This window comes from Rhizobium sp. SG741, from assembly GCF_012275435.1.
In the GTDB taxonomy this organism is placed as follows: Bacteria; Pseudomonadota; Alphaproteobacteria; order Rhizobiales; family Rhizobiaceae; genus Rhizobium; species Rhizobium lusitanum.
This window is the reverse complement of the sequence record NZ_JAAZQP010000014.1, coordinates 1-56,832: the sequence shown is the minus strand read 5'-3', so window position 1 is coordinate 56,832 and position 56,832 is coordinate 1. Positions and strand designations below refer to the sequence as shown.

Below are 56,832 nucleotides of genomic sequence, written 5' to 3'. Positions count from 1 at the left end.
CAATTCTAAATTCCAAGGTCACACGCGCCGGCGCCAATACCGCAGCGACGCTGAGCCTCATCGAGTGGCTGACCGGCGACGAGTGCCACGCTCTCGATGAGCCCGATCTCGTCTCCGGGCTGGGACGCCGTTTGCAGGCGCTCGGCGTTCCTGTCGATCGACTGACACTGCACCTGATGACGCTGCACCCTGAATTCATCGGCCGCACCATCGCCTGGGCACCGGGCGAGCCGATCGAGATCCACGACCGCGAACACGGGATGCGCCTGGCGCTTGCCAATACACCGCTCCAGAAAGCGCTGGAGACCCGCGAACCACTGATTGTCGGTCCAGGCGAGAGCCCGCATGGCCACTGGCAGCACATTGACATCTTCTCCGGCCGCGGGCTGGTACAATTGATGATAGCGCCGCTGTGCAACGCCGATGGGCCGATCAGCTGCGCGGCGTTCGGCACGAAGCGGCCCGGCGGCTTTACATCTGCCGAACAGCAGGTGATCGAGCGCATCCTGCCGGCACTGCGCAACACCAGCGAACTGCGCGTCCTGCGACAGTGCGAACTTAGCCTGCTCGACACCTATATCGGCCCCATGACGGCAAGCCGGATCCTTGCCGGACACATCCGCCGCGGCGAGATCGAATCCATGGAAGCAGCGCTTCTGCTCTGCGACCTTCGCGGCTTCACGGAATTGTCCAATCAACTCCCTGGCAGCACCGTCCTCGGACTGCTGAACGCTTATTTTGACAAGGTCGTGCCCGCGATCACCCGGGAAGGCGGCGAGGTGCTGAAGTTCATGGGCGATGCCGTTCTCGCCTTCTTTCCGGGCATCGATCCGCCCGGAGCATGCCAAGCCGCATTGGCGGCCGCAAAAGCCATCCTCGATGAAGTGGACGACTTCCAATATGACGGTATCCGCGTCAAGGTCGGCATCGCGCTGCACTACGGCGAAGTCAGCTACGGCAATGTCGGCTCCGGCAACCGGCTGGATTTCACGCTGATCGGCCCCGACGTCAATGTCGTCAGCCGCATCCAAAGCATCTGCAGCGAAAGGGGCGACGCGCTCTTGATGTCTCTCTCCTTCCGCGAAAAAGCGCGCATTGGAGACTCGGTCCCGATCGGGCCGCAGCGGCTGAAAGGGTTCGCCGATGCAATGGAGCTGTTTACGATTGCGCATTAAGGAAGCGTGTCAGAGGAACGCTATATATCCGACCGATCTCCTTGGTTCATACCATGGACCGTCGCATCCCGCAGTTTATGGCATTCTTCCAAGACGGATCAAACCTCTGCGAAACTTTGACTCTCCCCGGTATTTTCTACCGGGGACTCAAGGCGGCAACGCGATCGAGGGCTGCCGAGAACCCATGTAGCGACACCTGAAAGCTCAGCGGCTTGTCCGCATCGGCGGTAACCTTGAGGTTTAGGCGCGAGCCCGTCCGCAATTTTGTAAGTGTCGCGGAATCGATCGCCAACAAGGCAATGCATCCTGTCGGCAAACAGGTGCGGAAACGCATCGGCTTTAAAGGCGGCTGATCATCGACATTCGGCGTTACGCCGGAGTCGAGGACGATGCCGAACGGAAGGAGAAACGTTGCGATCGCACTGCCATCGGGGCGCATCTGCATCTCGACGGCAAGCAGCCTCTGACCGTTCTGCTGGGTCTGATCCTGCGAAATCACGCATGCCGGCGCCTTGTCGCGCAGGTTGCATGCAACACGCCAGTCCTGGTAGGTCTCCTGCACGGTCGATGCGCCGTTTGGCATAGCTGACTGGGCAAAGGCTGCCGGAGCAAACATGAATATGAGGCTCGAACAAAGAAGGGCAAACCCCGAACGAGACATGCTATCGATCGTCCTGTGGGGTCGGGTAGATGTCGCGATGAGCAAGGGAGCACGTCTTTCTGTTACAAGGAGGACACCGTCCTCGATTGGGTCTATAGGGCGGTGAAGGACGAAGGGCTGAGGTCCGCGCGACCGCTCGAAGCACGGCCTCCGTGGCTTCCATCCCGGTGGCCGCACCTGGTCACGATCGGGTCATGTACACACCCACTCGCGAACCTTGCATTGCGACCCTGAGCGCCCGCATGCTTTGAGAGCAAGGTCCTCGGCTTCTTGGCGCGTCGGTGCCGAATTTGCGCTCCACGGCGTGATGCGATTGTTTTCCTGCTTGCCGATGGCGAGCACGCCGCAGTGATAATACGGAAATCCAGTGTTGTCGTCGTCATCCCAATGCCGGTGATTGCGGAACACGCTGACCACGACACACTTGCTGCCGCCGTCCCGCTCGCAATGCTTGAGGGCGATATCCATGGCTTCCTGTCGCTTGTCGGCACCCCAGAAGAAACCGTGCTTTTCGTCTGGCGTGGAGTAGGCGATTGCGGCCCATATGCCGCGCTCGGGCGGCGGAACGGGAACCTCCGCCTCCGTGGAGAGGTCAGCCGCGCTCGGGTGCCCTGTGGAGGCGAGCAGCATGCCGATCGCCGCAATGCTGGACCTGAATCTCATTTGGCACCTCCTTGCTTCCCTGCGGCCGACGCCACGGAGATAACGATGCAGCCGTTTCCGGCCGGCAGGAGCATCGCGTCGCCTCCGCTATTGCCAAGTTCGTAGACGCCGACCTGTCCAAGAGTGTTGATGAGCTTGCTGCCGTTGGAAAACTTTGCCGAAATATCCGCGCAGGAGGCCGTGAACGGCGCCACGCGGACCATTGAGCCTTCGCAACCGGATGCAACCGGCGCGGCGAAGACGATGCCCGCGGCCGGGCCGCTATAGCCCTGCGTGGCATAGTTCATGCCCACGAGGGCCTGCACCGCATGCTTGTCGGCGGCCCCGTTATTCCAGACCGACTGGACATTGTATTGGGTGCCGTTTGTCAACAATTCGCCGAGCGCGGGAAAGACGGTGGAGCAGGATTGCAAGCCCGCCTGTTTGGCGTGCTGCAGGAACGGCGTGTCGGCCAGGGCTTGATTGACTTCGTTGGTCGCCGCAACAGCCGGCTGCGATATGAAGTTCTCGACCGCATCATAGTGCATGACGATGGCGGCGGCGGCACCGACAACGGCAATTCCGAGCAGCGAGAAAATGACTGCTTTCCGCCAGTTGCGCCTCGGCTTCCCTTGGTCGCTGACCGTGCTTTGGCTCTCAGTGCCGTTCTGGTTTCGGGACATTATTCGATCATGGATTGATTGCTGATTCATTGAATATGGATCCGTCAATTTATCGCCTTAACGGCTGTGGAAAGGCCCTTGAGGGTGGCGGTCACGCTGATCGTCGTCCCATCCGTCGTCAAATAGGAGATCATTGGCGCCGCGTTTTTCGAAATCTGTTCACGCAGTACAGGCCCCACCGGCAGCATGCCGACGCAAACCGCTTTGTTGCATCCTTCGAGTTGGACTTGTATCGGTTCCTTGCGTCCCTCGAACCTCAGCGAGACAAGGCCGTTGCTCGCGGCAACCGGGGCGGTGCGCAAGATCATGTAAGGATTGCCTGTCTTGTTGGCCGCAAGCGACCAGCTGAACGCAACCTGTCCTGCCTGGTTCTCGATGATCTGGGTAACGTTGCAAACCCGTTGGCGGATCTTCAGGTTTTCGTCGCAAATCAGTGTCCAGTTTTCGAACGGACGAATGGTCCTCTGATAGTCACCAAGCTTCAGCTCCGGAGGCACGACGACTTCGGAAGGCTTTATTCGATAGTCGGAAGAGGCCGCCTCCTGTCCGGCCGCGGGCGGACCGAACAGGAGCACACAGGCGATGAAAGCCACAACGCCGGAAAGCGTTCCCTTGACCATATCGGACTCAATTCAAAGTGACGCTGAGACCGGCGCCGATACCGACTTGCCCGCCGGCTGCCGTACCAGACAAATTCCCTCGAACTCGACCGTTTTCACTGGTGTAGCCTGCGCCGAAGGCCAGGGCACCTTCTCCCCGCCACAGGCCGCCGCCGACCGCCACGCTTACCTTGCCCGGACGATCGTCATAACGAAGCGATGCCGCGGCAAGCCCTATCGCGGCCGCCTGCCTTGCCTCCGAGCGTACGTCGCCAAGCTCCTGGTTCAGCCGACCGAATTTCTGGTCCGTATAGTTGTTGGCCGCAGTCAACGTGTTGGCGGCAGCGGTGTCCGCATACGATTTGACCTGAGTGACGCTATCGCCCAATTGGGCAACATTCACGGCATCCGTGGGGGCGACGCCCTTGCCGACGTTGGAGATGACCACCGGCGCATTCACGTCACCACCCTGCAGCGTGATGCTGTTCTTCTTGCTGCCGTCGGGATTGAGGTCATATGTGACGGCATTTTTGGTGATAGTTCCAACACCGGTCTGCAGACTTTCAACCGCCGAATTGGTGGCATAAAGCTGCGATCCGTTTATGGCGTCCGTGCTGTCAGCCGAAATGCGGCCTGCCGCGACATTGGTTATGGTCCGCTCCGCGCCTTGAGCACCAACGCTGACGGTACCGACAGGCGTGGTCCCGGCAAAATCGTAATGCTGTCCTTGAATGGTCGTTCCGGACGTGCCGACAGCCGCTTGTGTTACGGAACCGGAGCCCAACGCCACATCACTGGCATTGTTGGCCTGCGCGCCCTGGCCGAGGGCAACAGCCCCCTGTCCCACGGCGGTGGCTCCATGTCCGGCCGCCAGGCTGTTCGTTCCGCTGGCGACGCTTTCCGGGCCGATCGAGACGCTATCAGTGCCGGAGGCCTGAGAGTCCGCCAGCGTCGAATTGGCATGGAAATACTTGATCCCGCCGCCATTGGTGATGTTGGTCAGCGTGCTGTCGACCGCGCCGAAGGCGTCATAGACGGTCGAATAGCTGTTGCCCTGGACGTTGTAAGTCGGACCGGTGATCGAGCCATCGGGATTGACCACTGTGGTGCCACCGAAGAGATTGGCGACATTCTGCGAGACGCCTCGCAACTGCGAGACGTTGACCGCATCCGTATTTGCCGAACCGGCGGCAAGATTCGTCAACTTGCGCTCCGCTCCCGCCGAGCCGATCGATACCTCGCCGACCGAGGTCTGCGGGCTCGCAAGAGCGTAAGCCGTGTAGTTCGTCTCGGCGCCGACGGTGGTTATCGATTGCGCGCCGAGCGCAACGCTGTTGATGTTGTTGCTTTGCGCACCAGCGCCGAGCGCGACCGATTGAATGCCCGCTGCGGTCGAATTCGTGCCGAGAGCCACGCCGTCAGCCAGCATGACGTGGGCGTTCTGGCCGATTGCCGTTCCGCCGGGTGCCACCTGATCAACGATGGCACCGTTGCCGATACCGATGCCGTTGTCCCCATTGACCACCGTGGTCGGGCCTACCGCCACCGACTCGGCGCCGACGGCGAGGGAATCGCCGGCGGCCGAGTTCGCATGGAAGTATTTGCTCGGCGTCGTTGCGACCGAAGCGATGGCGCCTTGGAGCTGTCGAACCGTGACGGCATCCTGAGCGTTGGTGCCGTCAGCGACGTTGATGATTTGCCTGTAGGACGTGCTCGAGCCGACCGATACTGCGCCCAAAAGTGTTTTATCGGTCGTATTGTATTGAATGAAGTTCGTGGGACCGGCCGCGATCTGGCCAGTGGTCGGCGCCAGGGTGCGATCGGAAATCGATCCGGAGCCGAGGGCGACCCCACCGTCGATGGTCGCCTGGCTGGCCCGTCCAAGCGCGAGCGAACTGTCGGCTGCAGCGGTAGCGTTATATCCGACCGCGGTGGAGCCGACGCCCTGAGCGGAGGAATCGCTGACGGCAAGCGTGCTGTCATTGGTGCGCACATATCGGATGCCCTTACCATTCGCATCCGTATAGGTCGTCGATGTGTCACCGGCGATATTGTTGATCGTATTGCCGAGATTGGTCAGATTGCCGTTGATGGTCGTAATGTCGGTTGTGTTCTGCGTCACCTGCTGGTTGGTGGCAAAGAGCTGCGAACCGTTGATCGCATCTGTCGAACCATTGTTGAGGCGGCCCGCCGCAACATTGGTGATGGTGCGCTCAGCGCCCACCGCCCCGATACTCACTGTCGAGGAGGGTGTCGTACCGGCGAAATTATAGGTAGTGGTGCCGATCACGGTGCTGGCCGTGCCGACCGCTACGGCGGTCACCGAGCCGGAACCCAGCGCGACATCGCCGGCGTTGCCGGCGGTCGCGGCGGTGCCGAGAGCAATCGAATCACGACCGGATGCCTTCGGACCGCCGCCAAAGGCGTTGCCGATCGCGATGGCACCATCATTCGTGGCCTGCCCCGCACCAATGGCAACCGCCCCGGTCTGCGGCGAATTGCTGAGCGACGCGGCAAGCGCGCCCGAACCGAGCGCCGTGTCGGATGACGCCCGTGCCGCGGCACCGGTGCCGACCGCAACACCGTTCGCGCCGGCGGCACTCGCACTGACGCCAGCAGCAAGCGCGTTGGCGCCGGTGGCCCCGGCGTTGTTGTAGTTGGTGTCGGTTCCCGGCGCCGTGCTGTTGACGCTATAGTCGTGAGTCGCACTCGCGGTGATCTGGCCCGAGAGCGTATTGGCAACGCTGTAGAGCTGCGAGCCGTTGATCGCATCGGTCGAGCTGTTGTTGATCCGCCCGGCCGCGACGTTGGTGATGGTCCGTTCCGCCCCGACCGCGCCGACGCTGATCGTCGAGCCCGGCGTGGTACCTGCGAAGCCCGAATAGGTGACGCCATTGATCACTGCATTGGGCGTGCCGACCGCGACGGCGGTCACCGAGCCCGAGCCGAGCGCCACGTCGCCGGAGCTCGCGGCCGCCGTCGCGCCATTGCCCAATGCGATGTTGCCGACGAAACCGGATGCGCCTGCGGTGGAGCCATTGCCCAGCGCCACGGAGCCTTGCCCGATCGCCTTGTTGTTGTTGCCGATCGCGACCGCGCCGGCAGCCTGGTTGGCGGCGGTGGCGGTCGCCGTGCCGTCGCTGTTGGCGATGTTGTTGGCGCCACCGGTGAAGGCGCCGGTGCCGCTCGCATAGCTCGGATCGCCGATGGCGACCGCGCCGTCGCCGTAAGCGGTATTGCCGTAGCCGATGGCGACGGCCTGACCGCCATCGGCGATCGCGCCCGTGCCGATAGCGACGGAATCGTCGGTGAGCGAGCCGGCGGCGGTGCCGATAGCGATCCCGTTCACGCCTTGGGCCACCGCGCCCGAACCGAGTGCGGTCGAGGCTGCTGCTGTCGCGACGGCCGATGTGCCAATGGCGGTCGAGTCATCCCCTCCGGCATTGGCGATACGGCCAGCGGCGAACGCACGGTTACCAGCGGCCTTGGCTTCAGAACCAATCGCGGACGAGTGCGCTCCCGTTGCGCTGGCCTGGAAGCCTACGGCTGCCGAGTTGTCGCCGCCAGCTACGGTGCCGATACCGAGTGCGGTACTGGCGATTCCGCCGGCGTTGGCGCTGACGCCGGCAGCGAGAGAATTGTTGCCCGTCGCCTTCGTTCCAGAACCGTATGCGGAGGCGTTCGTGCCACTGGCGAGAGCAGTAGGTCCTGTGGCAGTCGAATTATCTCCGCTCGCGCTGGCACCAGCGCCCGCGGCAACCGATGAAACGCCTGCGGCATTTGCATTGTTGCCGAGCGCGACGCTCGAGGTTCCGGTGGCGGCAACGATTGCGCCCGAACCTATTGCGACAGCCCCACCGGCAGCGAGCGCCTGCGACTGGTTACCCAAGGCAACCCCGAAGGCTCCCGACGCAACGGTGGTCGGGCCGATGGCGAGTGAGTTGGTTCCCGATGCGGCCGCTGTCTTGCCGAGGGCAATGGCGCTCGTGCCCGTAGCCTGGCTTTGGCGGCCGATCGCGGTGGCGTCGACTTGAGAGGCCAATACATCCGTGCCGATGGCGATGGAGCTCTCTTGAAGAGCGCCCATTCCCGCAACAGTTCGGTTACCAAGGTTGACGGCATTGATCGCAGTCGCGGTCGCTCCGAAGCCAATGGCTATGGAGTTCTGGTTGCTTGCGGTAGCGCTATTACCTTGGGCAATCGAATCCAGTCCGGACGCGGTTGCCCCGAACCCGAGCGCAGTAGCGCGCAGCCCGGTTGCCCGGGTAACATAGCCGATTGCCGTCGAGTTCGTGCCGTCGGCACGCGCGTTCAGGCCAAAGGCGGCCGCGCCAGCGGCTGCGACCGAGTTGACGCCAATGGAGCTTGCTCCGTCCGCAGTAGCTTTGGCGTTCCCGCCTATGGCGAGCGCGTTGACGCCGGTCGCGCCCGCGAAGACGCCTATGCCTATGGAATTGAGGCCATTGACACTCATCGAATAGCCGATGGCGATCGAAGCATCGCCCGTTGCGCTATTAGAGGTGCCCAACGCCACGCTGTTCGCACCATTCGCTTGGGTACTGTTACCGATGGCGACGGAGTTGCCGCCTGTCGCGGTTCCACCGCCGGCGGCATACTGCGCCAGAGCCGGTGTGGCAATGCCCCCGAATGCGATCGCACCCAGTGCCACCGCTCCACCAATACCCAGCATCCCGTGCCCCAGACGGCTCCGCTTGAAGCCGAGCACGCGAGATGCCATCCGCAGCACCGCCATCAGTCGGCGGCGACCCATGCGATTGCCATCACCGCCCGAAATCCAGCTTCGTGCAAATCCGTTACGCGATTTGGTCTGCAGATGTTCCCCAACGCACTTGCTCATGCTGCTTTCTCCTCGCTGCTATCTGGACGACCAAGCACGCGTGAACCCGCATCGGCGGCTGCATCGTCGTTGAAATTATGCGCTTGCAGAAGCGCGCGACCCATTTTGGCGGCCTGACTTTCGAGCTGTTCACGGACAGTATCGGCCCATGGCTGCGTCAGCTCCGGAACGGAATACAAGGCAGCCTCGGCCCGATCGGGCGGAAGCTTCATCGTCACCAGGGCGCGGCAGACATCGAAATGGAATAGCGGCTCCCCTTCCCCATAGGCCGGAGAGGTCAAACCGAAGACGAGGCAGGCAAATAGATAATCGATCTCCGCGCCGGTCAGGCGGCTGGCATATCGATCTTGCAAGGCAGTCCAGGCTACCTCGATCTTCGGAGCAAAGATTTCAAATTCAGGGAATTGAATGTCCATAAACCCACCGAATTAATACCATAGCGAGTTTGGCCATATTTGCGGTGGTGGTATTTTAGAAAACTACGGACTGTTTATAAGAAATTCCGGTCTTTACTCGGCGAACAGTAAGTGTGTCCGCTTTGCCACACTCAATTCGGCCTGCTCCGCTTTTCATTGGACCATAGCGCACCGGTGTCGAGCGTCGGCCGACGAACCACAAGCACGCCACCAGATGAATGATTTTTCAGTGTAGACGCGGGCGGAACGAATGGCGTCGCGCCCATATAGCCATGAGCGGACCTGCTCAAAATAGCGAATTCCACCAGAGCCAGGACCGATTACCTTGAAAATCGTAGCTCGGTCGGCGTTCTTCCCCTGTACTTCTTCATGGTGGCGGCCAAATGGCTTTGATCCGAAAATCCGGCCATGTAGGCGACTTCGGTAATCGCGAACTCACTATCGACAAGCAGTTTTTCCGCAAAATCCAAGCGCAGGTTAATCAGGTAGCGATGCGGCGGCACTCCAAACGTCTTGGCGAACCTCACTATGAAGTGATTCGGTGAAATGCCCGCAACCGACGCGAGCTCGGCGATATGTACCTTTTGCGTAAGATGTTCCATGAGGTATTCTTGAACACGTCGAGCGCTATGGGCGGAGAGCCCGCCCTTGGGTGACGCGGACTGCTTCTTGCGGCGTGTATAAGTGCGAAGCAGATGAATACCGAACAGCGTCACCAACGAGTCCAGATAGAGCTCATTCGGACGTGCTTTCTCAGTCAGCTCGCCGGAGACCCTCTGGGCTATATTGAGCGCCCAGAGATCGACCGTACCGAAAGCAGGCGGCTCAAGCTCTACATCGGCGAGATCGAACTCATGAAGAGCTAACTCGGACAGCACTTCGGGAGGTATAGCTACGACGAGATTTTTTCTGGTCGCCAACCAGGAGAGGCTACTATCGACGCCCGCAGGATTAATGGCGATACAGCCGACCGGCGCATCGTACTCCGTAATTTTGTCGCTACCGAGCGAGGCTCTCAACTTGCGCGCGGGCGCCAGCACAATTCCAACAGAATGCTCCTTGGCCAGGAACTTCTGCGATCCGGGGCTGCGAATGGAGTGTATCACGCTCCCTCGCATGGTGGCCTTTCTCGGACCTGCGCTTTCGGGAATTATATCGAAGACATATCGTTCCGCCAGCCCACGATCAACATCACCGTAAGCGCCTCGCTCCCGAGGCTCTTGCGTATCTCTCATTCTGTATCGCCCCGCCCGAACGAAATCATCTATGCACGAACCAGCAGGCAGGACTCCAAGCGTTGCTTGACGTCCCTTCTTTTCCCAACCCCACTTGCCGCACAGCGCCGCCAAAAATCAGCTGAACGCGCGCAGTTTAGATAGGACAGAACAGTTAATTGTGAAGGCGGAAATGTGTGTGAAGCAAAAGAAAGAACCGGTTGCTTGCACCTTTCGTCGATCAGTGCCTAGACGTGGTGCCAGCCGGCCGATCGCTCTCCAGATTGAGATCGAGCTTCCTATCTTACCGCAAGAGCCTCTGGTTACAGATCACCACGACGGTCCTCATAGAGATCCCATGCCAGGTCCGCCAAGGCCAAAAGAACATCTTTCTGATTCCACCCGGCCGCAACCGCTGCTTGGATAATTTCATCGACGAGAGGCCGCAATTGGCGCTGGCACTCGGTCGAGATGTCGGCAGCGGCTTCATCCGCCGGAGGTTCACCGAAGTTGAACTTCACCATCAATGCTCCCACGCAATCAATATGTCGGTTACCATATTCACTACACAAGATAAATAAAGCAAGAAACGTAGAATCCTTGAAGGGTGGCTCCAGATCACGGCAGTTCTATGCTTCACCGCAGCAACGTGGGTCAGGGCCGCCTTAAAGTATGACTTAACGCTTCATGGGGTGGCTTGTTTTAAGTACTGTTATGATAGCATTTTTGCTGAACGTTCTACGAATCAACAAAGCGGCCTTGATCCCGATGACATCACACTTGTCTAGGTTGTTTTCGGCGCGCCTGCGCTGAACGCACGCGAAAGCGACCGGCATGAACGACGAGCAGGCGCGACCAAGAGCCTGCGGCTTCCTTTCCTGACGGATCTTTACGATTGTTACGACCTATGAGGGCCGCCTTGGGAGAGCCTGACGCGTCCAAGGGGCCTTAATACTGCGCCAATCCACATTGCTGCAAAGAGGCTGTCGCTGCGGCTCTGTCCCGAAAGTCCGATACCACGGTTGCGCCCGCGCTTGCGAGGATTTCCGCCTTTGAGCCTGTTCCTACGCCGAGGAAGTGCAACCCCAGGGCCGCGGCAGTCTTCAGGTCCCAAATTCCGTCACCGATCGAGACAACCCGGCCTGGGGTGAAGGCGTAATGTATTCGAGCTGCTTCGATCGCCTGCACGACCAGTTCTTCCCGTGTCACATATTCGGAAGCGGTCACGAGCAAATCATCCGCAAACTTGACACCGATCGCGGTCAGTTTTCTTCGTGACATTTTGCGCAGCCCACCTGTCGCGAAAGCAACAGCCCAACCCGCATTTCTCAGATGTTCGACAAAGGCGGCCGCACCAGCAATTTCGGCAATGATCCGCCCCTGGGCGCGATCACCGTTTGGCCAGCCTTGTCGCCTTCGGGCTCGACGGCATCCGTTACGACAGATGGCTGAACAGGCTGTTATCACGCAACACCCGGATTGTCCGCAGCGGCTGCCCGCCTGGAAATGCTGTTCGAGATTCGCACCGTCGTCCCGTCCTGGCTCACCACCAGCTCGGAAATTCGCGACCGACCGACGAATTCGATCAGCGTTTTGATCTTTTGCAGATCCATGATCTCTCTCCACCATACACGGCGTTCGAACTGCCTCCTCGCGCCAGGCTGGAAGCGAGCGCAAGGCACGGCCGGCCAGTCGAAGCGATCAGGATAGTTACACAACGCCCCGCATGATGGGGCAAACAAAGTTTCAATGGAGCGTCATCTCCGGCTAAGGACCGGCGGTACAGCCGGCAGCCGGCAATGCGAAGTTTTCGGCAATGCAGCCAACCCGCTGAACAAACAAAAACCCGCGCCAGAAGGGCGCGGGGTGCTGAAGATAGCATCGAGCCTAACGGCGCGAACCGAAGGGGCGGAGCGTCATGTGGCGGTTGACGTCCTTGTAGAGCAGGTAGCGGAACGGGCCGGGGCCTCCGGCATAGCAAGCCTGTGGGCAGAAGGCGCGCAGCCACATGAAGTCGCCGGCTTCCACTTCCACCCAGTCCTGGTTCAGGCGGTAGACGGCCTTGCCTTCCAGCACGTAGAGGCCGTGCTCCATGACATGGGTTTCCGCGAAGGGAATGACGGCACCGGGCTGGAGGGTGACGATCGTTACATGCATATCGTGGCGGAGATCGGAAGGATCTACGAAACGGGTCGTCGCCCAGCGCCCTTCCGTGCCGGGCATGGTGGACGGCGTGATGTCCTTCTCGTTGAGGATAAGCGGTTCGGGATGATCCAGCCCTTCGACGGCCTCATAGGCCTTGCGGATCCAGTGGAAGCGGGCATGGGCGGTGCTGCGGTTGTGCAGCGACCACGTCAGGCCCGGCGGCAGGAAGGCATAACCGCCCGGCTGGAGAATGTGCTTGCCGGCCGGCAGCGTCAGTTCAACCTCGCCATCGACGACGAAGAGCACGCCTTCGGCTTCAGGATCCTGCTCCGGGCGGTCGCTACCGCCGCCCGGCGCCACTTCCATGACATATTGGGAAAAGGTTTCGGCGAAGCCGGAGAGCGGGCGGGCAATCACCCAACAGCGCGTGTCGTTCCAGAAGGGCAGGAAGCTGGTGACGATGTCCTGCATCACTCCCTTGGGGATGACCGCATAGGCCTCCGTGAATACAGCTCTTCCTGTCAGGAGATCACTTTGCGGCGGATGGCCGCCAAGGGAAGAGTAGTAGTTTCTTTGCATCGTCTGGGCCCTTCGTTCTCAGAGTTCCGGGAGGCTGCGGCATTCGCCTCCACCTCCATATTAGATGGTGTTAAAGCCTTAACAAGGATATCCGGGGACACCTGCAAGCTTCCATGCGCAAGACTACTCCGGATGTGGGACAATATCCTCCCGTCGTTCCACCGGATCTTTCGTGCTGCCGCGCTCAATCAGGAACTGAAGGTGGTGAATCGCCGTACTTCGAAGTCGGCGGGAATATTTATCAAGATTCTCACAGGCGTCGAGGTCGGCGAATTCGTTTTCGCCAACCCGCCTTTTCAGAACATCGGATGGAAGGCGTATCGAAGTAGATCGCCCCCTAGGGGTTCGGTACAAAGCAAGCCTCGGGCTCAGCGCCAATTGACGCCGCTGCTCATCGTCGGTGCGGGAGCATCCCCCGCCAGCCGCCCTGCCTCAAATCGCCTCCCTTGGATGCGGTGTATCTTCATAGGCGCCCCAGATCGATTGATCCTGATTGATGGTAGCGCCGGTCATCAGACCGGATTCCCCGGAAGACAGATAGGCGACAGCGCGTGCAACCTCGGCCGGCTCGACAAGCCGGCCGAATGGTTGATTGGCAGCCGCCTTCGCCAACCAGTCGTCGCCAGCGCCATGATACTCCCGTTGGATGCGGTCCTCACCATCGCTTGCCATCCAGCCGATATTGAGCGCATTGACCCTGATCCGGTTTCTCAAAAGGGCGAAGGCAGTGTTGCGGGTCAGCGTGTCGAGCGCCCCCTTGGACGAGCAATAGGCACTGATGAAGGGCTGCCCGGCCATCGACGACATCGAGGAGATGTTGACGATCGTGCCCTCGATGCCATTGGCGATCATGTTCTTGATCGCGTCCTGCATCAAAAAGAACGGCGCACGCACATTGACTGCGAAGATCCGGTCGAACAGCTCCGGATCGGTATCGAGAATCGTGCCCCGGTCGGTGATCGCGGCAACGTTGACCAGGGCGTCGATCCGGCCGAACCGCTCGGCCGCTGTGTCTATGACCTTGCGGCAATCCTCAACCCGGCCGAGATCAGCTGCGACGAAGACGACCGGCGTGCCATATCGGTCACCGATCTCCCGTGCCTTGGCCTCGCCCTTGGCGGTGCTGCGGCCGCAGATCGTAATCCCTGCGGCGCCGCGCTCGGCAAAAAGACGTGCGACTTCCGCACCCAGCCCCTGCGTGCCGCCGGTGACGACGGCAAATTTTCCATCCAGGCGATTCATCGGACCTTCACGCCTCCCTGCGTGTTGCGTGAGCCGCGATCAGCTCCGCAAAGCGCCCAGCATCCACCTTGGCGTCGATCGCCTCGGCCATGATCTGGGCCTGCGTTTTCGGTGCAAGGCCTCCGACCGGCGGATCGCTGTCGAGATTGGTGGGGAAGGCATAGCCTTCGGCCGTCGATGCGATCACATTGGCCGTCTCGGCGCGGTTCATCGCGCCTGCCTCAAGCGCGGCGAGCAACGCAGGATAGACTGTGACCGACATCCGGTTCCGATTGATGCTTTCCATTGCCCGTCCGAATGCCGATGACACCTGCAGGAGATTTGCCATGCGGTAGATGTCCTTTGAGACATTGTTGCCGGCTCCATGCATGACCGCCGGATTGAAGAAGACGGCATCGCCCTTCTGCAGCGGCAGCTGCACATGGTGCTCCGCGAAGTGCGCTTGGAACTCCGGACGGCCGAAGGCGATGTAGCCTTCGAAGAACGTCTGAGAATAGGGTAGAAACAGCGTCGGTCCGCTTTCGAGCGGCATGTCGCAATGCGCGACGGCTCCTTGCAGGGTGAGCAGAGGCGAAACGGCGTGGATATGTCCGGGATAGGCCTGCATCTGCTGGGGCGTCATGAAGCCGAGGTGGTAGTCGCGATGCGGCTTCTGCGCGGTGCCGCCTGGATTGACCCGGTTCATCTGCGCGGTCATCTGGTAGCCGGCGCCCAGCCAGGCTTCCGATACCATGGCGACGACGGTGGAGGCATAGTAGCGGGCGAAATTCTCCGGATCCGCCAGGCAGTGCTTCTCAAGCGAGTTCCAGATGCGGTCATTGGCGCCGGGCTTGGCAAAGTGGTCGCCCGCGCCTTTGCCTTTCTCGCGCTCGTCGCGGACGATTGCATCGAACACGGCAGTGGCACGATCGACAACCGCACCGTCGGGCATGGCATTCTTGATGGCGATGATGCCGGGACCGGAGGTGAATGCTTCGACCCATTCAGCCATCAGCGCGCGGCGATCATGTTCATCTCCTGCGGCGTTCCGGACCTTCTCGCCATCATAGATGAGGATGTTTTTCTCGATTCCGTCGGCAAAGGGCCAGTCTGCCGGGTCAGCAGTCTTTTCGACCAAAGTCCTGAAATGATCGAAGCTGCCGCAATCGGCCGAAAGCCAAATTTTCCGGCTGCGCGGGCTGGCGAGCGTCTGAGTGTCCATGGTGATCTCCTCCCGAAGTGGTGTTGGACTTATGCATTGATCGTAATATCCGCCCGGCCTATGAGAAAGGCAGAAAAGCCCTCAAAAACACCTCAAAAGGAAAACCGGTGACATCACGCTTTCCGCTGAAGGATATCGCCTTGCAGGCCGGCCTCAGTCTGGTGACCGTCGACCGGGTGATGCATGAACGAGCGGGCGTTCGCGCCGTCACGCGAGCGCGGGTCGCGGCGGCAATTTCCGAACTGGAACGGCAGTATCTACAATCGGGCCTCGCCGGGCGGCGCTTCGTCATCGATGTCGTGATGGACACGCCTCAGCGCTTTTCCACGGCGGTACGCGAAGCATTCGAGGCCGAACTGCCCGGCATGCGTCCCGCTTCGTTTTCCGCACGATTTCACGTCGCCGAGACGATGAGCGAGCAGGAATTGCTGTCCATCCTGCACGCCATACGCCGGCGCGGGAGCCATGGTGTCATCCTGAAGGCCGCTTCGACGCCGGCGATTGCCGAGCTTGCTGCCCAGCTCATGGCGGCAAAAATTCCGGTCGTCACGCTGGTGACCGATCTGCCGGCAAGCTCCCGGATTGGCTATGTCGGCATGGACAACCGGGTGGCGGGTGCGACGGCGGCCTATCTGCTCGGGCGCATGGCGGGAGGGCGGACGGGCAAGGTGCTGGTGACGCTGTCGAGCAGGCTCTTTGCCGGCGAAGACGAGCGCGAACAGGGATTCCGCAATGTGCTGGCCGAGCGATTTCCCTGGCTGTCCGTCGCGCGGATCTCCGAAGGTTTCGGCGTCGATCGCACGACAGAACTGCTCGTTCGCGATGCGCTGGAACAGGAACCGGACATTCGCGCAGTCTACTCGATCGGCGGCGGCAATCGCGCCATATTGAAAGCCTTCACCGAGGCCCGGCGCGAATGCACGGTCTTTGCGGCTCACGATCTCGATCAAGACAATATCAAGCTTCTGGCCGCTGGCGATATTGCCTTCGTCATTCATCACGATCTGCGGCACGACGCCCGCAGCGCTTGCCAGCTCGTGCTTGCCTATCACCGGATGCTGCCGGCCGATTTCCAGGTGGCGCAGTCGCGGGTTGCGATCGCAACGCCCTTTGATCCCTCGCACTGACATGCAGATTGACGAAGACACAATGACTTCGTTAGCTGATCGGCACGGGAAAGAAAGAGCGCGCGGATTGGCGAGGTGTTGGTCCGATTTCTGCAACTGTCATTTCGTGCGCGGGTTGCCTCTGCGCGATGCGCGTTCGCCACGACTATCGACGCCCTTAACGGCAGCTCAAAGGCGCAGACGAAGCGGCCCAACGTGACCAATTTGCCATCGATACAAATAAGCAAGCATGTGCAGAAACGCCGCAGCATATCCCTCAACGCGGGCGGCGGATCGCTCGCACTTTACCGCTGCCGCCGCCACCGGCGAAAAAGAGGTCGCCGCCATTGGATTCGAGGCCAGAGACGCCGGTGCCTTCAGGCATTTCCAGCCGTTCCAGCACTTCGCCCGTTATCGGATCGATGCGGCGAACGTCGCTTTCGTCGCCGTCCCAGGTGCCGTGCCACAACTCGCCATCGACCCATGTGACACCGGTAACGATACGGTTGGATTCGATGGTGCGCCTGATAGCACCGGTTTCGGGGTCGATTTCGTGGATCTTGCGGCCGCGGTGCTGGCCTACCCACAGGCTTCCCTCGCACCATGCGAGACCCGAATCGCCACCGTTGCCGGGCGCGGGAATGGTGGAGAGCACCTTTCCGCTCTCGGGATCGATTTTGTGAATCCGGTCCTCCGCGATCTGGTAGAGATAGCGCCCGTCGAAAGCGGTGCCCGCATGCGAGGCGACGTCGATCGAGCGCACCTGCGCTCCGCTTTCTGGGTCCAGGGCGTGCAGCTTTTCGCCAGAGGCGAACCAGACATGCCGGCCGTCGAAGGTAACGCCGTTTACGCGGGGCGCATTCTCGAAGGGGCCATATTCGCGAATGACCTCAGCTTGAGACTTTTTCATTGTATCCATCCTCCGGTCAGCATCTGTTGAATTCGGCAGCTCCAACCCTAGTCGCTCGGCAGCGGTCCCGGGAGTAACAATGTTGTCGGGAAGCCGACGACCGGCGGCATCATCCAGCGACAAGCGCGGCCATTGCCGATGCTTTGCACCCGCCCGGTGGCCGCCAGTGCATCGAGCGCCCGCTGCACCGTGCGCGGACTTGTGGCCAGCGCGATCGCCAGCGCCGAACTCGACCAGGATTCGCCGTCGGCGAGCAGGGCCAGCAGAGAGGCGTGCTCCGCCTCGACAGGTGGCGCCAACACAACGATATCGCGTTTTCCATGCGGCGTCAGCGCAAAGCCGTGCGTCGTCGCGCCAATATCGGCAAAAGGTTCCAACGCAGTGCGCAGCCTGCCGATCTCGACTCTGAGCCGTGCCCGGTGGGATTCGTCGGCATGGCGGGCGTGGAAAGCGCGGGAAAGCAGCACGGCGCGCGACGCGTCCGCGGGAGCAGCCTCGGCAAGCACCCGCGCCAGTGTAAACAGCACCGGCCGGCTCGCCAAAGACACGACTTCACCGCCGCTGCGCACGACATTGCGGCAGGCGTCGATGACCAGCGCTCCGGAGGACAGCAGAGCCTCCACCTCGCCGAGCGAAAGCAGGCGCTCCCTGCCGTGTGCGATCAGCCGGGCCGCCGGTGCGTCGAGAACGCGCTCGGCGTCGCGCACTTCGATCGTGAGCGCGGGAATGCCGGCCTTGCGTGCCGCCTCCGCCGCTCGCGCCAGGGCACCACGAGCCTGCTCGGTGCGAAGGCGGCGGATGGCGATACCGGCAACCGCAAGCTCATGGCTTGCCCTTGCGGCCGGCGGTAGCGGCGAGGGATCAAGTTTCGCGAGCATCCGTTCGGCCTCGTCGAGATGACCGATAAGCAGCAGGCGTCGTATCTGCAGGTTGCGGGCATGAGCGGCATTGATGCGGTCGCCATGCTTGTCGAGGACGGCCCGCGCCGTCTCCAGCGTCTTTTTCGGCCAACCGAGATCTCGCGAAACGAGGGCAATCTCCGCCTCGGCCACGACGCAACGGGCGCGGGCCACCGCCTCGCGGGGGCCGAAGGCGCGCGCAGCGCTCTTCAGCAACGTCTTGGCGCGGACTAGGTCGCCGAGCTGCGCCATCGCAATGCCGCGAAGCGCCAGCGCCGGTGCATCGTCGCGTAGCGCCACGCGTTTCATCGCGCCCAGCGGATCGCCTGACGCAAGCGCCTGTGCGGCGGCGATGATCAGCGAGTCCATCGAAATCCCGTCACACTTGTAACTCCCACCCGTCCTGCTTCCAGCCGTAAGTTATTCCCCATCGGCCGGCAAGATGCCGCGCCGGATAGACAAACCTAGCAGATACAGGAGATCAACCATGACGATGCACAGGACAGGAACGCGCAAGGAGTGGCTTTCGGCGCGGCTTTCCCTGCTGGAAGAGGAAAAGGAGCTGACGAGGCGCAGCGATGAAATTGCCGCGAGCCGCCAGCAGTTGCCCTGGGTGAGGGTGGAAAAGGACTATCGGCTCGAAACCGGGGATGGCACGGTTCCGCTCTCGGCGCTCTTCAAGGGGCGCTCCCAGCTTCTCGTCTACCACTTCATGTTCGGACCGGACTACACGGCCGGTTGCCCATCCTGCTCGTCGATCGCCGATGGCTTCAACGGCTTTGCCGTGCATCTTGAAAACCATGACGTCGCCTTTTCCGCGGTATCCCGGGCGCCGCTTGCGAAACTGCAGGAATTCAAACACCGTATGGGCTGGACCTTCGACTGGGCCTCGTCGGCCAACAGCGACTTCAACCATGATTTCAACGTCTGGTTCACGCCGGAGGAACAGCGCGACGGCAACATCGAATACAACTACCGCCGCGAGCCGCCGATGCCCGAGCCGCTGGCGGGCAAGACGGTGCAGCAATGGGAGTTGCGAGGCAGCGAAGGCCCGGTCGCGCAGATCGCCTCGATGACAGGAACGGATGTCGCGACTTACACGCGCGACCGGCCGGGTGTCAGCGCCTTCGCGATGCAGGATGGCAAGATCTATCACACCTATTCGTCCTATGCCCGCGGACTAGACGGCCTCTGGGGCATGTATCAGTGGCTCGACCGGGCGCCGCTCGGCCGCAACGAAACCGGTGTCTGGTGGCGTCATCACGACCGCTATGGAGCCTAGCCGATGTCCAGATTGTCTGAAATCCACGAAAGGGCCGGCGCGCGTGCCGCCGGCCTGCTGCAATATGCGGGCATCGGTCGCTGGCTTCAGCTGGCCGCGGCGCCAACCTTCGCCGCCATGGCGCTGCTGACCGCCCGCGATGGCGCAGCCGAAATGATCTGCTCGGTGCAAGGCGGCTCGCTGTTTGGCGGAATGGCGCCGATGTATCTGCTGATGAGCCTGTTCCATGCCGGACCCTGGCTGAGGCTTCTTGCAGGAGAAGAGAGCGCGCGCGGCCCTTGAGCGAACCTCTGCCTTGCTGCTCGAGCTAATCAATCCGACTATCGGAACATGGTCACCGCAGCGGAATCCAGAGCGGGCTCTTCCAGGCCTTCAACGCATCGAGAAAGACTTGCAGCTTCGATGGCAGGAAGCGCCGCGTCTGGTAAACCGCGTGCACGAAGATTTCGGGCGAGGACCAATCCGGCAGGAGGTGGATGAGTTCGCCGCGTTCGATCCGGTCGTCACAATAATTCGAAGGCAACAGGCCTACGCCGTGGCCCTTGTAGGTAAATGCGCTTACCGACTGGAAATCGCGGCTCGCGATCGGTCCCGAAACCTGCACCTTCGCCGATTTGCGGCCGTTGACCAGATGCCATTCGGTTTCATTGTTGCGGCCATTCAACAGGACGCATTGATGCTCCCGCAAATCCTCGGGTTTGGTGGGTAGGGCACGACCCTGCAGATAGGTCGGCGTCGCGACCACATAACGGACGCTCTTGCCGACGCGCTGCGCAATGATCGTCGAATCCTGCAATTCTCCGAAACGGATGGCGAGATCGACATTCTCGGCAATCAGGTCGAGAAACGTATTGGTGATGAAGAGATCGACCTGGATGTGCGGATAGTTTTTCAGAAACGCAGAAATGAAATCGTAGAAGGGTTCCTGCCCGAGGACCACCGGCACGGAAATCCGAAGCAGGCCCTCCGGCTTTCTCTGTGCGTGAATGAGCACCCGCTCGGCATCATAGAGGTGGTTGAGCGGCTCGTTGCACTGATTGAAATAGGCGCGTCCCTGTGCGGTGAGGTTCAATTTGCGTGTCGTGCGCTGGAGGAGCGTCACACCCAGCTGCTCTTCGAGCGCTGTTACTCTGCGGCTCACCGTCGAGACCGGCATGCCGAGCGCATGGGCGGCCCGGCTGAAGCTCTCGAGCTGCGCTACTTTCACAAAAACAGCGATGTCGTTCAGATCAGTCATCTTCTGATTTTTGCATAGATGGAAAATTGATTCCATATATTTCCATCTAATCACGTAAAGCCCAAGTGGGCATATTTCTCCCACGAGAGCAAACCAACCACCTCATCCTCTCTCGATCGGTCCGGCCTTCCGGGCCGATGCATGGCGGTGAGGTCGCTTCGTGAAATGGAGAACGACAATGCAAACAGAAAAAACAGTAGTGATTACCGGTGCTTCGCAGGGCATTGGTGCCGGCCTTGCCAATGCCTTCCTCGACCGAGGCTATAATGTTGTCGCGACATCGCGGCGCGTCAGTCAAACCAACGAGATCAAGGCCTCCGACAGGCTGGCTCGCATCGACGGCGACATCGCCGATCCCGCCACGGCTGAGCGCGTCGTCGAGACCGCGCTCGCCCGCTTCGGGACGATCGACGCTCTGGTCAACAATGCCGGGATTTTCTTCACCAAGCCGTTCATCGACTACACCCTGGAAGATTACCGCAAACTATCCTCGACGAATCTGGAGGGTTTTCTGCATCTGACCCAATTGGTCGTGCGCCAGATGTTGATGCAGAAGACCGGCGGCAGTATCGTCAGCATCACAACGCCTCTGGTTGATCACCCGATCGCCGGCGTCAACGCTTCCGTCGCGATGGCCACCAAGGGTGGTATCGAGGCACTCTCCAAGAACATCGCCCTCGAATACGCAAAGGAAGGAATTCGCGTGAACACGGTAGCGCCCGGCGTCGTCGACACGCCGCTTCACAAGGATAATCCGAGGGATTTCCTTAACACGCTATCGCCGATGCACAGCATTTCCAGCGTCCAGGAGATCGCCGACGCCGTCCTCTACCTGACAGAGGCTCCGCGTATAACCGGGGAGGTGCTGCACGTCGACGGCGGCGCACATTTGGGAAAATGGTAAGCGCTGGCAAAGCGCCGGCCGCTGGCGCAGAACAGCGGCTGAAGGATCTTGGTATCGCGCTTCCCCCGCCTCCCACGCCGCTCGGCGCCTATGTGGAGGCGGTGAAGATCGGAAAGCTGCTATTCCTGAGCGGAATGCTCCCGGTCGTTGACCGCAAGCCGCAATATGTTGGACGCGTTGGCGGCGAACTATCCGCAGAGGACGGACGCAAGGCGGCCGAGATCGCCACCTTGAGCGCGCTTGCCGCCATCAAGGAATATCTCGGTTCATTCGACAAGGTGGCAGGCATCGGCAAGCTCGGCGTCTATATTGCGACGGAAGGCGATTTCCGAGATCATCCGAAAGTGGCCGATGGCGCATCCGAGCTCCTCCTCAAGGTCTTCGGCACGGAGATGCTGTCGGGCCGGATCGTCCTCGGAGTGGCCAGCCTGCCCCTCGGCATGCCGGTTGAAGTCGAACTCGTGCTCGAGCTCGCAGAGTGAAACACCGCGCCCCGGTCCGGTCGGGGCGCTTCACATCCGTCCGCGCCACACCCCCTGTGGTTGCTTCCTGCAGGCTGAAAGCTCGCGCGGCGATGATGGAACAAGCTGTTGTGACTTCGGCGTCCAACCCGCCCGCTTTCCAAGCTCGCCGCGCGCCAAGCTGAACCCTGTCGCTCTGCGGCCTGCTTGATGCGATTTGACGTTACGGTTTAGGGCCGATTGATTCATACGAAATACGGTGAGCGAATACCAATTACGGCTTATAGTAGTATATCCGCAGGTTACATACATTTATCAAATATTTTTCTATTAATACTTATAATATTCGAGCATATATTATGTTTATACATTTTGTTTCTGCGTGATGCAGTTGCGCATCTACTACCTATTGATATGAAGAGATTACAAAGCATGACCGAAATATTGGATTTCGGCACGTGCATTTCCTTCTCTATCGTAAGCGCGGGGGGCCGTCGGCTTCCAATCAAGGGGGAACAGCCGGATCAATGAGCGTAGCGGGTGGTCGTCAGCGTCGTTCCGATCAGGCAAAGCGATTGGAGAAACTAATGAATATCAAGAGCCTTCTTCTCGGCTCCGCTGCTTCACTGGCAGTAGTTTCCGGCGCTCATGCGGCCGACGCTGTCGTCGCTGCTGAGCCGGAGCAGCTCGAATATGTTCGCATCTGCGATGCTTACGGCGCCGGCTACTTCTTCATCCCGGGCACCGAAACCTGCCTCAAGATCGGCGGCAAGGTTCGTACCGAAGGTCAGTGGTACAGCGCGTATGATCCGAACGCCCGTTTCGGTACGCTGTGGCACACCCGCGCTGAGCTGCAGCTGCAGACGGCAACGGATACCGAATACGGTCCGCTGAGGACCAACACCGAGCTGCGTTGGGACTGGGACGACGGCGGCTCGACGTTCACCAACCTGCTGCATGCCAGCATCAGCCTCGGTGGCTTCACCGTTGGTAAGGAAGACTCGCAGTTCAACGTCTTCACCGGTTATGCCGGCGACGTCATCAACGACGACGTGGTTTATGACGGTCCGTACGAACTGAACCAGATCACCTATAACTACGATGCAGGCAACGGCTTCACGGCCGTGATCTCGGTCGAAGACAGCAACTCTGGCCCGTTTGCTACTGGCGCTAACGGCGAAGACAGCTCCGACCATTACGCTCCCGACGTTGTTGCCGGTGCCGGCTTCAAGTCTGGCGCATGGGGCTTCAAGGTCGTTGGCGGCTATGACTCCATCGTCGAAGAAGGCGCCATCAAGGCTCGTGTCGATGCTGACTTCGGTGTCTTCTCGGCCTTCTTGATGGGTGGCTGGAACACCGACGGCGACAAGCTGAACAAGTATGCCGGCACCAATACCGGGACCGCTTGCCCTGCTGGTCGTCCGGCCCTGTGCGGCTGGGGCGACTGGGCACTTTGGGGCGGCGTTGGCGTTCCGATCAACGAAAAGCTGAAGTGGAACCTCCAGCTCGCCTACACCGACTCGAAGATCTTCGCAGCGACCACGAACATCAAGTGGTACCCGGTCAGGAATCTGCTCATCGAGCCGGAGCTCTCCTACACCAGCTGGGATTCGATCAATCAGGACCAGTGGGCCGGCATTCTCCGCTTTGAGCGCAGTTTCTAATCCAATCTGATCTGAAATAGGCCTCCGATCAGAAAAGAGAGGAAGGCTCGGTTCCGACCGAGCCTTCTTTCCGTCCAGGAAAGCTTGAGTCTGGGCCTAATCCCTCCGCTGACCTAGGGGCCTGGTATTGCTCTAGTCGGAAATTTGTTCGAACCTGATGCGCTGCGCTCCTTCCCAAAGCACCAGACGACCCAATTCAGCAAGCTTGTCGAGGTTGGAAGTCACCGTGATGAAGTGATTGCCGGCGAGCTGGCCCATTTTCGACGAGAAATCGACGCCGCCATAGGCAAGCAGGATTTCGGTTTCGCTGATGCCGCCCGGATAGAGGATGATATGCCCCGGTGCCGGATGGCTCGTATGGTTTTCGTATCCAACGCCGAAGTCGAGATCGCCGAGAGGAATCCAGACGCCCTCGCCCGACCAACGGACATGAACGATCTGGCCCTCGAACGGCATCTGCTTGAGGAAGGCCTCGCAGGTCTTGGGCGCTTTCGCGGTTTCAAGCACGGCATCGAATTCGAAAGGACCGGCAGTAATTTTCAATTTCATCGGATTTCTTTCTTTGAGTTGGAAATGTCGCTTATCGGCCCGGAAAGCATCGGACGCGGTTGCTTCCTCAGTGCTGCAGGATCTTTCCGAGGAAAGCTTCGGTTCTCGGATTGTGCTTGCCGGCGAAGAATTCTTCGCTCGGGCGGTCCTCGACGATCTCGCCCTGGTCGATGAAGATCACGCGGGTGGCGACACGGCGGGCAAAGCCCATTTCATGGGTGACGACCATCATGGTCATACCGTCTTTCGCAAGCCCGGTCATGACATCGAGCACTTCCGAGATCATCTCCGGATCGAGCGCCGAAGTCGGCTCGTCGAAGAGCATCGCCAGGGGATCCATGGCGAGCGCCCGCGCAATCGCCACGCGCTGCTGCTGGCCGCCGGAAAGCTGGCTCGGATATTTATTGGCATGGTCGGCAAGCTCGACGCGATCGAGAAGCTGCATCGCTTTCGTTTTCGCAATCGTCTCGCTGCGCCCGAGCACGATCTTCTGCGCCAGCATGAGATTGTCGATGATGGTCAGGTGCGCGAAGAGCTCGAAATTCTGGAAGACCATGCCGATGCGTGTGCGCAGGTTCGGCAGATCCGTCTTCGGATCTCCCACCTCGATCCCGTGGACGCGAATGGAGCCCTTCTGGAAAGGCTCCAGACCGTTCACGCATTTGATCAGCGTCGACTTGCCGGAACCGGACGGGCCGCAAACCACGACGACCTCGCCGCGATCGACCTTGACGGTGCAGTTCTTCAGGACTTCGTAGTTGCCGTAGAATTTGGAGACGCCACTGATTTCGATCATGAGCGGCCTTTCGCGAAACGAGTGATGGAAAACGGTTGCAGCGCTCTGCCGCTCTCCCGGCCAAGGACGAGCTGCGCCGTCAGCTGGCCGACGATCGGGCCAAGCGTGTAGCCGTTCGATGTGACAGCGCTGAAGTAGCCGGGCTGCGACGGATGCTCGCCGAGGATCGGCGCGCCGTCGATGTTGATGTTCATCGCCGCCCAACTGCGGATGACATGAAGCTTGCGCAGCGCCGGGACCACATGCTGGGCAACCCAAAGATTGCCCTCAAGGCTCGAAAGCAGCGGCCTTGGATGCTGATGCACCGGATCCAGACCGGCCGTCCAGCCGCCGCCGATGATGAAGTTGCCGTTCGCCGCCTGCTTCAGGGTCAGGTGACGATCGGCATGGGCGACGAGGCAGGAGATCAGGGGTGCTGCCGCCTCCGTCACCACCATCTGCAGCGGTGCGCCGAAGACGGGAACATCGAGACCAAGCATCGATCCGATGCGCGACGAGAAGGCGCCGGCTGCATTGACAATACGTTTTGCCCTGATGACGCCGCGCGACGTGGCGACATCGAAGCCGGCCGGACCTGGCACGATGCCGATGACTTCACATCGGTCGAAGATGCGGGCACCTTTCGCCCGCGCCGCTTCGAGAATGCGCTGTGTGGCGACCAGCGGATTGATCTTGCCTTCCTGCGCGCAATAGGCGGCGCCGACAAAGTCCGGCGACAGGGCCGGTTCCAGCGCCCGCAATTCTTCTTGGCCAATCAGCCGGCAATCAATGCCGGCCCGCTGCTCGACACCGACTTTCTCGGTAAGGAAGCGCATATGCGCCTCGGTCTCGGCGACCATCAACCCGCCCGTCACCTTCATCTCGAAATCGCAACCGAGTTCATCCTGCAGGGCGGCCCAAAGGGCGATGGAATCGCGCTGCAAGGGCAGCGTCTGCGCGGCCGCGCTACCGCCGCCTTCGGCGCGCGTGCCGTGATCGAAAGACAGAAGCTGCGCATGAAGGCTGCCGGCATTGCCGCCCGAGGCCAGCGAGTTCGGAAAGGCGCGCTCCAATACCGTGACCTCCTCGCCTTCACGGGCGAGAAAGAGGGCCGTCGACAGCCCGGCAATTCCCGCGCCGATCACCAGCGTCGACGTTTGCGACAACGGCAGCGGTTCGCGGCTTTCCAGTGGTGGCCTCTCCGGCAGCAGCGCCCGCCTGTGGCCACCCCATTCCGGCTTTTCAACCGCGAGTGCTGCGAGCGGCACCGGCCGTAATGGCAATTGCGGCGCCAGAAAGCCGCGCGTTTCGCCGGATGCGCGGGTTTCTCCAGCGACGACGGCAATCGCGTGCCCACAATAGCGGCTCTGGCAGCGCCCCATCCCGGCACGGGATAACCGCTTCAGCGTCGCAATATCCTTGGCGCTGTGCTCGCCAAGCGCCCGCAGCGTGCCATAGGTCACACCTTCGCAGCGACAGATGACGGTCTGATCAGGCGGCACATTGCCTGCCGCAGGACGAGCCGGTTTGAAAGCTGTCCAGAGCGCGGCTTGAAAAGCCCTGTGCCGCGCAAGCCTGCGTTCGGCCTCGGTATCGGCAGCGACGTCAAACCCCAGCTTTCGCGCCACGGCGATCCCGGCGAGCCGACCTTGCGCCAGAGCGATATGCGCGCCGCCGAAACGCGCCGCCTCCCCGACCACATGCACATGCGGAAGCGTCGTCTCGCCATCGTCCTTGCGGATGACGGCAAGGTTTCCATCCATGACTTCATGGCCGCAACCGAGCAGCCGGGAAAGCTCGTTCGATGAAGCGAAATCGCCGCCGATGAGAACGGTATCCGCCTCAAGCCTGGCTTCACCATTCGGTCCAGTGATGGTGATCGCTTCGACACTGGCCGTCCCCTCTATCGCCGCAAGGCTGCTTTCCCACAGAATCGGAATGCCGGCGGCGTGCAAGGCTGCTAGCTGCCGAACACCGCCCAGTGCAAGCGCCCTGTCGGCCGCAAGAAGCTTAAGCGCCGTCAGCGGCTGCTTCCACGGCGCCGGAGCGGATTCCACCAGAGCGACCACGGAGCCACCCGCCTTGCGGATCTCGTTGGCGACCTGGATGTTGAGTGGCCCGTTGCCGGCAATGACGATCCGACCGGCGGGCACCGTGCCATAGCTTCTGAGCAGCGTCTGCGCCGCGCCTGCCGTCATGACGCCGGGCCGTGTCCAACCGGGAACGGCAGCCGGCCGTTCGTAGGCGCCCGTCGCGATGACGATCATTCGCGGTTTGCAGTAGAAAGCGCCTTGGGGACCGTAGCAGGCGATCCTTGCGCCGCTCTCGTCATTCTCCGCACCCCAGACGACCGTACTGGCCAGCGTCGATACGCCGGCAGCTTGCACGCGATTGATCAGGTCGGCTCCCGATCGTGCCTGCTCGTCGCCGGCAAGGCGCAATGTCGCCTTCGATGTCGAGGGCTGCTTGAAATATTGCCCGCCGGCGATGGCGCGCTCGTCGACAAGCGTCACGCTCGCCCCGGCCACTGAAGCGACCTCGGCAACGGCAAGGCCCGCCGGTCCCGCGCCGATAACCAACACATCCATCTCGGTGCAGTGGATCGACGCCGGCACGCCGCAGAGGTCGGCAAAGTCGCTTGCCGCAAGTGCCGGCCTCGAGGACGGCCGGTCGACCCGCATGCCTTCCTTGACCGATGTCATGCAGGCGCGCTGGCTGACCTTGCCGTCGACAGTGACAAGGCAATCGTGACACGCGCCCATGCCGCAGAAAAGACCCCGCGCCTCGCCTTTGAGGCCGCGGGAAAAATCATGCCGCCCGCCCGCCTCGATTGCCGCGGCAATCGTCATCCCGCTTTCGGCATACAGAGCCGCGCCGTCGAGGAAGAACTCGACGCGCGTTTCCGATCCGGATTGCGAGATTGCAAGGGAGGCGGACATTGCTCGATCCTCAGGCGCCAAATATCAGACCGAAGTCCGAAACCAGCTTCTTCATGGCCTCATCCTGTGCGGGCGGCAAAGGCAGGCGCGGCGGCCGTGGTGTTCCGGCGGCAAAGCCCATATGCGTCAGCAGCGACTTCGAACCGGCAACATAAGCCTGCCCGCCCACGGCCTGGATGATTGGCAGCCACTTCAGGTAAAGAGCGCGCGCCTCATCGATCTTCTTCTCATCCGCAACGAGCTCGAAAATCCGAGCCATCGGTCCCGGCGCGACGTTCGATGCAACCGCCACCCAGCCCTCAGCCCCCATCACGAAGGATTCGAAACCGAGGATACCACCGAAGACGGTCATATCCTCACCCGCCAGACGGATGATGTCACGCACTCGCGTTACTTCGAGGGTCGATTCCTTGATATAGTCACAACCTCTAATCTCGGCGATGCGCTTCACCAGCTCCGGCTTCAAATCGACATTGGCTGTCGCCGGGTTGTTGTAGACCATGATCGGAATGGAAATTGCAGAAGCAACCGTGCGGTAGTGATGAACGAGTTCGTCATCCGTCGGCGTGGAATAGAAGGGCGGAATGATCATGACGCCGTCCGCGCCCATGGTTTCCGCCTTTTGGCTCAGACGAACACATTCGCGCGTGTCTTCCGCACCGGTTCCGATCAATACCGGAACCCGGCCGGCGACGGTTTCGATCACCGTCCTTGCGACCCCGTCGCGTTCCTCTTCGCTCAGCGACAGGAACTCGCCGGTCGAGCCGAGCGGGATGAGACCATGTATGCCCCCGCGCACCTGCCAATCGGTGAAGGCGGCGAGCGCCTTAAGGTCCACGGCGCCATTCGCGTCCAGCGGCGTGATCATCACGGTATAGACACCGCGAAACTTCCTAGTCATGTCAGATATCCTGGTTCTAGCGCTTCTCGGTGATGGAAAGCCGCGAGTTGGTGGCTTGACCGAAACGCTTCTCGATATGGTTCTGGAAGAAATCCCAGAGCGTGGTCAGAAGGAGGTAGTAGATGGCCGCCACCGCGAAGAGCTCCAGCACCATGAAACGTTCCTGGATGAGAACCTGGGTTCGCCTCAGAAGCTCCTCCATGGAGATGACCGACGTCACGGAGGTCGTCTTCAGCAGACCGTTGACGGAGTTTCCAAGCGGCGGAATGATCACCTTGAAGGCTTGCGGCATGACGACGTGGCGCATGATCTGCCGTTCCGTCATCCCGAGCGCTCGCGCGGCTCGGGCCTGCCCTTCAGGAACCGCCTCGATGCCGGCGCGGATGATTTCCGCAAGGTAGGCGGCTTCGTTGAGCGCAAGCCCGATCAAGGCCGCCTCTACCACGGTGAAGCGAATGCCGAACTGCGGCAGCGCTGTGTAGATTGCGATGAGCTGGACGAGCAGCGGCGTGCCGCGAAACAGCCAGATATAGGTCTTGGCGAGGATCTTGGCCGACCGGAAGCGTGATCGCCGCATCAGGGCAAGGGCAAATCCAAGGATAAGACCCGCCGTCAGCGACACGACGGTCAGCCATATGGTCGTGAAGACCCCGCCGAGAATGAAGGGATTAAACAGGTATCCGAAGAAACCCGACCAGCTCCAAAGCGTCATGAACGTAGCTTTCTGCTCAAGGCGAGCGCGACAGACCCGCGCATCGCCATTCCGATGGACCGATCAAGCCGATCAGCGGCCAGGGCCCTTCACGGAATAATCACCGGACACCATAGGCAATCCGTACTTGTCGAACAGCGCCTTCAACGATCCGTCGGCCTTCATTGCCTTGAGCGTCGCCGATACGGCATCGGCAAGGGCCGGGCTCTTGAAGGCGACGGCGACCGGCGCGGGATAGAGGCCGTTGAGTGCGCGCTTGAAGTCGCCCCGCGCATCATATTCCTTGGCGACGGCATCGATCGATACGACGCCGTCGACCTGCCCGGCACGCAAAGCCTGATAAGCAAGCGCGAAATTGTCGAAGGTCTGGATCGTCAAGCCCTGCTTGCCGGCATCGCGCAATTCCTTGTCGAGCAAACGCGTCTTGGTTTCCTCGAAGCCGCCGATTTCGACGCCGATCGTCATGCCGGCAAGGTCGTCCTTGCTGGCAACCTTCTTGGTGGAATTCGGCGCGATCGACACGCTGATCGCCTGGTCTTCATAGGGGATCATCTGCATGATCTTGGCGCGCTCTTCGGTGAAGAAGATGCCGGTGTTGATCATGTCCCAGCGGCCGGCTTGCAGCCCAGGCACCATCGCGGAGAACTCGATGCGGATATATTCCGGCTGAAGGCAGAGGCGCTTGGCGATCTCGGTGCCGAGCTCGATGCGCATGCCCTTCAGGTCGCCGCTGGAGTCGATGAACTGCAAGGGCGGCAGCGTCGGATTGGTCGACATGACGAGCTTGCCCGGCGTGATCAACTCGCCGGCCGCAACCTTCGGCATGCAGGATTGGGCAAGAGCGAGCGATGTCGTCAGAGCTAGGAATGAGGCGGCAAGAACGCCGCGGGACAATTGAATTCGGAACATGATGACCTCTGGAGTTGTTTTTATTGGCGTCCCAAAGTTGCATTCATCTGGGATCCCAATTTTATACAAAATTCAGCCGCCGATGCAAGTGCTGTCGCGAAAGCTGTCAGTAATTTGTGAGAACGCCTTGTCGGACCGCATCGAGATGACGGGCCATTGCCTGCCGCGCCGCCTCGGGATCGCCCGCCGACAAAGCGGTGAGGATTGCCCGATGCTCGGCCATGCCGGGCTTTGCCCGGATCACTGCCATCTGCCTTTCGAAGATCGTGGTATAACGCCGCATCTCGCCGATCGTGGCGGCCATGAAGGAATTGCCGCTCTCATTGGCGATGGACATATGCAGAGCATCATCAAACTGCCAGACGAGTTCCTGATCCGGGTCCAGATCGGCTTCGATTGCATCGAGCATTGCGGAAAGCGACGTCAACGCCTCCACGGGCATATGAGGGGCGGCGGCGGCGGCCGCGCTCGGCTCCAGCAGCATTCGCATCGACAGACTGTCGAGATAGTCCTTCAGCGTGATGACCCGGACGCAAAGCACCCCCTTGTCGTTGCGGACCAGCAGCCCCTCCCCCTCGAGGCGGCCGAGCGCATGCCGCATCGGCGAGCGCGATACCGCGTGCTTGGTGGCAAGCCGCCTTTGCTGCACCACCGATCCGCCGGCGAGCCGGGCCGAAAGAATATCGGCTAGAAGCAGGCGATAGGTCTCCTCCGCAAGGCTTTCGTCTTCCGCGTCGTTCAAGCGATCGTCCATGAGACCCCTTTTTCGTTGTTTGCGAGTTGGGCTATCATATGTAACACCAGCCGACTGGAAGAAAGTGCGTCGTTGCACGGTCGCGCCCTCAACACGCGAAATGAGGTAAAGGTGACAGATATTTCAATCTTGCCGGATACGCAGCCAGCGGGCACGCAGCACAATCTTGCCTCGCTGACCTACAAGGCCGTGTCCGACATGATTCGCCATCGCCGCTTGAAAGGCGGACAGGTCATTGTCGAAGCAAGGCTGGCCGAAGCCCTCGGCATTTCCCGGACGCCTCTGCGGGAAGCCCTGCAGCGGCTCGAGGGCGAAGGATTGGTGCGCAAAGGCGATGGCCGCAATTACGTGGTTCGCCGGGTTGATATCGGAGAGTACCTACAGAGCCTGAAGCTTCGCCTGCTGATCGAGCCCGAGGCTGCCGTGCTGGCAATCCCCAATATTCCGCGCCGGCAGTTGATCGCCGTCAGGCGCGAGATCCATGAGCTTCTCGATGCAACGGCCTATCACACCGATGCGCACTGGGTCTCCGACGACAACCTGCACAATCTGATCATCGACCACTGCGCCAACGCGGTCATGGCGAAAGTACTGCGCGAACTGCGCGCCACCACACGCCTGTTCGAGATCGACCGGCTGAAGGATCGGCTGAAGCCCGATTCAACCGAGCACCTCGTCATCATCGAGGCGCTGGAACGCGGGGATGCAGAACAAACGCGGTCTGCAGTTGCGGTTCATATCGAAAGCCTGATCAGCTTTGCGAGAGAACAGTTGGAGTAGTGATCCCAAGACGCGCGGAACCGCCTTATCGGGCAACCTAGCTCCGTATTTGGGCCGATGCCCGCGGGATCGCCGATAAGTTAAAGCAGCATCGAGGCGCCACGATCGAGATAGGTATCGAGGAACTGCTCAAGACGCGGATTTCTCGGCTTCTTGAAGACTTCCTGCGGCGGCCCGGTGAACAATACCTTGCCGTGGTCGAGGAAGATGATCTGCTGGCCGACCGTTGCCGCGAAACCTATCTCGTGCGAGACGACAACCATGGTCATGCCTTCGGCCGCCAGATCGCGCATGACGTTCAGGACCTCGCCCGTCAGCTCCGGATCGAGCGATGAGGTCGGCTCGTCGAACAGCATGATCTTCGGCTTCAACGCCAGGGCACGGGCGATCGCCACGCGCTGCTGCTGTCCACCCGACAGCTGCGAGGGATAGTGCCCTGCCCGCGCTTCCAAACCCACTTTGACGAGTTGCGCCATCGCCGCATCCTCGGCCGCTTTCCGGCTCATCTTGTGAACCGTCTTCAGCGCCTCGCTGACATTGCCGAGCGCGGTCATGTGCGGCCAGAGATTGAACTGCTGGAACACCATGCCGATCTGGGCGCGGATCGCACGATTGGCGGCAGCCGAAATGCGCTCGCGCCGTCCTTGCGAATCCTCGGTGAAACCGAGCACCTCGCCGTTGATGGCGATCGTCCCGCGCGTTGCCTCCTCCAGAAAAGCCATGCAGCGCAAAAGCGTGCTCTTGCCGGAGCCGGATGGGCCGATGAGGCAGGAAACCTGCCCCGGCTCGATGATAAGATCGATGCCATGAAGGACCGTGGTCTCTCCGAAAGTCTTGACGAGATTGCTGACTGCGATCGCGGGGACGCTCATGCGTTGAAAAACCTGAATCTGGAAAGTTTCGTTTCGGCAAGATTGCCAAGCCAGCCGGTGACTTCGACCAGCACCCAATAGAAGAGCGCCAGCGCTGAAAGCGCTTCGACGAAGGCATATTGCTGCGATCCGATCGCGCTCAACGTTGCAGTCAGCTCCGGCACCGTAATGATGGATAGAACCGCCGTCTCCTTCATCAGGATGACCACCATGTTCACGGATGGCGGCAGCACCAGCATCGTCATTTCCGGCAACAGAATGCGCCAGACGATCTGCCCTCGCGTCAGGCCAACACATTCGCCGGCCTCGATATGACCCTTCGGCACGGCCTGGAAGCCGGAGCGGAAGATTTCGCTGAAATACGCCGCGCCATAGATCGAAATACCGATCAATCCGGCAGGCAAGGGATCGAGATCCAGCCCGACGAAGGGACCGCCGTAATAGACCAGGAAGATCTGAATGAGAAACGGCGTGCCGCGCAGCACGGCGACGATAGCGCCCAGCGCCTTATCGACCAACATGCCGCCATATTGCCGGGCGACTGCCATGAGGAAGCCGATGATGGCCGCGGCGATCGTGCCCAGTATCCAGATCATGATCGTCACGCCAGCGCCGCTGACGATGGCCGGCCACTGTCCGATGATGACATTGATGTCGAAGGTCATCGCGGCACTCCGGGCAATCGGCTTTCGATCAGGCCGCCGGCAAGCGCCACCAACCAGTTGATGACGAGATAGATGAGGCCGGCGGATGCGAAGAGCTGCAGCGGCAGAAAGGTGCTGCCGGCAAGATCCTGTGCCATGCGGGTCAGCTCGACGATGCCGACCACTGAGACCAACGACGATGCCTTCAGAATGAGAATCGCCTCGTTGACGAGAGCGGGAAATGTGAGGCGCAGGGCGATCGGAACCTTGATGCGGCGGAAGGTCTGGCGTGGCGTCAGGCCGACCATCTCCGCCGACTCCACAAGGCCGAGAGGCACGCTGGCAAAGCCGCCGCGCAAATTCTCAGCCTGATAGGCTGCCGTGCAGAGCGACAGGCCGATGATCGCGGCGACGATGCTCGGCACATTGATGCCGATGCCCGGAAGCAGATTGTAGATCAGCAGCAATTGCACCAGCAGTGGCACGCCGCGAAAGAAGCTGATGAAAATCTGGGCAGGTCGCACAAAGAGACCGCGCCCCGACAGCAGCATTCCCGATAGAAGAATCGCGATCGCAAAGCCGATGAGGATCGACACGACGCTAATCGTCACCGTGTAGATCGATGCCTGCAAGAGCAACTCGAAGAGCTTGATGGACATGGTTCAGATTTCGCCCGCTTGACGGCCAGAAAGGTGCGGTCGCATTTCTCGGCCATGCCCCGACATTGCCGCGGGCATGGCCGATTTCCGATGGCTGATCAGAATGCCGGGTCCTTGACGGAATCCGGGGTGTCGAAGCTCGCGCCGAACCACTTCTTCTGCAGCGTCGCCATACGGCCGTCAGCCTTGATCTTCAGCATGGCAGCATCTATCGCATCCATCAGCGGCGCATGATCGGCATCCTTCAGGCCGATAAAGCCGAAATAGGATTTCTTGCCGAAGGGCGGCAGCACGACTTCGAACGTTCCTTCGCGCTGCTTGGCAACGAAAGCGATATTCGGCAGCGAGTTGGCGACACCGGCGATGCGGCCGGCCGCGAGGTCTGCATAGGACTCCGTAAAGGCCGGATATTCGCGAATGTCGACCTTGGTCGGCAGGGTTTCGGAAAACTCCTTGAGCTGATCGAGCTGGGCGGTCGCCTTGCCGACGCCGATCTTCTTGCCGGCAATATCTTCCGGCTTGTTGATCGTCTTGTCGCCAGCCTTTTTCAGGATTGCGATGGTCGCCTCGGCGAGCGGCGGCGTGAAGCGATAGCGCTCCATGCGCTTCTTGGTGATCGTCGCCGGGCCTGCGACGACGTCGAACTTGCCGGCTTCGAGCGCCGGGAAGACGCCATCCCAGGGCAGCGTGACCCATTCGATCTTCACGCCGAGTTCCTTGCCGATCTCAGCGAAGAGATCGACGTTCAGGCCGACATGTTCGCCTGCATCGATGAAATCGAAGGGTGCGAAGGCCGTCTCGGTGCCGACCTTCAAGGTGCCGGCGGCCTTTACGGCGGCAAGCGTGTCGGCCGCATGGGCGGAAATCGTCGCGCCAAACAAAAATGCGGCGCCGACCAGCCCCTTCAGAAGCGAATTCATCCTCATGTTTTTCTCTCCAGTTTTTTGCCCTTCCGGTGGAAGGTCCAGGTTCCCCAAGCGTTGTCCCGCCAAGCGGATTTCTATGACCCGCTTTTGTCTATACAAATAGATACAGGCTGGCCTACACTGTCAAACATTAAACTCATTGGACGCAAGATTTATGCCGTACAGCGGCAATGGACCTAGCAAAAGCGGCTTTCGCAGCAACTGAATGTCATGGCTGGATCGAGGTGAGCATTGGTCTCAATTCATCGGAGAATTTTCGAAGACATCGAAGCCAGGATCATGAGCGGCGCCTGGCCGCCCGGTCATCGCATCCCCTTTGAACACGAGCTGGTACAAGAGTATCAATGCTCTCGGATGACCGTGAACAAGGCGCTGTCGGCCTTGGCGGAGCGCGGCATGATCATACGCCGCCGCAAGGTCGGTTCCTTCGTCGCCGCGCGGCAGATCGACCGAACGGTGATGGATATTCAGGACATCTCAACGGAAGCCGAGTTGGCGGGGCATGACCACAGCTACAGGATCCTGATGCGAAAAATCGAGACGCTGGATGCTGTCACCGCAACACAGCTCGGCGAACCGACGGGAGCGGAAATCCTGCGGCTTCACTGCCTGCATGCGGTGGACGGCAAGCCGAATGCGCTGGAACGACGCATAATCATGCTCGCCATGGTGCCATCCGCCAGAACCGAAGGCTTTGCCTCGGTGCCTCCAGGCAAATGGCTGCTGAACATGGTACCCTGGTCGAAGGCGAGGCATGTCATCCGCGCCGTGTCGGCCGATGCCGCCACGGCACGCCTGCTTGAGACCGAGCGCGGCGAGGCCTGCCTTACACTCATCCGCCAGACATGGCAGAACAGCCGCACGGTCACCTATGTCGAGATCATTCATCCCGGCGACCGTTTCCAGTTTGCCGGCGACTTTCATCCGACTGAGAGAGGCGTCAGGGATCAACTGCCGCGGAGAAGCGCCTCTTGACCGAGAAACAGGCTATCAGGACAGTTCCGCTCAAGGGCTTGCAGGCCTTCGAAGCCGTCGGCCGTTGCGGCGGCGTGAGCGCCGCGGCCCTGGAGCTTAAGGTTTCCCCCGGCGCGATCAGCCAGCAGATCCGCAAGATCGAGAGCTTTCTTGGAGTGACCCTGCTGGAGCGCAACGGCCGTACCGTGGAGCTCACCCCATGGGGGCGGCTCTACCATCAGGAAATATCGAAGGGCTTCGAGCAATTCGCGCTTGCGGAGCAGATACTGGAACGGGCGCGCAATGAGAATGCCCTGGTTCTCAGCGCCCTGTCTTCCGTCGTCAACAAGTGGATCGGGCGCCGGATCTTCGACTGGCAGGCCCTTCATCCGGACGCCCATGTCAGGATCGTCGGCCGCGACAAGGAACCGCGCATGGGCTTCGACGACATCGATTTCCGCATCAGTTATGGATCGGATGTGCTGCAGCACGAACACTATACGGAGCTGTTCCGCGATTGGGTGGTCCCGGCCTGCTCACCGGCGCTGATCAAGGGCAAGGCGCCCTCCGCGGCGCGGCTTTTCGAATACCCACTCCTGCATGTCGAATGGGAGCGCCATTTCACGCCCTATCCGAGCTGGCGCGAATTCGCCGCGAAGACAGGGGCGGCACTCAAGGAGACCACCGCCGGTCTTTCCTTTACCCTATCGAGCAGCGCCATCGATGCGGCCGTCAACAAACGCGGCATCGTCCTCGCTCAGATGTCGATGATCGCAGACGAGCTTGAAGCGCAGACGCTCGTCATTCCCGTCGATATCCGCATCCCATTACGCGAAAGCTATTTTCTCGCCTGGGACAGGGCGGCGCTGCAGAAGCCCTTCGGCCCGGCATTTCGCGACTGGCTTGTTTCGATTTCGCGTCAACAGGCTCGCATATCCGCGCCGTCCACACCGGTGTAGATTTTTAGAAAAACTAAAACGAAAGACAGCGGCGCGATATTGATGAAAAAAATCGCAGGACGATAATCTGCGCAGACTTTAAGCTTGGCGATCAGGAGAACGGCATGGCGCGCACCGACAAGATGAAGCTGGGCACTTTTGTCTACACCTTCGGCTTCCATCCGGCCTCCTGGCTTCATCCGGCCAGTGACGTCCACGGCGCCAATGATTTCAGCCACCTCCTCGACGTCGCCAAACGATCCGAAGAAGCCAAATTCGATTTCATGTTCATGGCGGATTCGCCCGCCGCAGCCGTCGGCGATCCGGATGCGCTCGCGCGCATCCCGACCAAGATGAACCGTTTCGAGCCGGTGTCGCTCCTAGCCGCACTCTCCGTCACCACCAAAAATCTTGGCCTCGTCGCCACCCTCTCGACGAGCTATTACGAACCCTACAACGTCGCCCGCCTCTTCGCATCGGTGGATCATTTGAGCGGCGGCCGCGCCTGCTGGAACGTCGTGACCTCCGACCACGACGAGACGGGCTATAACTTCAACCGTGAGGGGCTGGATCCCCACGCGCTGCGCTATGAGCGGGGCAACGAATTCGTCGATGTGGTGTTCGGCCTGTGGGACAGTTTCGAGGAAGGCGCCTTGCTTCTCGACCGGGAAACAGGTGTCTATTACGACAAGACGAAGCATCACACGCTGAACCACAAGGGCAAGCATTTCCAGGTGCGAGGGCCGCTCAACATCGCCCGCACGCCGCAGGGCCGGCCTGTCATAGCACAAGCCGGCGGATCGGAACCCGGCATGGATATGGCGGCGCGCACCGCCGAGATCGTCTTCAGCCTTGCCTCAAACATCGACCGCAATCGCGACTTCTATGCCAATGTCAAACGCCGGATGCCCGCCTATGGCCGCGACCCGGAGGACCTCAAGATCATGCCCGGCGTGGTCATCAATGTCGGGGAAACGCAGGCTGAAGCCGAAGCCAAAGTCAATTATCTCATCGACAAAATGCATCCGGACGTCGGCCGGCTGATGCTGTCGGAATTCCTCGAGGCCGATCTGCGCGGCGTACCGTTGGATCAACCCTTCCCGATGGACCGGCTTCCGGCGGCACCGAAAGGCTCGCGCGCCCTGTTCGACGAGCTCGTCGATTTCGTCAAAAGCGGGCGCACGGTGGGCGAGCTTGTCCGCCATTATGCGGAAAAGCATACCGGCAACGGCATTACCGGCACACCGACGCAGATTGCCGACTTCATGGAGGAATGGTTCGAGACACGCGCCGCGGACGGCTTCATCCTGATGTTCCCGACCCTGCCCTCCAGCCTTGACGATTTCGTCAAGCTTGTCCTGCCGGAGCTGCGCCGCCGCGGGCTGTTCCGAGAAGAATACGAAGGCTCGACGCTACGTGAAAACCTGGGGCTGTCCATGCCGGCCAACCGGTTTGCGAAGAGCCCGTCAGCCTAGCGGCAGCCGGCTCCCGAGCAGCCCGATCGAAGCGACATCAGCATTGGCAAAGGCAAGACGCAGATAGCGCTCCTGTCCCACGCCGAAATAGCTTCCGGGTATGCTGACGATACCCACCCGCTTTGCCAGTCTCTCGGCCACCTCAGCCGAAGACTGGTCAGTGAAGGGGTGCCGTACGAAGGCGAAATAGGCGCCTATTGCGGCAATGTCCCAACCGGGCAGGTCGGACACCACGGCCTTCAGCGCCTCCGCCCGGCGCGCGATCTCCAGCCGGTTTCCCGCCCGCCAATCGGCAAGCACCGGCAAGGCGGCAGCCACGGCCACCTGGGCGGAGCGCGGGGCGCAGATCTGCATATTGTCCATGATCTTGGCGATCTCGCCCAAAAGCTTAGGCCCTGCCGTCACCGCCCCCAGCCTGTGGCCGGGAATGCAGAACGATTTCGAGAAACTGTAGAGCAGGACGAGCGTATCCTCCCAGCCCGGCTCCGACAGCAGCGCATGTGGCGGGCCATAATCGCCCGGAAGAAAGTCACGATAGGTCTCGTCAAGCACGAGCCAGGCGCCATATTTCCGGCAAAGCGCAAAAAGATCATGCAGCAATGACGGCGGATAGACGGCCCCGGTCGGATTGTTCGGCGTGACGACCGCAAGCGCCCGGGCACCGGCGGCAAGCGCCCGCTCGGCCGAGACAACATCCGGCAGGAAGCCACCGACCGCATCGCACTCGACAAGCACGCGCTCGATACCGAGCATGGACAAGGTCGTCTCATGATTGAAATAGAAGGGATTTGTGAGTGCGATCGCATCACCGGCACCGGCAAGGGCGATGGCGGCACACATGAAGGCCTGATTGCAGCCGGAGGTGATGTGGATATTGGCAGCCTGGATCGACGCGCCGTAGATGTCGCTCACATGCCGCGCATAGGCTTCGCGCAGCACCGTTTCTCCCTCGATCGGCCCATAGCCCGTCATGGCCTGCGATGCCGCCGCCTCGCCGAGGAGCCGCAGCATCTCGGGATGGGCGGGATAGCCGGGCACGGCCTGCGACAGATCGATCAGCGGACCGTGAGCGCCGGCATAGTCGCGCGCCCATGCAAAAACGGAGGGGATGGGTGGCGGCGAAAGCCGCGTCACGAAAGGATTGGGGATTGCGGATGGCATGTCGATGGGTTCCTTGGAGACCGATTGCTACACCGATATCGGTCACGATCTCAACCGATTTGTCGGAGCAAACCGTTCCTCAGCGAATTGCCGGCGATTGTTTTGCCAGATCGAAGATGTTGACGGCTTCGGCATCCGGCCCCTAAAGCTCGGCGACAAGAAGGCTTTCCGCTCGCACGGTCTGTCCGGTATCCGAAACCTAGCTTGGAGCGAATCGTGACCACCAAAATCCGTCTTCTATTGACGAACGATCCAGCGCTGCCGGCGCTGGCTGCCCTCATGGAAGAAATGCAGGCGCATTATCAGGTACCCTGTCCGTCGCGGGCCGAAATCATTGCCGGGCTCAAGGCAATGCCACAAGGTGCCGAGATCCTGATCGTGGAGGAGAACGACGCCACCCTGGGCTTCGCCGCCTTCTCCGGGATCTTTCCCGGACCTGGCCTGAAACCGGGCATCTTTCTGAAGGAACTGTTCGTAAGCGCCGCGCAACGCAGCCGCGGCTTGGGCCGAGACCTCATGCGCGCGCTCGCCGAGCTGGCACAAGAGCGGGGGCTTGCCCGGATCGACTGGACCGCCGACCCTGAAAACGCAAAGCTTCTCGATTTCTACGACGGGCTCGGCGGCACGCGCAAACCCGATAAGCTGTTCTATCGCCTTGATGGAAAGGCGCTCGAAGAACTGACGATCTGACCGCCAGCCTGTTGCAACGCTGCTCCCTGTCTCAGTCGCGCATGCTCTCGGCTTGCCCCATCAGCCATGCCTCGAACGTCCGCATCGAAGCGCCGGGGGAGATGTCTTCCGGCTTCGCGAACCAGTATCCGTATTCGCTTCGATAGCCGAAGCCATTGGGGTTGATCAGTCGACCTGTCTCCAACTCATCGAGAATGAGGCCGCGCGGTATCAACGCCATCCCCTGTCCGGCAAGGGCCGCGCGGATCACCATGGTGTAATAGCCGAACCGCGTGATGTGATGGACGGCGATATCGGGCTTTCCGTGGCTTTCGGCGAAATGCTGCCAATGCAGCGGCGTCTGCGGATGTTCCAGCATGACACCCTCGGCCAGTTCGTCGATCGTGCCCGGAATGCCATTCTTCTGCCAATAGGATGGCGCGCTGACGATCAGAACCTCGTGCCCGAACAGATATTGCGCAGTCTCTCCCTTGTTCGGTGCAATGAGAAAACGGAATATGCCGTCCGCCGTCTCCGATTGCGTGGGTAACACGAAGGTCGTGAACTGCACGTCTATTTCCGGATGTTGTTCAGCGAATTGAACGAAACGCGGCAGCAGCCAACGATCGCCGAAAATCGGAAGAACCTGCAGGCGCAGCACACCAGGGCCGGGCTTCAGACGCGCAACGCGCAACGCCGCATCTTCCATCGCCTTCAGCGCGGTGCGCGCGTGTTCGATGTAAATCAGACCGATCTCCGTGGGGATCATGCCGCGCGGCGTTCGAGTGAAGACCGGACTGCCGATCAGGTCCTCCAATGCGAGCAACTGCTTGCTGACGGCGCTCTGGGACAGGGATGTGCTCTCTGCGGCAGCACTCGTCGATCCCCTCTCCGCCACGGCAAGCAGAACCTGCAGGGCAGTCATCGAAGGCAAGTGCTGTCGGCCCGATACCATGAGTTCTCCGCAGGAGCGCCGATCATGGCTACATCTCCTCGGCCCATTTCAATAATCCACTGACGAAATTCGAGCTAGTCGGTTTTGTCATAGCGTAGTGAAATAACTTCGCTTGCCGATTAAATCAGCACGTAGGAGCATTGCCAAAAGTTTAAACAAACAGGGGACATCAATGTCTGAGCCCACGCAGCTATGGGGCGGGCGCTTCAAGTCCGGACCGTCCGAGGCCTTGGCCAATCTGTCACGCGCGCCGCTGTCCTATTTCCGCCTTTTCCGGGAGGATATCGCGGGCTCCCGCGCGCATGCTTCCGAACTGAAGCGCGCCGGCGTTCTCGACGAAAGCGAATTCGCAGCGATCCGAGCTGCCCTTGACGACATCGAAACGGATGTCGCCGGCGGTCATCAGCAACCGATCGCGGGCGACGAGGATGTCCATACCTTCCTGGAGCGCCTGCTGATGGCACGCCTCGGCGCGCTCGGCGGGAAGCTTCGCGCCGGACGGTCCCGCAACGACCAGACAGCCAACAACACGCGCCTCTATCTGCGCCGCATGGCGCGCGAGCTCTCGCGGGAGATCATCTCGGTCCAGGAAGCATTGACTGAGCAGGCTTCGCACCATGCCGAGACTGTCATGCCGGGCTTCACCCATCTGCAGCCGGCCCAGCCGATCGTCCTCGGTCACCACCTGATGGCGCACGCCCAGTCCTTGTTGCGCGACCTGCAGCGCTTCGAAGATTGGGACCGTCGCTTCGACCGCTCGCCGCTCGGCGCGGCGGCACTTGCCGGCTCCGGCATCGCCTGCCGTCCCGACCTGTCCGCCATTGAGCTCGGCTATTCGGCCGCCTGCGAAAACTCGATCGACGCCGTCGCCGCCCGCGACCATGTCGCCGAGTTTCTGTTTATCTGCTCGCTGGTCGCGGTCGACCTGTCGCGGCTGGCAGAGGAAATCTGCATCTGGAGCTCCAAGCAGTTCAGCTGGGTGCGGCTGCACGATTCCTATTCCACCGGCTCCTCCATCATGCCGCAGAAGAAGAACCCCGATATCGCCGAATTGACGCGCGGCATGTCCGGCACTCTCATCGGCAACATCACGGGCTTCCTCGCCACCATGAAGGCCATGCCGCTCGCCTATAATCGCGACCTGGCCGAAGACAAGCGCGCGCTGTTCGAAACGATCGACGTTCTCGAATTGATCCTGCCAGCCTTTGCCGGCATGGTGGCAACACTGGAATTCGATGTCCACAAGCTACGTGAGGAGGCTCCCAAGGGCTTCACGCTCGCAACCGAGGTCGCCGACTGGCTGGTCGGCCAGAACGTGCCATTCGCCGAGGCGCATGAGATAACCGGCGCGGTCGTTCGCTATTGCGAGGAACGCGGCCACGATCTTGCCGGGCTCACCGAAGACGACCTGCCGAAGATCGATCCGCGGCTGAACAAGGATATGCTTGCCGCCATCACGCTCGACAAGGCGCTTGCCAGCCGCACCGGCTATGGTTCCACCGCGCCGGTGCGCGTGCGCGAACAGATTGCCCGCTTCGAAACGGCAATCGATGCCTGCCGCGCCTTTGCCGGCGCGCCGACGAAAGCAGCCCGTGCCACCCATGGAGAGAACGACCCTCAGGAGCTTCGAAGCCGATGACAGTTGCAAGCGCCAGCCCTTCGCCCACCGATGACAAATACGAGATCGCCCATCTGCGCCTGGTGCCGAAGCGGCATATCGGCCGCATGGTCGCCGCTGCCATCGTCCTCGTCCTGCTCGCGGGGCTGGTGCGCGCTTTCAGCGTCGGCCAGATAGAATGGAGCTACGTTCGCGAGTTTCTGTTCGCGCCAGCCATTCTCGACGGTCTCACTAATACGCTGCTGATGACCGTAGCCGCCATGGCTGTTGGCATCGTGCTCGGCGTCCTCATCGCCATCATGCGCATTTCCGGCAATCCGGTGCTCTCCTACATCGCCATCGGCTATGTCTGGATCTTCCGTGGCGCGCCGGCGCTGCTGCAGCTGATGCTGTGGTTCAACCTGGCGCTGATCTTTCCGACCATGGGCATCCACGGCCTTATCGAATTCCGAACCGTTGACGTGATGACGCCCTTCGTCGCCGCCATGCTTGGCCTCGGCATTTCCCAGGGCGCCTACACCTCCGAGGTCGTCCGAAGCGGGCTGCTCTCAGTCGATAGCGGCCAATACGAGGCCGCCCGGACCATCGGCATGACGCAGATGAAGATGCTGCGCCGCATCGTGCTGCCGCAGGCCATGCGCGTGATGGTCCCGCCGATCGGCAATGAAGTGATCGGCATGGTGAAGCTGACATCGCTTGCAAGCGTCATCCAGTATTCCGAAATCCTCCACAACGCCCAGATCATCTACTTTGCCAATACCCGCGTTCTCGAGCTGCTGCTCGTTGCCAGCTTCTGGTATCTCGCCGTTGTCTCCGTCCTGTCGGTTGGCCAGCACTATATCGAGCGTTATTTCGGGCGCGGCTCGAAATCGATCAAAACGTCCATGTGAGGTCGACCATGAAACAGGATATTCTCGTCAAGGCCGTCGACGTCACGAAGAACTACGGCGACTTCTGCGCCCTCGACAAAGTCAGCATGGAGGTCGTGCGCGGCGAGGTCAGCTGTATCATCGGCCCCTCCGGCTCTGGCAAGAGCACGTTTCTGAGATGCATCAACCTTTTGGAGCGGATGGATGGCGGCGCCATCTGGGTCAATGACGAGCTGATCGGCTATCGCCGCGAAGGCAACAATCTGCACCAGATCAGCGATGCGGAAATCTCCCGTCAGCGCCGCCGCATCGGCATGGTCTTCCAGCGCTTCAACCTCTTTCCGCACAAGACCGCGATCGAGAACATCATCGAGGGACCGGTGCATGTCCTCGGACAGTCCGTGGAGCAGGCCCGCGAACGAGCCTCCATCCTTCTGGAACGCGTCGGTCTTGCCGAGAAGGCGAACCATTATCCGTCCGAACTATCAGGCGGCCAGCAGCAGCGCGTCGCCATCGCCCGCGCCATGGGCATGCAGCCGGATCTCATTCTCTTCGACGAGCCCACATCGGCGCTCGATCCGGAACTCGTCTCCGAAGTGCTCGACGTCATGAAGGATCTTGCAGCGTCCGGAATGACCATGATCGTCGTCACCCACGAATTGGGCTTTGCCCGCAATGTGGCCAATACCGTCACCTTCATGGAAGCGGGAAAAGTGGTCGAAACAGGCTTGGCATCGGAGGTTCTCAGCACTCCGAAAAGCGCCAGAACGGCGGAGTTCATCAAAGCCGTTCACAGTTGAGAAGAGGAAGCTGGCGGAACAGGAAGCCCTCCGGCTTTGCACCAGAGTCAAAATGGGGAACAACATGAACAGGCATCTCGTCATGCTCGCAGCTCTTTGCGTTGCTGCAACCGCAGCCAACGCTGAAGGCCTGCCGGAAAGAATCAAGTCCGCCGGCAAGGTCGTCGTCGCCAACCAGGCGAACTATCCGCCGATGGAATACAAGGATCCGGCCACCAACAAACTCATGGGCCTCGACATCGATCTTGGCCTCGCGCTCGCCAAACAACTCGGCACCACGGTGGAATGGTCCGATATCGGCTTCGAACAGATGGTCTCTTCCCTGACGACCGGCCGCGTCGACCTCATCCATAGCGGCATGAGCGACCTGCCCACCCGTCGCGACACGCTCGATTTCGTCGACTATATGAAATCCGGCGCGCAGTTCTACACATCCTTTGCCCGCAAGGACGAGTTCAAGAAGCCGACCGACTTCTGCGGCAAGATCGTCGGCATGAGCCGCCGCACCTCCTTCCCGGATGAGACGGCGAAGTGGAGTGCGGCCAACTGCGAAGCCAAGGGACTGCCGGCCGTCAAGGTTGTCGGTACGGAAGGCTCGGCGGACGCCCGTGCCCAGCTGAAGCAAGGTCGCGTCGATGGCGCGGTGCAGGGTTCCGAAACGCTTCCCTATCTGCTGAGCCTCGAGAAGGACACCTATACCGTTGTCGGCGAGCCCTTTACGGCCGTCTATCAGGGCATCGGCTTTGCCAAGAAGGATACCGAGCTCCGCGATGCCTATGCCGCCGCGCTGAAGGCGCTGATGGCCAGCGGCGAGTACAAGACGATCTTCGCCAAATACGGCCTCGAAGGTGCGATGCTGGACGGCATCTACGTCAACGCTCAAGCCGTAAAGTAACGCCTGGCGTCCGCGGCTCCGGCGTGAAAGCGCCGGGGCCGCAAACCAATGACCCGGTGAAGGCAGCTTCATTCGGGTCCATCATTCCCAAATACGAGAGAGCAGACAATCATGTCCCGCGTTCTTGGCGACGCCCCGATCGACAGACTGGCATCCTTTATTTCGGCACTCCGGTTTGAGGCCCTTCCCGCCGATGTCGTCGAAAAGACCAAAATCCATATTGCCGATACATTTGCCGCCGCTCTCGCCGGCGGCCGCTCGAACGAATTCCGGATCGCGAGGCGTCTTGGCCGAACGCAGGGAAACGCGCGGCTCTGGGGTACCACTGAGCGTGTATCCGCCCGCGACGCCGCGCTGATCAACGGTGTTGCGGCACATGCCTTTGAGCTTGATGATGCCGGGGGATGTGATCACTCCGGTGCCGTCGTCATGCCCGCCGTCATGGCCGCCATTGCTGAAGAATCGCGCGTCGTAACGGGCAAGGAACTGATCGCGGCTGTGGTCGCCGGCTACGATGTCGGTCGGCGGATTCTGGAAGCAGCCGGCGGATATGACAGCCACAACAGCCTCGGCTGGCACTCGACCGGCACCTGCGGCACGCTTGCTGCGGCGGCAGCCGTCGCCAATATCTGCGGCCTCGATGCCTCTACCACGCGCGATGCGATCACCCTTGCGACCAGCTTTTCGTCCGGTCTGTGGGCTTTCATCCACGACGGTTCGCAGGCCAAGAAAATTCATGCCGGCCGTGCAGCCGAAGGCGGCCTGCTTGCCGCGCAGCTGGCCACGGAGGGCTTTGCCGGACCATCCAAGGTCTTCGATGACGTCTGGGGCGGCTTTTTCCGCTCCTTCAACAAATCGGCCTGCGAGGCGGAGAAGCTCAGCGACGCGCTCGGTGAAAGCTGGAAAGTAAAACGCGCTGTTTTAAAACCCTACGCCTCCTGCCGCGGTGCCCACTCTGCCGTGGATGCACTGGACGACCTCCTGCGGGAAACGGGCCGCCGGGCCAGCGAGATAACGACGATCGAGCTGCGATTAAGTCCCATGTTGATGGGCATGTGCGGTGCCAAGGAGACCGGCGCGATGGCGCCGACCCAGATGAGCCTGCCCTATGCCCTTGCCGCGCGCTGCGTTTTCGGCACGGCAGGGCTCCAAGCCTATTCGGCGGAGCGGCGCTCCGACGCCCGTCTCCGCAGCATCATGGATCGCATGCGCCTCACCGTGGATGATGGCATGCTGCCGCTCGACGAGCCGGTGGTGACACTGATCTTCACGGATGGTTCCAGCGCTTCGCGGATGGTGCCGCGGGCCACCGGCTCTGCCGAAAGGCCGATGCAGCCTGCCGCGGTCGCCGCCAAGTTTCGCGAGCTCACGGCCATGGCCATGGAGCCGGAACAGGCCGATCGGCTTTGGGCCGCGATCGCCGACCTTGAAAACCTGGATGACTGCCGCAGGCTCGAAACCCTGCTGGCGGGCAACGCGGACAACCGCCCCGTCTTTTGCTGAGGATACAGCCGTGACCTATGACCTGACCCCGCGCCCGCTCAACCCTGCTGACAAGGCCCCGGCGATGACCTGGCCGAACGGTGCCCGAAGCGCCCTGTTCATCGGCTTTGACGTCGATGCGGAAACCGCATGGATCGGCAACAATCCGTCCAATATCGACCGCATGGTCACCACCTCCCACGGCGGCTATGATGCACGCGTCGGGATAGGCAAGATTCTTGAGCTGATGGAGGAACTGTCCCTGAAGGCGACCTTCTTCACGCCGGGATGGACGGCGCTCGCCCATGCCGAGGTCTGCGAGGGCATTCTGAAAGCCGGACACGAGATCGGACATCACGGCTATCTGCACAAGATGCCGGATCGCGAAAAACTGGACGAGACGTTCGAGGAGATCGATCGCGGCTTCGAGGCGCTGGAAAAGATTTTCGGTATCCGCCCTGTCGGCTACCGCGCCCCTTCGGGCGAGAACTTCCCGGAACTGCTGGCCTATCTTGCCAAATCCGGCATCCGCTATTCGAGCTCGTTCCGCGACGACATCCTGCCCTATCGGCATCGGTCCGCAGGCGATCGGCCGGGCCTGGTCGAGATCCCCGTCAATTTCGCCTTTGACGATTGGAACTTCGGCATGTCGAGCCGCACCAGTCCGCGGCCACTTTTCGGGCGGGACACGGTGCTCCCGCTCTGGATCGAGGAATTCGAGGCAACCCATGCATGGGGCGGGGTGACGACGCTTGTCCTGCATCCGCAGGTCTCCGGCCGGCCGATGCGCTGGCACATATTGCGCGACTTCCTGCGCCACGTGCAGTCGAAGGACGACGTCTGGATCGCGACCGGAGCGCAGATCACGGATCATTTTGAAACGCTGGAAAAAGAGCGCAAAGCTTCTTCAGTTTGAGACGAGGGGTGATACGACATGGCATTCGACCACGAAAAACTGCAGCAGCTGCGTGAAAAATTTGGCGAGGGGCATGGTGGCAACATCCATGATCCGGAATTCCAAGCCGTGGCCGACAAAATCTTTTCGGCAAGCGGTACTCGCGCTGCGCCCTTTAGCGGCATTCCGACCCTCCTCGATGCCACCTACCGGCCGATTGACGCCGAAAATCCAGACTTCGGCGATCTCGACATTGCCTTGATCGGGGTTCCGATGGATCTCGGTGTCACCAATCGCCCCGGTTCTCGTTTCGGGCCGCGGGCGCTGCGCGCCATCGAGCGTGTCGGACCCTACAATCACGTGCTGAAATGCGCGCCCCTCTTCGAAACGAAGGTCGCCGACATCGGTGATGTCCCATTCCGCAGCCGCTATCGCCTCGAGCTCAGCCATGAGGATATCGAACGTCGCTTCGGGCAGATCGTTGCTGCCGGCGTCATCCCGCTGGCGGTCGGCGGCGATCATTCGATCACGCACCCGATCCTCAAGGCCGTCGGCAAGGAGCGCCCTGTCGGCCTGATCCATATCGACGCGCATTGCGATACGGGCGGTGCCTATGACCTCACCAAGTTCCATCACGGCGGACCGTTCAGGAATGCGGTGCTGGATGGAGTTCTCGATCCCACGCGCACCATTCAGATCGGTATCCGTGGCGCGGCGGAGTATCTCTGGGAGTTCTCCTACGAATCCGGAATGACCGTCATCCATGCCGAAGACATTAGCCGGATGGGCATCGATGCCATCATCGAAAAAGCGCGCGCGGTCGTAGGAGACGGCCCGACCTATCTTTCCTTCGATGTCGACAGTCTCGATCCCGCTTTCGCACCCGGCACAGGGACGCCGGAAATCGGCGGCCTGACCAGCCGCGAAGTGCTTGCAATCCTCCACGGACTGAAGGGCATCGATTTCGTCGGCGGCGATGTGGTGGAGGTCGCGCCGCAATATGACGCGACAACGAATACCGCTCATGTTGCGGCACAGATGCTCTTCGAAATCCTCAGCCTGATCCGCTTCAGCCCGTCCCTGAAGCCCTAGCGCATCCCGTCGGTCGCGCGCGCCCAGCGCGGCCGATCACCACAGGATGAGGGCCTGAACCTCACCCGCCGGAAATGAAAGGATTTTCTCCAATGACGCTGGACATGAAGGCGGGCGTATCCGGAGAGCAGATACGGCCTGACAGGCTTGCGGAAGCGCTTGAACGTCTGAAGGAGACGGTCGGGCCTTCCGGCTGGAGCACCCATCCCGGCCTTCTCGAACCGCATGTCGTCGATTGGACGGGCGTGATGCGCGGCAGTTCGCCCCTGCTGCTGAAGCCGGCACGGACGGAGGAAGTCGCAACTATCGTCTCGATCTGCCGGGAATATGGGCTGAAGATCGTGCCGCAAGGCGGAAATACATCCCTGGTTGGCGGCGCGGTGCCGAGCGGAAAGGGTGTCGAGATCCTGGTCAATCTCGCCCGCATGAACAAGGTGCGGGCTGTCGACACCGTCAACGATACAATGACTGTCGATGCGGGATGCCTTCTCGCCTCGATCCAGGCGGAGGCAGAGAAAAACGAACGTCTCTTCCCGCTGCGTCTTGCCTCCGAAGGCAATTGCCAGATCGGCGGCAACCTCGCCTCCAATGCGGGCGGCAGCAATGTCCTGCGCTACGGAAACACAAGGGATCTGGTTCTCGGGCTTGAAGTGGTTCTCGCGGATGGCCGCATCTGGAACGGCATGCGCGGCCTTCGCAAGGACAACATGGGCTATGATCTCAAGCAACTGTTCATCGGCAGCGAAGGCACCCTCGGTATCATTACGGGAGCCGTGCTGAAACTCTTTGCAAGGCCCGCCTCCGTGGCGACGGCGGTGTGCGCCGTGCCATCCGTCAAGGCAGCGCTGGATTTGCTTGCGCTTTGCAAGCAGCGAACCGGCGGGCAGGTCACTGCTTTCGAGCTCATGCCGGGGAGCGGCCTCGAACTTGTCCTCAAGCATTTCCCAGCCTGCCGGTTCCCCTTGGAAAGGCTTTGCGAATGGCAGGTGCTGATCGAATTTTCCTCGAGCGACGAAACCGCCTCGCACCAGGAAAGGATGACGGCCGTGCTTGCCGAGGCTTATGAGGCCGGCTTGGTCAGCGACGCCGTCGTTTCCGCTTCTCTCAGCCAAAGCAGAAGTTTCTGGGCGCTGCGCGAAGGATTGGCCGAAGCCGACATGATGGAGGGACCGACGATCCAGGGCGATATCGCTGTTCCGATCTCGTCGATACCGGATTTCCTCGAGATCTGCTCTGCGGCGATTTCCGAGGCCGTCAAGGGAGCCCGCATCATTGCTTTCGGCCACCTCGGAGACGGAAACATCCACTTCGGCATCATCCAGCCCGATGACGTTTTGCCCGAGGATTTCCTGGCCAGATCGGATGAGATCCACGGCATCATCAACCACAGCGCCCTGCGCTTCGGCGGAACCGTTTCAGCCGAACACGGGCTCGGTACGCTCAAGGCAGGTGCGGTGCTCAAATATCGCGGCGAGGTCGAGCAGGACCTCATGCTTGCGATCAAGCACAGTCTCGATCCCTCAGGCATGATGAACCCTGGCAAGGTGCTGGGAGCGGACCGTCGTCAGCTGCAGGAATAACGTCCACTCTGGTTGCTCGGCGCAACCAGAGTCTCGCCATGTATTCGACGAATACCGCCATCCATTGCCGCAGCGCCTCCTTCGGCGGAAGACTTTCAGCCAACTCAATTGCGGCTTTGGTGAGCTGTTCGGTCTCGTTGCGGTAGACATCACCGATCGAGGCATCGCGGGACGGGAACTGGCGATAGAGCGTGCCGATGCCGACGCCCGCGAGGCTGATCAACCCGGTGCGCGAAGGCGTGCGATCTCCTACGCGCTCGATTGCGAGCATACGAAAGCGCTCCGGGCAAAAAGCGAGGAAATGGTCCACGAAGGTTTTGCGGTTCAATACGCTTAACAGGAGTGAGCGCGTCGCAGCCTTAATCTGCGACTGACAAAATGCTCGTCGCCTCGCCGCGGACTTCGCCTTCCATCTCGAAGGCGAAGTCCGCGAGCATCAGGTTCGAGATGTCGATCAAGGCCTGCATCTCTGTCACCTCGCAACGGCGCCTTCGCACCGGTCGCGCGACCTACCCCTCGAAGCGACTCGAGGCGTCACGATCGCGGTCGTATCGTCTCGTGAGCGGAAACGGCGGCAACCAGGATTCGCGACGGACGGTCCAGAGTTCGTAGGTTGGTTTCAGCTGGTCAGGGGCATCCAGGGATCCCAGGTTCACTTCGATTTCGTCCGCGGTGCGGGCGAAAACGGGCGAGCCGCAGCGGGGACAGAAAAAACGCCCGGCGTAGTCGCGTGTTTCGCCTTCGATCGTCACCGCATCCTGAGGAAATATCGCGGAAGCGTGAAAAAGGGCGCCGTGATGCTTGCGGCAGTCGAGACAGTGGCAGACGCCGACCCGGTATGGGCGTCCCGACGCCACAATTCGAACGTCGCCACACAGGCAACCGCCGGTGAATCGGTCCATGCTGTGCCTCCTCTAAAAACAAGCAGGCAGAATGTTTACGACGAACAGCACGGTCATCGCAATTACTGCAGCGCCCATCGCCGCCATTCCCGCTATCGATCCGGACAAGTCTTTGCTCGGCGAACCCGATGCGGCACCGGCCAATCTGCCAAACGCAGGCAATAACAACGAAGGGAACGAATTGATGATCAACAGATGGAAAAAATCGGGTTTGCCGCAATCCTTCCCGGAACCCGCTCGGCCACTTCTTCCTGGAAGACACGGTCAAAAGCCGAGGTTTCACTGTCCGATCTCTGCTCCGCCGTCCGGAGGAGCATTGTTCTTTCGAAACAGCGACGCCAAGATCGTTTGCCAGCGCCTCATCTCAACGATGCGATCAAGGGACTTCACAAAGAGCTTCCCGAACACTAGAACGACATTGGTCCAAAGTTGACCAGCTGACCGATGAAAGAATTCGCCGGCATTGTTTCCTAAACGTGTCGGCCAGGAAATATCCAACTCGCCGTACCAAGAGGTCGGTCGATGGCGACAGGCACGAATGACCGCCGCCAGAGAGCAAGGTAGAATCCATGCGTACACCAAGACGGCCAGGCAGTCCGCTCGAAGCGGCTGAGGCGCTCTTCAAGCCAGTCAAAAAGGCGCCTGCTCCCGCGGTCGAACGGGGGCCGCTTCCGAATATCAAAGAACTCGTCTCCCTGAAACTCGACAGCGAAGTCCTGGCTTATTTCCAGGCAGACGGCGCTGGCTGGCAGGACCGGATCAACGACACCCTGCGCGCCGCCATGAAGATGAAAGACTAGGCCGCACGGCGCTCAGCAGGCTAGTGCGGCGCAAGACACTGGGGTCACAGCTGCGACAGATCGCCGACATCGGCATCGCCAGCTGCGGCGGGTCGGCGGGCGGTCTATCGGTTAACTTGGCGAGGACGTCTAGCGCATCGGGTCGCTCTCTCCTCCACTCCCCCAGGGAAGGCCTTTCTGGGAAAGGCGGCATACATGGCTATCAGCCTTCGAACGCATGTCGAGTGGGGCAGGCAAGCGGACTCAACAGGGCCTTCGACCTGGCGAGATTGACGGAACACTATCGCGAGATGAAATCGGCAGTGGCCGGCACAGTGCCCCCATCGGTGATGGCTGACCCAAACAAGCAACCGATCGTTGCCCGACATTTCCCGCAGACGACACCTACAGCGCTGGACGCCGGGCACCCGCCTCAATTCGGTTTACCCGACGAAGTTGCCCGGTCATGATGATCCTGCGCTTACCCATCCGAGGCCACGACCCTCGTCCGGTTCAAAGCTCTCGCCTTGAGGAAACTTGAACCATCGGCCCATACAGTCGAATATCGTTTTGGACCGCATGCGACCTGCGAAACGCCGATCGGTAATGACGCATATTCACGACGAATATGGTCAATTGCGCACCGACAGCTGACATTTCTTGAGTTGGTCGCTCCGCAGAGATACTATGCACCAACCAGATATACGAACACCGGTCGCGCATTTTTGGGAAACACTCGACTTTTTTGTGGTAAGTGCGCCCGAGAGTAATAGCGATGGAGACATTTCGCACCCATGATTGAACTAACACCGTCCCAGATCGCAGGGTTGAAACTTGCCCAGCAAGGAGACCTTTATCCGCAGTCTGCGAAGAAGTGGACGCACCAGAACGCAACCGTGACATATGCAAAGACCGATCGTTGGAAAGAACGACCGCAGAAAATCAAATTCATAAGCGCCAAAACATTGGAAGAGTTGAGGGAGCCCGGCTTTCTTGAGCGTCTCCACTTTAACGACGATGCCGAAAAGGACGTGTACGCCATAACCATGGCCGGCAAGATATGGCTTCTGAAGAACAAGTAGAGCCAGGGCCCCATAGGCCGAGCATGATTGTCGCCGTGCCCGTCGACTGCACCCATATCCTGCCGAGATAGACCCGGCACCACCGAACGAGCGAAGCTGATGATATCGTGTCGATGACAGCTCGTTCAGGTGGTTTGGAGGCAATGTGAAATCGAAATCGTGAACGAGTGTTCGCAAGAGCAGACGTTCACCGTGGACTCCATCGATAGTCTTCAACCCTATTTTACACTTTTGAAGATGACGATGTCACCGGAAGAAATGTGACGTTTGTTAAGGCGACTCCGCCCATTGTGCTCGCGCTCCCTCGCATGCGCTGTCCATGAGCAATATTTCGTCACAGGATTCAATATTGAAAAGCCGCAGTTCAAACGTAGAGGCTTCACACCGGCATCGATTTTGATGCCGGTGCATATTTTAACCCTGCTGGAAAGATCATAATGATGGCTGATTCGAGATTCTTTGAAAAACGCGGGCCTTTCGATCTGGCGACGGTAGCATCGTGCGCGCGCGGCTCGGCGATTTCAAAAGATCTCGTGCTGACCGGTGTGGCCACTCTTCAGACAGCTGGTCCCTCCGACATCAGCTTCCTGGACAACCGCCGTTATCTGGCTTTCCTTGGCAAATCTCTGGCAGGCGCGATTATCGTGCATCCGGATTTGCAATCCGATCTGCCGCCTTCTGCCGCGGCTATTGTGACTATTGAGCCTTACGCTGCGTGGGCGCGTGTTTGCGCACTCTTTCATCCTGAATCGCTTGTATCCCCAGGGGTTCATCCATCCGCCATCATCGAGGAAGGCGCTTCAATAGATCCCTCCTGTGAGGTGGGACCGAATGTCGTCATCAGCAGCGGCGTCGTCATCGGCGCCGGCTGCGTGATCGGCGCCGGATCTGTGATTGGTCGAGCCGTCGTCATCGGACGAGATTGCAAGATTGGGGCTCAAACTACCGTGAGCCATGCAATCATAGGCTCTCGTGTCGAGCTTTTTCCCGGCGTCAGAATAGGCCAGGAAGGCTTCGGCTTTGCTGCGACAGCAGAGGGTTTTCTGGGCGTGGCCCAGCTCGGGCTCGTGGTCATCGAAGATGATGTCAAGGTCGGTGCAAACACCACCATCGATCGCGGATCAGCGCGAGACACGGTCATAGGGGCGGGTACTCGCATAGATAATCTCGTTCAAATTGGTCATAACGTTGTTCTCGGCCGCCAATGCGTCGTCGTTGCGCAGGTGGGTATCGCTGGCTCCACCACCGTGGGCGATTTCGCGAAAATCGGGGGACAAGCGGCAATTGCCGGTCACCTGAACATCGGCCGCGCCGTGCAGATCGGCGCACAGGCGGGTGTAATTTCCGACGTCGAGGAGGGAGCGGTCCTGCTTGGAAGCCCCGCTCAGCCAAAACGGGATTTCTTGCGCCAAGTAATCACATTAAGAAATATCGAGCGCCAGGCCGGGCTCGGCGTTCAGCCTGATGGTCGGACCGGCCAGGGAAACCGCGCGGTATAACCGGGCGAAGGTCTTTCAGAGGAAAGTCTTGCCGCCGTCGATATTTAGCACCTGGCCGATAATGTGGGGCCTCGGCCCCGAGCAAAACGCGATAACGTCCTTTTGGCCATACACAATCTACCTCATTCCCTTACCAGATGTTGTCCTCATCATCCTGGGCCTCGGGAGGCTGAGGCATGATGAAACAACCAAGAATGATGGTCGCCATGAAGGCAAGAAACAGAAGCACGCGGTCCCCTCCGATCTCATCGGAATGCAGCAGGCCTTGAAAGGTCAAGCACGCTTTATCGTCGCTTGGCTCATTGCCTTTAGGTGCTGGAGACCTCGATACAGCAGTTCGATTATCGAGATTCCTGGAGGCAGGAACCCGGCCGGAACGTTACCGTGTGTTACGGATTATAGATTCTTGCAAACGAAGGATTGTGTTGGTCGCGGACTGCAAAGCGAGTTCTCCGGCACAGTGTAAACGGCCAGCTCACTTCATCTCGCAATAGCAAGAAGCGTCGCCGATAGGATGCGCCGCGGTCGAACTGTTCAACACAGGTTGAGCAATTCTCCTCTCTGATGTATCCAAAAGGGGGTTTTGAGGGGAGAAAAGTATGAAAAAATATATCTCGATACTGGCATGCGCCATACTAGCATCGTGTCATTCACTTAGACCTACCCCCGAAGCGCCTCCCTCCATCGTACGTCCATTGACGCCGGAGGAAACCAGCGCCGTTCAAAACGGATTTCAAAAATCACTCTCGTTGAAGCAAGTGGCGGTTAACAGCGGGAAAGCCCGCACATCGTCTGGCGGAGCGACATATGCCTGCGGCACAGCGAACCTTGGCAAAGACAGCCCGAATGCCCCATACATCGGCACGCTCGTGCAAAGTCAGTTTGGTGGCCAGAACGTCACCATCTTCAACCTGATGGCCTATGGGCAGACGGATGAGTTGGCGGCGCAAGTGCGTGATCGCTGCAAAGCCAATGGCATTGATACTTAAGAACGCCGGCCAGCAATGATGGCCTTGTCTTGAGCGGCTGTCCCAATTTCCACGTTGAGTTTCGGCCTTCACACAATCGGCCTGCCCTTTGTAAGCCATGGGCGACCTCTCGCGCTCGACTCTCGCTGTGGATTCGAAGATGATCATCGGGAACTTGGGGGGATGGCACCTTGAAGCTTGTGACGCTGACGGCGGTTCTGCTGACCTCGATGGCAGGTTCATCACTTGCATCCGGCACCATTTACTATGGCTCCCGTGCCGGGATGGAAGTCACCATCGTCAGCATGTCGGGTCTGGATACTTCTCATGCCGAAATCCGGACGAAGCATACGCGCGCAAATGCAATCGCCTTCTGTCGTGAGTACGTTCAGAAAGTTACTCCGGACTGCATCAGGCAAGAGCTGTCGATGCCGTTGAGCGATGTAATCGAGGCCGATTGTAAGACCGGGATTTTCACAGATTTCGCTGGCGACCGATATCAATTCCGCGGTCGCAACCCTGCCCCCGACAGCATGGCGAAGTATCGGCTGGTGAACCTGCAGACCAATGACGATGCGGACGGCTCATCTGCCTCTGGCTACCCGACAAATATGGGGATCTTCCGCGCTCTGTGCCCAAGGACCGCCCCGGCCGACTATTGAAGCGCAGGCGTGACGATCCTGCGGGTGACGTTGCTTCCGGCGTCACGAGCCCTCTTGCCAAGTTAACAGCCCACGGCAAGCCGGGCACAATCACCTGCAAGATTGCCGGCAATTCCAGCAATGCAAAGCAATCATCGACTGCCCGATGCCCATCGTGAAAATACCTAGAGCAGATCTTGTTCATTCCGGGTCATATCCAGCGGCCCTGAAGTAGTTTGCGCATTCCGCCGGAGTGAAGCGGGGTAGCAGAGCGCCGACT

Annotated in this window: 56 protein-coding genes and 2 pseudogenes (1 of these 58 only partly in view); 26 read left to right on the top strand and 32 right to left on the bottom strand. The window is 60.5% G+C overall.

Annotation, left to right across the window (positions count from 1 at the left end):
* Positions 1-1,175: the 3' portion of an adenylate/guanylate cyclase domain-containing protein gene (locus tag FHT29_RS28295; RefSeq protein ID WP_168600648.1), read on the top strand. Its footprint begins 31 nt before the window's first position; 1,175 of the gene's 1,206 nt are visible here — the last part of the coding sequence; the start codon falls outside the window, past its left edge; the stop codon is at positions 1,173-1,175.
* Positions 1,176-1,311: 136 nt separating this feature from the next.
* Here the strand turns inward: FHT29_RS28295 and FHT29_RS28290 are convergent, their stop codons facing one another.
* From FHT29_RS28290 to FHT29_RS28230, 13 genes and pseudogenes are all read right to left on the bottom strand, one after another.
* Positions 1,312-1,791, bottom strand: coding sequence for an invasion associated locus B family protein (locus tag FHT29_RS28290; protein WP_246703160.1), 480 nt, complete (start codon positions 1,789-1,791; stop codon positions 1,312-1,314).
* A 237-nt stretch (positions 1,792-2,028) separates the two neighbouring features.
* Positions 2,029-2,499, bottom strand: a complete 471-nt coding sequence (locus FHT29_RS28285) for a DUF4189 domain-containing protein (RefSeq protein WP_047552477.1) — start codon at positions 2,497-2,499, stop codon at positions 2,029-2,031.
* Positions 2,496-3,191, bottom strand: a complete 696-nt coding sequence (locus tag FHT29_RS28280) for a hypothetical protein (RefSeq protein WP_168598026.1) — start codon at positions 3,189-3,191, stop codon at positions 2,496-2,498. Before FHT29_RS28280 ends, FHT29_RS28285 begins: the two co-directional genes overlap by 4 nt.
* A 14-nt stretch (positions 3,192-3,205) precedes the next feature.
* Entirely contained in the window at positions 3,206-3,781 is a 576-nt protein-coding gene (locus FHT29_RS28275) for an invasion associated locus B family protein (RefSeq protein ID WP_047552483.1), read from the bottom strand.
* A gap of 7 nt (positions 3,782-3,788) precedes the next feature.
* Positions 3,789-8,618, bottom strand: a complete 4,830-nt coding sequence (locus FHT29_RS28270) for a YadA-like family protein (RefSeq protein WP_168600647.1) — start codon at positions 8,616-8,618, stop codon at positions 3,789-3,791.
* On the bottom strand, positions 8,615-9,034 hold the full coding sequence (locus FHT29_RS28265; RefSeq protein WP_168600646.1) for a hypothetical protein: 420 nt from the start codon (positions 9,032-9,034) through the stop codon (positions 8,615-8,617). The genes FHT29_RS28270 and FHT29_RS28265 overlap by 4 nt, the downstream gene beginning before the upstream one ends.
* Positions 9,035-9,354: 320 nt before the next feature.
* On the bottom strand, positions 9,355-10,269 hold the full coding sequence (locus FHT29_RS28260) for an AraC family transcriptional regulator (protein ID WP_168600645.1): 915 nt from the start codon (positions 10,267-10,269) through the stop codon (positions 9,355-9,357).
* Positions 10,270-10,571: 302 nt separating this feature from the next.
* Positions 10,572-10,772, bottom strand: coding sequence for a hypothetical protein (locus FHT29_RS28255; RefSeq protein WP_047552495.1), 201 nt, complete (start codon positions 10,770-10,772; stop codon positions 10,572-10,574).
* Positions 10,773-11,196: 424 nt separating this feature from the next.
* Entirely contained in the window at positions 11,197-11,715 is a 519-nt protein-coding gene (locus tag FHT29_RS28250; RefSeq protein ID WP_348644902.1) for an HAD family hydrolase, read from the bottom strand.
* A 20-nt stretch (positions 11,716-11,735) separates the two neighbouring features.
* A pseudogene (locus FHT29_RS34745) lies at positions 11,736-11,861 on the bottom strand (acetyl-CoA carboxylase biotin carboxyl carrier protein subunit); the annotation flags it as partial.
* Positions 11,862-12,135: 274 nt separating this feature from the next.
* Entirely contained in the window at positions 12,136-12,972 is an 837-nt protein-coding gene (locus FHT29_RS28240) for a bifunctional allantoicase/(S)-ureidoglycine aminohydrolase (protein WP_047552498.1), read from the bottom strand.
* 432 nt (positions 12,973-13,404) lie between these two features.
* Positions 13,405-14,214: an SDR family oxidoreductase gene (locus FHT29_RS28235; RefSeq protein WP_168600644.1), complete on the bottom strand. Its 810-nt coding sequence runs from the start codon at positions 14,212-14,214 to the stop codon at positions 13,405-13,407.
* A 7-nt stretch (positions 14,215-14,221) separates the two neighbouring features.
* A complete protein-coding gene (locus tag FHT29_RS28230; RefSeq protein WP_168600643.1) occupies positions 14,222-15,415 on the bottom strand; it encodes a phytanoyl-CoA dioxygenase family protein in 1,194 nt (397 codons plus the stop codon).
* Positions 15,416-15,522: 107 nt separating this feature from the next.
* Between FHT29_RS28230 and FHT29_RS28225 the strand changes: the two genes are divergently transcribed.
* Complete coding sequence (locus FHT29_RS28225) at positions 15,523-16,542, top strand: substrate-binding domain-containing protein (RefSeq protein WP_168600642.1); 1,020 nt, start codon at positions 15,523-15,525, stop codon at positions 16,540-16,542.
* A 256-nt stretch (positions 16,543-16,798) separates the two neighbouring features.
* On the opposite strand, the gene FHT29_RS28220 is transcribed toward FHT29_RS28225, so the two are convergent.
* Both FHT29_RS28220 and FHT29_RS28215 read right to left on the bottom strand, forming a co-directional pair.
* The gene (locus FHT29_RS28220; RefSeq protein ID WP_168600641.1) at positions 16,799-17,431 is read right to left on the bottom strand and encodes a PQQ-binding-like beta-propeller repeat protein; all 633 of its coding nucleotides are present in this window, start codon (positions 17,429-17,431) and stop codon (positions 16,799-16,801) included.
* A gap of 47 nt (positions 17,432-17,478) precedes the next feature.
* Positions 17,479-18,699 (bottom strand): helix-turn-helix domain-containing protein, encoded by a 1,221-nt coding sequence (locus tag FHT29_RS28215; RefSeq protein WP_168600640.1) that lies wholly within the window; start codon positions 18,697-18,699, stop codon positions 17,479-17,481.
* A gap of 118 nt (positions 18,700-18,817) precedes the next feature.
* Between FHT29_RS28215 and FHT29_RS28210 the strand changes: the two genes are divergently transcribed.
* Positions 18,818-19,612 (top strand): thioredoxin family protein, encoded by a 795-nt coding sequence (locus tag FHT29_RS28210; protein WP_168600639.1) that lies wholly within the window; start codon positions 18,818-18,820, stop codon positions 19,610-19,612.
* Between the two features lie 3 nt (positions 19,613-19,615).
* Entirely contained in the window at positions 19,616-19,894 is a 279-nt protein-coding gene (locus tag FHT29_RS28205; protein ID WP_210255565.1) for a hypothetical protein, read from the top strand.
* Positions 19,895-19,946: 52 nt separating this feature from the next.
* Here the strand turns inward: FHT29_RS28205 and FHT29_RS28200 are convergent, their stop codons facing one another.
* Entirely contained in the window at positions 19,947-20,849 is a 903-nt protein-coding gene (locus FHT29_RS28200; protein ID WP_168600638.1) for a LysR family transcriptional regulator, read from the bottom strand.
* Positions 20,850-21,027: 178 nt separating this feature from the next.
* Between FHT29_RS28200 and FHT29_RS28195 the strand changes: the two genes are divergently transcribed.
* The 3 genes from FHT29_RS28195 to FHT29_RS28185 all read left to right on the top strand — a co-directional run bounded on the left by FHT29_RS28195 (position 21,028) and on the right by FHT29_RS28185 (position 23,878).
* Positions 21,028-21,753 carry an SDR family NAD(P)-dependent oxidoreductase gene (locus tag FHT29_RS28195; RefSeq protein WP_168600637.1) on the top strand — a complete coding sequence of 242 codons (726 nt, stop codon included), beginning with the start codon at positions 21,028-21,030 and terminating at the stop codon, positions 21,751-21,753.
* Positions 21,747-22,235 (top strand): RidA family protein, encoded by a 489-nt coding sequence (locus FHT29_RS28190; protein WP_168600636.1) that lies wholly within the window; start codon positions 21,747-21,749, stop codon positions 22,233-22,235. Before FHT29_RS28195 ends, FHT29_RS28190 begins: the two co-directional genes overlap by 7 nt.
* Before the next feature lie 566 nt (positions 22,236-22,801).
* Positions 22,802-23,878 carry a porin gene (locus tag FHT29_RS28185; RefSeq protein ID WP_113108764.1) on the top strand — a complete coding sequence of 359 codons (1,077 nt, stop codon included), beginning with the start codon at positions 22,802-22,804 and terminating at the stop codon, positions 23,876-23,878.
* A gap of 132 nt (positions 23,879-24,010) precedes the next feature.
* Here the strand turns inward: FHT29_RS28185 and FHT29_RS28180 are convergent, their stop codons facing one another.
* The 7 genes from FHT29_RS28180 to FHT29_RS28150 form a co-directional block, all read right to left on the bottom strand.
* Entirely contained in the window at positions 24,011-24,427 is a 417-nt protein-coding gene (locus tag FHT29_RS28180; RefSeq protein ID WP_113108765.1) for a DUF3830 family protein, read from the bottom strand.
* 67 nt (positions 24,428-24,494) lie between these two features.
* Entirely contained in the window at positions 24,495-25,223 is a 729-nt protein-coding gene (locus FHT29_RS28175) for an amino acid ABC transporter ATP-binding protein (RefSeq protein WP_092577313.1), read from the bottom strand.
* On the bottom strand, positions 25,220-28,141 hold the full coding sequence (locus tag FHT29_RS28170; protein ID WP_168600635.1) for an FAD-dependent oxidoreductase: 2,922 nt from the start codon (positions 28,139-28,141) through the stop codon (positions 25,220-25,222). Before FHT29_RS28170 ends, FHT29_RS28175 begins: the two co-directional genes overlap by 4 nt.
* Positions 28,142-28,151: 10 nt before the next feature.
* A complete protein-coding gene (gene dapA / locus FHT29_RS28165; RefSeq protein ID WP_168600634.1) occupies positions 28,152-29,042 on the bottom strand; it encodes a 4-hydroxy-tetrahydrodipicolinate synthase in 891 nt (296 codons plus the stop codon).
* 16 nt (positions 29,043-29,058) lie between these two features.
* Positions 29,059-29,754 (bottom strand): amino acid ABC transporter permease, encoded by a 696-nt coding sequence (locus FHT29_RS28160; protein WP_168600633.1) that lies wholly within the window; start codon positions 29,752-29,754, stop codon positions 29,059-29,061.
* Positions 29,755-29,826: 72 nt separating this feature from the next.
* Positions 29,827-30,663: an ABC transporter substrate-binding protein gene (locus tag FHT29_RS28155; RefSeq protein ID WP_168600632.1), complete on the bottom strand. Its 837-nt coding sequence runs from the start codon at positions 30,661-30,663 to the stop codon at positions 29,827-29,829.
* Between the two features lie 106 nt (positions 30,664-30,769).
* On the bottom strand, positions 30,770-31,417 hold the full coding sequence (locus FHT29_RS28150) for a GntR family transcriptional regulator (RefSeq protein WP_168600631.1): 648 nt from the start codon (positions 31,415-31,417) through the stop codon (positions 30,770-30,772).
* A gap of 111 nt (positions 31,418-31,528) precedes the next feature.
* On the opposite strand from FHT29_RS28150, the gene FHT29_RS28145 reads away from it, so the two are divergent.
* The gene (locus FHT29_RS28145; protein WP_051963522.1) at positions 31,529-32,197 is read left to right on the top strand and encodes a GntR family transcriptional regulator; all 669 of its coding nucleotides are present in this window, start codon (positions 31,529-31,531) and stop codon (positions 32,195-32,197) included.
* An 80-nt stretch (positions 32,198-32,277) separates the two neighbouring features.
* On the opposite strand, the gene FHT29_RS28140 is transcribed toward FHT29_RS28145, so the two are convergent.
* From FHT29_RS28140 to FHT29_RS28125, 4 genes are all read right to left on the bottom strand, one after another.
* Positions 32,278-33,069, bottom strand: coding sequence for an amino acid ABC transporter ATP-binding protein (locus FHT29_RS28140; protein WP_047552543.1), 792 nt, complete (start codon positions 33,067-33,069; stop codon positions 32,278-32,280).
* The gene (locus FHT29_RS28135; RefSeq protein WP_047552547.1) at positions 33,066-33,734 is read right to left on the bottom strand and encodes an amino acid ABC transporter permease; all 669 of its coding nucleotides are present in this window, start codon (positions 33,732-33,734) and stop codon (positions 33,066-33,068) included. The genes FHT29_RS28140 and FHT29_RS28135 overlap by 4 nt, the downstream gene beginning before the upstream one ends.
* The gene (locus tag FHT29_RS28130; protein ID WP_037196994.1) at positions 33,731-34,372 is read right to left on the bottom strand and encodes an amino acid ABC transporter permease; all 642 of its coding nucleotides are present in this window, start codon (positions 34,370-34,372) and stop codon (positions 33,731-33,733) included. Before FHT29_RS28130 ends, FHT29_RS28135 begins: the two co-directional genes overlap by 4 nt.
* Before the next feature lie 98 nt (positions 34,373-34,470).
* Entirely contained in the window at positions 34,471-35,298 is an 828-nt protein-coding gene (locus tag FHT29_RS28125) for a transporter substrate-binding domain-containing protein (protein ID WP_037196995.1), read from the bottom strand.
* A gap of 231 nt (positions 35,299-35,529) precedes the next feature.
* Between FHT29_RS28125 and hutC the strand changes: the two genes are divergently transcribed.
* The 3 genes from hutC to FHT29_RS28110 all read left to right on the top strand — a co-directional run bounded on the left by hutC (position 35,530) and on the right by FHT29_RS28110 (position 38,665).
* The gene (gene hutC / locus FHT29_RS28120) at positions 35,530-36,273 is read left to right on the top strand and encodes a histidine utilization repressor (RefSeq protein WP_037196996.1); all 744 of its coding nucleotides are present in this window, start codon (positions 35,530-35,532) and stop codon (positions 36,271-36,273) included.
* Positions 36,270-37,211, top strand: coding sequence for a LysR family transcriptional regulator (locus tag FHT29_RS28115; protein ID WP_037196997.1), 942 nt, complete (start codon positions 36,270-36,272; stop codon positions 37,209-37,211). Before hutC ends, FHT29_RS28115 begins: the two co-directional genes overlap by 4 nt.
* Positions 37,212-37,315: 104 nt before the next feature.
* Complete coding sequence (locus tag FHT29_RS28110) at positions 37,316-38,665, top strand: LLM class flavin-dependent oxidoreductase (RefSeq protein WP_047552557.1); 1,350 nt, start codon at positions 37,316-37,318, stop codon at positions 38,663-38,665.
* Here the strand turns inward: FHT29_RS28110 and FHT29_RS28105 are convergent.
* Positions 38,657-39,826 carry an aminotransferase gene (locus tag FHT29_RS28105; protein WP_047639084.1) on the bottom strand — a complete coding sequence of 390 codons (1,170 nt, stop codon included), beginning with the start codon at positions 39,824-39,826 and terminating at the stop codon, positions 38,657-38,659. The genes FHT29_RS28110 and FHT29_RS28105 overlap by 9 nt on opposite strands.
* A 213-nt stretch (positions 39,827-40,039) precedes the next feature.
* On the opposite strand from FHT29_RS28105, the gene FHT29_RS28100 reads away from it, so the two are divergent.
* Positions 40,040-40,516: a GNAT family N-acetyltransferase gene (locus tag FHT29_RS28100; protein ID WP_168600704.1), complete on the top strand. Its 477-nt coding sequence runs from the start codon at positions 40,040-40,042 to the stop codon at positions 40,514-40,516.
* 31 nt (positions 40,517-40,547) lie between these two features.
* Here the strand turns inward: FHT29_RS28100 and FHT29_RS28095 are convergent, their stop codons facing one another.
* Positions 40,548-41,450, bottom strand: a complete 903-nt coding sequence (locus tag FHT29_RS28095) for a LysR substrate-binding domain-containing protein (RefSeq protein WP_168600630.1) — start codon at positions 41,448-41,450, stop codon at positions 40,548-40,550.
* A 172-nt stretch (positions 41,451-41,622) separates the two neighbouring features.
* Between FHT29_RS28095 and argH the strand changes: the two genes are divergently transcribed.
* The 8 genes from argH to FHT29_RS28055 all read left to right on the top strand — a co-directional run bounded on the left by argH (position 41,623) and on the right by FHT29_RS28055 (position 50,681).
* A complete protein-coding gene (gene argH / locus FHT29_RS28090) occupies positions 41,623-43,089 on the top strand; it encodes an argininosuccinate lyase (RefSeq protein WP_168600629.1) in 1,467 nt (488 codons plus the stop codon).
* Positions 43,086-43,958 (top strand): amino acid ABC transporter permease, encoded by an 873-nt coding sequence (locus FHT29_RS28085; RefSeq protein ID WP_168598002.1) that lies wholly within the window; start codon positions 43,086-43,088, stop codon positions 43,956-43,958. The genes argH and FHT29_RS28085 overlap by 4 nt, the downstream gene beginning before the upstream one ends.
* An 8-nt stretch (positions 43,959-43,966) precedes the next feature.
* Complete coding sequence (locus tag FHT29_RS28080) at positions 43,967-44,737, top strand: amino acid ABC transporter ATP-binding protein (protein ID WP_047639087.1); 771 nt, start codon at positions 43,967-43,969, stop codon at positions 44,735-44,737.
* A 64-nt stretch (positions 44,738-44,801) separates the two neighbouring features.
* The gene (locus FHT29_RS28075; protein ID WP_037197116.1) at positions 44,802-45,632 is read left to right on the top strand and encodes an ABC transporter substrate-binding protein; all 831 of its coding nucleotides are present in this window, start codon (positions 44,802-44,804) and stop codon (positions 45,630-45,632) included.
* A 111-nt stretch (positions 45,633-45,743) separates the two neighbouring features.
* Positions 45,744-47,135 (top strand): MmgE/PrpD family protein, encoded by a 1,392-nt coding sequence (locus FHT29_RS28070; protein WP_168600628.1) that lies wholly within the window; start codon positions 45,744-45,746, stop codon positions 47,133-47,135.
* A gap of 10 nt (positions 47,136-47,145) precedes the next feature.
* Positions 47,146-48,030 (top strand): polysaccharide deacetylase, encoded by an 885-nt coding sequence (locus tag FHT29_RS28065; RefSeq protein ID WP_168600627.1) that lies wholly within the window; start codon positions 47,146-47,148, stop codon positions 48,028-48,030.
* An 18-nt stretch (positions 48,031-48,048) separates the two neighbouring features.
* Positions 48,049-49,101, top strand: coding sequence for an agmatinase (speB, locus tag FHT29_RS28060; RefSeq protein ID WP_168600626.1), 1,053 nt, complete (start codon positions 48,049-48,051; stop codon positions 49,099-49,101).
* A gap of 92 nt (positions 49,102-49,193) precedes the next feature.
* Entirely contained in the window at positions 49,194-50,681 is a 1,488-nt protein-coding gene (locus FHT29_RS28055; RefSeq protein WP_246703159.1) for an FAD-binding oxidoreductase, read from the top strand.
* A gap of 37 nt (positions 50,682-50,718) precedes the next feature.
* On the opposite strand, the pseudogene FHT29_RS34740 reads toward FHT29_RS28055, so the two are convergent.
* Both FHT29_RS34740 and FHT29_RS28050 read right to left on the bottom strand, forming a co-directional pair.
* Positions 50,719-50,895 (bottom strand): annotated as a pseudogene (locus FHT29_RS34740) (TetR family transcriptional regulator); the annotation flags it as partial.
* Positions 50,896-51,190: 295 nt separating this feature from the next.
* Entirely contained in the window at positions 51,191-51,583 is a 393-nt protein-coding gene (locus FHT29_RS28050; RefSeq protein ID WP_168600625.1) for a GFA family protein, read from the bottom strand.
* A gap of 31 nt (positions 51,584-51,614) precedes the next feature.
* Here FHT29_RS28050 and FHT29_RS28045 point away from each other — a divergent pair, with 31 nt between their 5' ends.
* The 4 genes from FHT29_RS28045 (at position 51,615) to lpxD (ending at position 54,943) form a co-directional block, all read left to right on the top strand.
* On the top strand, positions 51,615-52,016 hold the full coding sequence (locus FHT29_RS28045; RefSeq protein WP_168600624.1) for a hypothetical protein: 402 nt from the start codon (positions 51,615-51,617) through the stop codon (positions 52,014-52,016).
* A 136-nt stretch (positions 52,017-52,152) separates the two neighbouring features.
* Positions 52,153-52,383, top strand: coding sequence for a BrnA antitoxin family protein (locus tag FHT29_RS28040; RefSeq protein WP_037197011.1), 231 nt, complete (start codon positions 52,153-52,155; stop codon positions 52,381-52,383).
* A gap of 773 nt (positions 52,384-53,156) precedes the next feature.
* On the top strand, positions 53,157-53,444 hold the full coding sequence (locus tag FHT29_RS28035) for a hypothetical protein (protein ID WP_037197012.1): 288 nt from the start codon (positions 53,157-53,159) through the stop codon (positions 53,442-53,444).
* 437 nt (positions 53,445-53,881) lie between these two features.
* On the top strand, positions 53,882-54,943 hold the full coding sequence (gene lpxD / locus FHT29_RS28030; protein ID WP_168600623.1) for a UDP-3-O-(3-hydroxymyristoyl)glucosamine N-acyltransferase: 1,062 nt from the start codon (positions 53,882-53,884) through the stop codon (positions 54,941-54,943).
* A gap of 130 nt (positions 54,944-55,073) precedes the next feature.
* On the opposite strand, the gene FHT29_RS28025 is transcribed toward lpxD, so the two are convergent.
* Positions 55,074-55,220 carry a hypothetical protein gene (locus FHT29_RS28025; RefSeq protein WP_156143640.1) on the bottom strand — a complete coding sequence of 49 codons (147 nt, stop codon included), beginning with the start codon at positions 55,218-55,220 and terminating at the stop codon, positions 55,074-55,076.
* 322 nt (positions 55,221-55,542) lie between these two features.
* On the opposite strand from FHT29_RS28025, the gene FHT29_RS28020 reads away from it, so the two are divergent.
* Both FHT29_RS28020 and FHT29_RS28015 read left to right on the top strand, forming a co-directional pair.
* On the top strand, positions 55,543-55,932 hold the full coding sequence (locus tag FHT29_RS28020; RefSeq protein ID WP_168600622.1) for a hypothetical protein: 390 nt from the start codon (positions 55,543-55,545) through the stop codon (positions 55,930-55,932).
* A 179-nt stretch (positions 55,933-56,111) separates the two neighbouring features.
* On the top strand, positions 56,112-56,573 hold the full coding sequence (locus FHT29_RS28015; protein WP_348644908.1) for a hypothetical protein: 462 nt from the start codon (positions 56,112-56,114) through the stop codon (positions 56,571-56,573).
* The last annotated feature ends 259 nt before the right edge of the window (positions 56,574-56,832 follow it).

Coding starts and splice junctions, on each gene's coding strand:
- FHT29_RS28105 (WP_047639084.1), bottom strand. CDS start 39,826: ATGCCATCCGCAATCCCCAATCCTTTCGTGACGCGGCTTTCGCCGCCA.
- FHT29_RS28275 (WP_047552483.1), bottom strand. CDS start 3,781: ATGGTCAAGGGAACGCTTTCCGGCGTTGTGGCTTTCATCGCCTGTGTG.
- lpxD (WP_168600623.1), top strand. CDS start 53,882: ATGATGGCTGATTCGAGATTCTTTGAAAAACGCGGGCCTTTCGATCTG.
- FHT29_RS28125 (WP_037196995.1), bottom strand. CDS start 35,298: ATGAGGATGAATTCGCTTCTGAAGGGGCTGGTCGGCGCCGCATTTTTG.
- FHT29_RS28190 (WP_168600636.1), top strand. CDS start 21,747: ATGGTAAGCGCTGGCAAAGCGCCGGCCGCTGGCGCAGAACAGCGGCTG.
- FHT29_RS28200 (WP_168600638.1), bottom strand. CDS start 20,849: ATGACTGATCTGAACGACATCGCTGTTTTTGTGAAAGTAGCGCAGCTC.
- FHT29_RS28280 (WP_168598026.1), bottom strand. CDS start 3,191: ATGAATCAGCAATCAATCCATGATCGAATAATGTCCCGAAACCAGAAC.
- FHT29_RS28160 (WP_168600633.1), bottom strand. CDS start 29,754: ATGACGCTTTGGAGCTGGTCGGGTTTCTTCGGATACCTGTTTAATCCC.
- FHT29_RS28260 (WP_168600645.1), bottom strand. CDS start 10,269: ATGAGAGATACGCAAGAGCCTCGGGAGCGAGGCGCTTACGGTGATGTT.
- FHT29_RS28135 (WP_047552547.1), bottom strand. CDS start 33,734: ATGACCTTCGACATCAATGTCATCATCGGACAGTGGCCGGCCATCGTC.
- FHT29_RS28035 (WP_037197012.1), top strand. CDS start 53,157: ATGATTGAACTAACACCGTCCCAGATCGCAGGGTTGAAACTTGCCCAG.
- dapA (WP_168600634.1), bottom strand. CDS start 29,042: ATGACTAGGAAGTTTCGCGGTGTCTATACCGTGATGATCACGCCGCTG.
- FHT29_RS28095 (WP_168600630.1), bottom strand. CDS start 41,450: ATGGTATCGGGCCGACAGCACTTGCCTTCGATGACTGCCCTGCAGGTT.
- FHT29_RS28085 (WP_168598002.1), top strand. CDS start 43,086: ATGACAGTTGCAAGCGCCAGCCCTTCGCCCACCGATGACAAATACGAG.
- FHT29_RS28050 (WP_168600625.1), bottom strand. CDS start 51,583: ATGGACCGATTCACCGGCGGTTGCCTGTGTGGCGACGTTCGAATTGTG.
- FHT29_RS28080 (WP_047639087.1), top strand. CDS start 43,967: ATGAAACAGGATATTCTCGTCAAGGCCGTCGACGTCACGAAGAACTAC.
- FHT29_RS28230 (WP_168600643.1), bottom strand. CDS start 15,415: ATGGACACTCAGACGCTCGCCAGCCCGCGCAGCCGGAAAATTTGGCTT.
- FHT29_RS28290 (WP_246703160.1), bottom strand. CDS start 1,791: ATGTTTGCTCCGGCAGCCTTTGCCCAGTCAGCTATGCCAAACGGCGCA.
- FHT29_RS28055 (WP_246703159.1), top strand. CDS start 49,194: ATGACGCTGGACATGAAGGCGGGCGTATCCGGAGAGCAGATACGGCCT.
- FHT29_RS28255 (WP_047552495.1), bottom strand. CDS start 10,772: ATGGTGAAGTTCAACTTCGGTGAACCTCCGGCGGATGAAGCCGCTGCC.
- FHT29_RS28265 (WP_168600646.1), bottom strand. CDS start 9,034: ATGGACATTCAATTCCCTGAATTTGAAATCTTTGCTCCGAAGATCGAG.
- FHT29_RS28205 (WP_210255565.1), top strand. CDS start 19,616: ATGTCCAGATTGTCTGAAATCCACGAAAGGGCCGGCGCGCGTGCCGCC.
- FHT29_RS28140 (WP_047552543.1), bottom strand. CDS start 33,069: ATGAGCGTCCCCGCGATCGCAGTCAGCAATCTCGTCAAGACTTTCGGA.
- FHT29_RS28235 (WP_168600644.1), bottom strand. CDS start 14,214: ATGAATCGCCTGGATGGAAAATTTGCCGTCGTCACCGGCGGCACGCAG.
- FHT29_RS28285 (WP_047552477.1), bottom strand. CDS start 2,499: ATGAGATTCAGGTCCAGCATTGCGGCGATCGGCATGCTGCTCGCCTCC.
- FHT29_RS28040 (WP_037197011.1), top strand. CDS start 52,153: ATGCGTACACCAAGACGGCCAGGCAGTCCGCTCGAAGCGGCTGAGGCG.
- argH (WP_168600629.1), top strand. CDS start 41,623: ATGTCTGAGCCCACGCAGCTATGGGGCGGGCGCTTCAAGTCCGGACCG.
- FHT29_RS28110 (WP_047552557.1), top strand. CDS start 37,316: ATGGCGCGCACCGACAAGATGAAGCTGGGCACTTTTGTCTACACCTTC.
- FHT29_RS28020 (WP_168600622.1), top strand. CDS start 55,543: ATGAAAAAATATATCTCGATACTGGCATGCGCCATACTAGCATCGTGT.
- FHT29_RS28130 (WP_037196994.1), bottom strand. CDS start 34,372: ATGTCCATCAAGCTCTTCGAGTTGCTCTTGCAGGCATCGATCTACACG.
- FHT29_RS28175 (WP_092577313.1), bottom strand. CDS start 25,223: ATGATCGAAATCAGTGGCGTCTCCAAATTCTACGGCAACTACGAAGTC.
- FHT29_RS28045 (WP_168600624.1), top strand. CDS start 51,615: ATGTTTACGACGAACAGCACGGTCATCGCAATTACTGCAGCGCCCATC.
- FHT29_RS28150 (WP_168600631.1), bottom strand. CDS start 31,417: ATGGACGATCGCTTGAACGACGCGGAAGACGAAAGCCTTGCGGAGGAG.
- FHT29_RS28070 (WP_168600628.1), top strand. CDS start 45,744: ATGTCCCGCGTTCTTGGCGACGCCCCGATCGACAGACTGGCATCCTTT.
- FHT29_RS28210 (WP_168600639.1), top strand. CDS start 18,818: ATGACGATGCACAGGACAGGAACGCGCAAGGAGTGGCTTTCGGCGCGG.
- FHT29_RS28170 (WP_168600635.1), bottom strand. CDS start 28,141: ATGTCCGCCTCCCTTGCAATCTCGCAATCCGGATCGGAAACGCGCGTC.
- FHT29_RS28215 (WP_168600640.1), bottom strand. CDS start 18,699: ATGGACTCGCTGATCATCGCCGCCGCACAGGCGCTTGCGTCAGGCGAT.
- speB (WP_168600626.1), top strand. CDS start 48,049: ATGGCATTCGACCACGAAAAACTGCAGCAGCTGCGTGAAAAATTTGGC.
- FHT29_RS28155 (WP_168600632.1), bottom strand. CDS start 30,663: ATGTTCCGAATTCAATTGTCCCGCGGCGTTCTTGCCGCCTCATTCCTA.
- FHT29_RS28240 (WP_047552498.1), bottom strand. CDS start 12,972: ATGCAAAGAAACTACTACTCTTCCCTTGGCGGCCATCCGCCGCAAAGT.
- FHT29_RS28220 (WP_168600641.1), bottom strand. CDS start 17,431: ATGAAAAAGTCTCAAGCTGAGGTCATTCGCGAATATGGCCCCTTCGAG.
- FHT29_RS28180 (WP_113108765.1), bottom strand. CDS start 24,427: ATGAAATTGAAAATTACTGCCGGTCCTTTCGAATTCGATGCCGTGCTT.
- FHT29_RS28185 (WP_113108764.1), top strand. CDS start 22,802: ATGAATATCAAGAGCCTTCTTCTCGGCTCCGCTGCTTCACTGGCAGTA.
- FHT29_RS28075 (WP_037197116.1), top strand. CDS start 44,802: ATGAACAGGCATCTCGTCATGCTCGCAGCTCTTTGCGTTGCTGCAACC.
- FHT29_RS28270 (WP_168600647.1), bottom strand. CDS start 8,618: ATGAGCAAGTGCGTTGGGGAACATCTGCAGACCAAATCGCGTAACGGA.
- FHT29_RS28195 (WP_168600637.1), top strand. CDS start 21,028: ATGCAAACAGAAAAAACAGTAGTGATTACCGGTGCTTCGCAGGGCATT.